The organism is Snuella lapsa (assembly GCF_039539345.1).
GTDB classification, from domain to species: Bacteria; Bacteroidota; Bacteroidia; order Flavobacteriales; family Flavobacteriaceae; genus Snuella; species Snuella lapsa.
In genome coordinates, this window is sequence record NZ_BAABCY010000020.1 from 1 (window position 1) to 48,411 (window position 48,411).

At 35.9% G+C, this 48,411-nt stretch carries 39 protein-coding genes and 1 pseudogene; 20 read left to right on the top strand and 20 right to left on the bottom strand.

Translation table 11 applies throughout. The features are described 5' to 3' along the window. The first annotated feature begins 172 nt into the window (after positions 1–172). The gene (locus tag ABD792_RS03860) at positions 173–1,732 is read left to right on the top strand and encodes a thrombospondin type 3 repeat-containing protein (RefSeq protein ID WP_345004484.1); all 1,560 of its coding nucleotides are present in this window, start codon (positions 173–175) and stop codon (positions 1,730–1,732) included. Positions 1,733–1,870: 138 nt separating this feature from the next. On the opposite strand, the pseudogene ABD792_RS03865 reads toward ABD792_RS03860, so the two are convergent. Together ABD792_RS03865 and ABD792_RS03870 are read right to left on the bottom strand one after the other, a co-directional pair. After that, positions 1,871–3,405 (bottom strand): annotated as a pseudogene (locus ABD792_RS03865) (IS1182 family transposase). An 85-nt stretch (positions 3,406–3,490) separates the two neighbouring features. Continuing rightward, positions 3,491–3,850: a toxin-antitoxin system YwqK family antitoxin gene (locus ABD792_RS03870; RefSeq protein WP_345004485.1), complete on the bottom strand. Its 360-nt coding sequence runs from the start codon at positions 3,848–3,850 to the stop codon at positions 3,491–3,493. A gap of 382 nt (positions 3,851–4,232) precedes the next feature. On the opposite strand from ABD792_RS03870, the gene ABD792_RS03875 reads away from it, so the two are divergent. The 4 genes from ABD792_RS03875 (at position 4,233) to ABD792_RS03890 (ending at position 9,798) form a co-directional block, all read left to right on the top strand. After that, the gene (locus ABD792_RS03875; protein ID WP_345004486.1) at positions 4,233–5,426 is read left to right on the top strand and encodes a porin; all 1,194 of its coding nucleotides are present in this window, start codon (positions 4,233–4,235) and stop codon (positions 5,424–5,426) included. 75 nt (positions 5,427–5,501) lie between these two features. Further along, positions 5,502–7,805 (top strand): inorganic phosphate transporter, encoded by a 2,304-nt coding sequence (locus ABD792_RS03880; RefSeq protein ID WP_345004487.1) that lies wholly within the window; start codon positions 5,502–5,504, stop codon positions 7,803–7,805. A 90-nt stretch (positions 7,806–7,895) separates the two neighbouring features. Further along, positions 7,896–8,621: a DUF6503 family protein gene (locus tag ABD792_RS03885; protein ID WP_345004488.1), complete on the top strand. Its 726-nt coding sequence runs from the start codon at positions 7,896–7,898 to the stop codon at positions 8,619–8,621. A 337-nt stretch (positions 8,622–8,958) separates the two neighbouring features. After that, a complete protein-coding gene (locus ABD792_RS03890; RefSeq protein ID WP_345004489.1) occupies positions 8,959–9,798 on the top strand; it encodes an OmpA family protein in 840 nt (279 codons plus the stop codon). Between the two features lie 81 nt (positions 9,799–9,879). Here ABD792_RS03890 and ABD792_RS03895 read toward each other — a convergent pair whose 3' ends face one another. The 3 genes from ABD792_RS03895 to ABD792_RS03905 form a co-directional block, all read right to left on the bottom strand. Then, positions 9,880–12,363, bottom strand: a complete 2,484-nt coding sequence (locus ABD792_RS03895) for a ribonucleoside-diphosphate reductase subunit alpha (protein ID WP_345004490.1) — start codon at positions 12,361–12,363, stop codon at positions 9,880–9,882. A gap of 249 nt (positions 12,364–12,612) precedes the next feature. Next, on the bottom strand, positions 12,613–13,593 hold the full coding sequence (locus tag ABD792_RS03900; RefSeq protein WP_345004491.1) for a ribonucleotide-diphosphate reductase subunit beta: 981 nt from the start codon (positions 13,591–13,593) through the stop codon (positions 12,613–12,615). Positions 13,594–13,887: 294 nt separating this feature from the next. Beyond that, positions 13,888–14,457 carry a DUF3109 family protein gene (locus tag ABD792_RS03905; protein WP_345004492.1) on the bottom strand — a complete coding sequence of 190 codons (570 nt, stop codon included), beginning with the start codon at positions 14,455–14,457 and terminating at the stop codon, positions 13,888–13,890. 104 nt (positions 14,458–14,561) lie between these two features. Here ABD792_RS03905 and ABD792_RS03910 point away from each other — a divergent pair, with 104 nt between their 5' ends. Genes ABD792_RS03910 through ABD792_RS03920 form a run of 3 tightly spaced genes read left to right on the top strand, consistent with a single transcriptional unit; the run spans position 14,562 to position 15,964 of the window. Continuing rightward, positions 14,562–15,149: a MarC family protein gene (locus ABD792_RS03910; protein ID WP_345004493.1), complete on the top strand. Its 588-nt coding sequence runs from the start codon at positions 14,562–14,564 to the stop codon at positions 15,147–15,149. A 7-nt stretch (positions 15,150–15,156) separates the two neighbouring features. Further along, positions 15,157–15,366: a hypothetical protein gene (locus tag ABD792_RS03915; RefSeq protein ID WP_345004494.1), complete on the top strand. Its 210-nt coding sequence runs from the start codon at positions 15,157–15,159 to the stop codon at positions 15,364–15,366. After that, entirely contained in the window at positions 15,359–15,964 is a 606-nt protein-coding gene (locus tag ABD792_RS03920) for an FAD-dependent oxidoreductase (RefSeq protein ID WP_345004495.1), read from the top strand. The genes ABD792_RS03915 and ABD792_RS03920 overlap by 8 nt, the downstream gene beginning before the upstream one ends. On the opposite strand, the gene ABD792_RS03925 is transcribed toward ABD792_RS03920, so the two are convergent. The 3 genes from ABD792_RS03925 to ABD792_RS03935 form a co-directional block, all read right to left on the bottom strand. Then, a complete protein-coding gene (locus tag ABD792_RS03925; RefSeq protein ID WP_345004496.1) occupies positions 15,965–17,545 on the bottom strand; it encodes a S41 family peptidase in 1,581 nt (526 codons plus the stop codon). Then, positions 17,545–17,976 (bottom strand): deoxycytidylate deaminase, encoded by a 432-nt coding sequence (locus tag ABD792_RS03930; RefSeq protein ID WP_345004497.1) that lies wholly within the window; start codon positions 17,974–17,976, stop codon positions 17,545–17,547. The genes ABD792_RS03925 and ABD792_RS03930 overlap by 1 nt, the downstream gene beginning before the upstream one ends. Before the next feature lie 202 nt (positions 17,977–18,178). Then, on the bottom strand, positions 18,179–18,769 hold the full coding sequence (locus ABD792_RS03935) for a HupE/UreJ family protein (RefSeq protein ID WP_345004498.1): 591 nt from the start codon (positions 18,767–18,769) through the stop codon (positions 18,179–18,181). A gap of 309 nt (positions 18,770–19,078) precedes the next feature. Here ABD792_RS03935 and ABD792_RS03940 point away from each other — a divergent pair, with 309 nt between their 5' ends. After that, positions 19,079–19,594, top strand: a complete 516-nt coding sequence (locus tag ABD792_RS03940) for a hypothetical protein (RefSeq protein ID WP_345004499.1) — start codon at positions 19,079–19,081, stop codon at positions 19,592–19,594. Positions 19,595–19,662: 68 nt separating this feature from the next. Here ABD792_RS03940 and ABD792_RS03945 read toward each other — a convergent pair whose 3' ends face one another. Then, positions 19,663–20,382: a hypothetical protein gene (locus ABD792_RS03945; protein ID WP_345004500.1), complete on the bottom strand. Its 720-nt coding sequence runs from the start codon at positions 20,380–20,382 to the stop codon at positions 19,663–19,665. A gap of 470 nt (positions 20,383–20,852) precedes the next feature. On the opposite strand from ABD792_RS03945, the gene ABD792_RS03950 reads away from it, so the two are divergent. Then, positions 20,853–21,323, top strand: coding sequence for a CBS domain-containing protein (locus tag ABD792_RS03950; RefSeq protein WP_199112482.1), 471 nt, complete (start codon positions 20,853–20,855; stop codon positions 21,321–21,323). A gap of 4 nt (positions 21,324–21,327) precedes the next feature. Here the strand turns inward: ABD792_RS03950 and ABD792_RS03955 are convergent, their stop codons facing one another. From ABD792_RS03955 to ABD792_RS03975, 5 genes are read right to left on the bottom strand one after another with little or no spacing between them, the layout of a single operon-like run. Next, on the bottom strand, positions 21,328–22,038 hold the full coding sequence (locus ABD792_RS03955) for a hypothetical protein (protein WP_345004501.1): 711 nt from the start codon (positions 22,036–22,038) through the stop codon (positions 21,328–21,330). Between the two features lie 48 nt (positions 22,039–22,086). Then, positions 22,087–22,437 carry a hypothetical protein gene (locus ABD792_RS03960; protein ID WP_345004502.1) on the bottom strand — a complete coding sequence of 117 codons (351 nt, stop codon included), beginning with the start codon at positions 22,435–22,437 and terminating at the stop codon, positions 22,087–22,089. 2 nt (positions 22,438–22,439) lie between these two features. Next, complete coding sequence (locus ABD792_RS03965; RefSeq protein ID WP_345004503.1) at positions 22,440–22,970, bottom strand: GNAT family N-acetyltransferase; 531 nt, start codon at positions 22,968–22,970, stop codon at positions 22,440–22,442. 22 nt (positions 22,971–22,992) lie between these two features. After that, positions 22,993–23,517 (bottom strand): DinB family protein, encoded by a 525-nt coding sequence (locus tag ABD792_RS03970; protein WP_199112490.1) that lies wholly within the window; start codon positions 23,515–23,517, stop codon positions 22,993–22,995. 11 nt (positions 23,518–23,528) lie between these two features. After that, entirely contained in the window at positions 23,529–24,038 is a 510-nt protein-coding gene (locus tag ABD792_RS03975; protein WP_345004505.1) for a DinB family protein, read from the bottom strand. Positions 24,039–24,220: 182 nt separating this feature from the next. On the opposite strand from ABD792_RS03975, the gene ABD792_RS03980 reads away from it, so the two are divergent. After that, positions 24,221–24,553 carry a single-stranded DNA-binding protein gene (locus tag ABD792_RS03980; protein ID WP_345004506.1) on the top strand — a complete coding sequence of 111 codons (333 nt, stop codon included), beginning with the start codon at positions 24,221–24,223 and terminating at the stop codon, positions 24,551–24,553. 42 nt (positions 24,554–24,595) lie between these two features. Here ABD792_RS03980 and nadB read toward each other — a convergent pair whose 3' ends face one another. The 3 genes from nadB to ABD792_RS03995 all read right to left on the bottom strand — a co-directional run bounded on the left by nadB (position 24,596) and on the right by ABD792_RS03995 (position 29,132). Beyond that, the gene (gene nadB / locus ABD792_RS03985; protein WP_345004507.1) at positions 24,596–26,149 is read right to left on the bottom strand and encodes an L-aspartate oxidase; all 1,554 of its coding nucleotides are present in this window, start codon (positions 26,147–26,149) and stop codon (positions 24,596–24,598) included. 1 nt (position 26,150) lies between these two features. Continuing rightward, on the bottom strand, positions 26,151–27,077 hold the full coding sequence (nadA, locus tag ABD792_RS03990) for a quinolinate synthase NadA (protein ID WP_345004508.1): 927 nt from the start codon (positions 27,075–27,077) through the stop codon (positions 26,151–26,153). Between the two features lie 246 nt (positions 27,078–27,323). Beyond that, positions 27,324–29,132: a hypothetical protein gene (locus tag ABD792_RS03995; RefSeq protein ID WP_345004509.1), complete on the bottom strand. Its 1,809-nt coding sequence runs from the start codon at positions 29,130–29,132 to the stop codon at positions 27,324–27,326. 479 nt (positions 29,133–29,611) lie between these two features. Between ABD792_RS03995 and ABD792_RS04000 the strand changes: the two genes are divergently transcribed. Beyond that, positions 29,612–32,200, top strand: coding sequence for a phosphoenolpyruvate carboxylase (locus tag ABD792_RS04000; protein ID WP_345004510.1), 2,589 nt, complete (start codon positions 29,612–29,614; stop codon positions 32,198–32,200). 590 nt (positions 32,201–32,790) lie between these two features. Here the strand turns inward: ABD792_RS04000 and ABD792_RS04005 are convergent. The 3 genes from ABD792_RS04005 to ABD792_RS04015 are packed head-to-tail and all read right to left on the bottom strand — an operon-like array spanning position 32,791 to position 35,415. Beyond that, positions 32,791–34,014, bottom strand: a complete 1,224-nt coding sequence (locus ABD792_RS04005; protein WP_345004511.1) for an ammonium transporter — start codon at positions 34,012–34,014, stop codon at positions 32,791–32,793. A 22-nt stretch (positions 34,015–34,036) separates the two neighbouring features. Then, the gene (locus ABD792_RS04010; RefSeq protein ID WP_345004513.1) at positions 34,037–34,375 is read right to left on the bottom strand and encodes a P-II family nitrogen regulator; all 339 of its coding nucleotides are present in this window, start codon (positions 34,373–34,375) and stop codon (positions 34,037–34,039) included. A 29-nt stretch (positions 34,376–34,404) separates the two neighbouring features. After that, entirely contained in the window at positions 34,405–35,415 is a 1,011-nt protein-coding gene (locus ABD792_RS04015; protein WP_345004514.1) for an outer membrane beta-barrel protein, read from the bottom strand. A 457-nt stretch (positions 35,416–35,872) separates the two neighbouring features. Between ABD792_RS04015 and gltB the strand changes: the two genes are divergently transcribed. The 8 genes from gltB (at position 35,873) to ABD792_RS04055 (ending at position 48,346) form a co-directional block, all read left to right on the top strand. Beyond that, positions 35,873–40,387, top strand: coding sequence for a glutamate synthase large subunit (gene gltB / locus ABD792_RS04020; RefSeq protein WP_345004515.1), 4,515 nt, complete (start codon positions 35,873–35,875; stop codon positions 40,385–40,387). A 4-nt stretch (positions 40,388–40,391) separates the two neighbouring features. Further along, positions 40,392–41,855, top strand: a complete 1,464-nt coding sequence (locus ABD792_RS04025; protein ID WP_345004516.1) for a glutamate synthase subunit beta — start codon at positions 40,392–40,394, stop codon at positions 41,853–41,855. Positions 41,856–42,031: 176 nt separating this feature from the next. Beyond that, complete coding sequence (locus ABD792_RS04030) at positions 42,032–42,322, top strand: hypothetical protein (RefSeq protein ID WP_345004517.1); 291 nt, start codon at positions 42,032–42,034, stop codon at positions 42,320–42,322. 250 nt (positions 42,323–42,572) lie between these two features. Continuing rightward, a complete protein-coding gene (locus ABD792_RS04035; protein WP_345004518.1) occupies positions 42,573–44,165 on the top strand; it encodes a SulP family inorganic anion transporter in 1,593 nt (530 codons plus the stop codon). Positions 44,166–44,170: 5 nt separating this feature from the next. Then, positions 44,171–44,989: a universal stress protein gene (locus tag ABD792_RS04040; protein WP_345004519.1), complete on the top strand. Its 819-nt coding sequence runs from the start codon at positions 44,171–44,173 to the stop codon at positions 44,987–44,989. A 31-nt stretch (positions 44,990–45,020) separates the two neighbouring features. After that, the gene (locus ABD792_RS04045; protein ID WP_345004520.1) at positions 45,021–45,650 is read left to right on the top strand and encodes a carbonic anhydrase family protein; all 630 of its coding nucleotides are present in this window, start codon (positions 45,021–45,023) and stop codon (positions 45,648–45,650) included. Positions 45,651–45,672: 22 nt separating this feature from the next. Further along, a complete protein-coding gene (locus tag ABD792_RS04050; protein ID WP_345004521.1) occupies positions 45,673–46,341 on the top strand; it encodes a DUF2490 domain-containing protein in 669 nt (222 codons plus the stop codon). 145 nt (positions 46,342–46,486) lie between these two features. Then, entirely contained in the window at positions 46,487–48,346 is a 1,860-nt protein-coding gene (locus ABD792_RS04055; RefSeq protein WP_345004522.1) for a SulP family inorganic anion transporter, read from the top strand. Positions 48,347–48,411 lie beyond the last annotated feature (65 nt).

Consider the following 48,411-nt stretch of genomic DNA (forward strand, 5'->3'; position numbering starts at 1 on the left):
CTGGGGGGAATCCTGATAAGGTTTTTAAAACTTAAAAAAAATGGACGGAATTTCTTCCGACCATGGCTACCCGATTGGGATGCTTTTTTTATAACACACACATAACATGTAGTTGATATCTTTCATCGTTTATAGGAATAAATTTACATCGATAAATTAAAACCTAAATATCATGAAAAAAATTACTTTATTACTAATTACATTTTTTACCATATCACTAAGCTTTGCCCAAACCTACAAATACCATAGATTTTATAGTTCTATTAGGAACAGTGACGGTACTTCAACCCAGATAGACCAGCAAGTAGCAGAGGCTAATTGTGGCAATACTTATGCATTTAACGAACTAGGAGGCAGATACTATGTAAACATTCAAATCGATACTAAACTCATTCCAGGTAGATTTTATTATCTGAATTTTGGTCAAGGTTATAAATATTACTACCTGTATACTTCAACAAATAACGAACATAATGATGAAGATTACAGACTTAGCTTACCATATGACATAACTTCCATATGCACCCCAATAGATACAGATGGAGATTCAATTCCAGACGCCACAGATAACTGTCCTTATACACCCAACGCCAACCAATTAGACACAGACGGTGATGGAATTGGAGATGTTTGTGAAAACATATCTTACAAATACCATAGATTTTATAGTTCTATTAGGAACGGTGACGGCACTTCAACGCAGATAGACCAGCAAGTAGCAGAGACTAATTGTGGCAATACTTACGCATTTAACGAACTAGGAGGCAGATACTATGTAAACATTCAAATCGATACTAAACTCATTCCAGGTAGATTTTATTATCTGAATTTTGGTCAAGGTTATAAATATTACTACCTGTATACTTCAACAAATAACGAACATAATGACGAAGATTATAGAACAAATATAACGCATACTATTGAATCTATTTGTCCAGATTCTGATAATGATGGTGTGATTGATGCAAATGATAATTGTCCTAATAATTACGGAACAAGTTCAAATGGATGTCCAGATTCAGATGGTGACGGTATAAATGATTATGATGATAATTGTCCCACACAATATGGCTTTGATAATGGTTGTCCATTAGCAGACTTTGTTGTAGAAAGTTTTAGTTTGACGCAAGAAAATGTCGGCACTACTAATGCCCCTTATTTTGAACTTAAATTCTGTGCAACAATTGAAAATTTAGGAGATGATTATGGTCGCCCAGCAAAAGTAGAAATTCTGCTTTCTACAAAAAATAATAGTTATGACCCCGGAATAGTTGCAGGAACAGGTGGTAATATAACCCTTAATGAAAACATTGCTCCCAATGGAGGGACAAACGACTATTGTTTTACACACTCAGGCACACAAATAGATCCGATTTTTGGTGGCAGATACCTATCGCAGTATAATTATGTTTATATAATTATTCATGAAGGATCTGAGGAATACAGTACAGACAACAATGAAGCTTTTTACACAAAAAATATTTCATATATTACCTCTAAACTTTCAAATAAAGAAAAGACATTATCCTTAACAGAACCAAATTCAACTTCAACCTTAAAAGAAAACAAAGTAAAGCCCTATAGATTTGGCGTATATAACTTATCAGGTCAATTAATATTAAATGAAACCGTAAATACAATTGAAGAAGAAAATAACATGATAAAGAATCTTTCTTCCGGTCTTTACATTGTAAAAACCCCATCGAATACTAGAAAAGTTTTAAAAGAATAATTGATTGTTTGGATGGTAAAACACAAATGAGGTCGTCTAAAAAGTAATTTTTAGGCGATTTTTTTATTTTGTTTGATTGACAGTTTGTATTGTTTTTTTGCGTTTTTAACCTTCGAGTAAAAAAGTTTCAAGTTAGGTTTATATCGTTAAACTGAACTTCTTTAGGTTATGTGCCATAGCTATTAGACCTATTTCGGTGGTCACTTTATCCATACCTCGAAGTAAAAATCGTTTGAAGTTCATATTGTGCTTTATATTTCCAAAAACAGCTTCTACATCCCACGGGCGTTGTTTTCTTTTTTTGATGCCTTCTTCGCTCGTTAGCAATGTTCTGGCTTTTTGCTTAAGACGTTGTAGGTTGTAGTTTCGCTCTATAATTCTGTTTCCCTTGGCTTTATGGCAACTACCCCGTAAGGGGCAGCCATTACAATTTTTAGCCTGGTATCCATGTATGGTTTGTGTAAATCCGTTTTTAGTTTGCTTAGTGTAACTGCCTATGCTTTGCATTTCTTGACCCATTGGGCAGTAATAACAATCTTTTTCTTTATTGTAATAGAGGTTGTTCGGGTGGTACGGATTTTCTGAGCGGCTCTTTCTTTTTTGTTCTTTATGGAAGTAGTTGTACTTGACAAAGGCATCAATACCCTTTTGTTCTAAATGGGTATAGTTTTCCTCGCTCCCATAGCCTGCATCGGCAGTAATGCTATGGGGTATTTGTTGATAGCTCTCTATAGTATTGTCTACAAAATCTTTTAATGTAGTCGTATCGGCAGTGGTTTGGGCCAATTGATAATTGGTAATGTATTGGTTGTTTGTGCTGGCTTGAAAATTGTAGGCAGGTTTTAACTGTCCGTTTTGCATATGGTCTTCTTTCATCCGCATAAAAGTGGCATCAGGGTCGGTTTTACAGTAACTGTTCCTACCTTTGAGTATGGCTTCCTGTTCACCATATTTATTTAGATTGGATGGCCAGTTTTTCTTGGCATAAGTAAGCTTTTGCTTTACTTTCTTATCCACATCTTTTCCTTTTAGGGCTTCATTGATCTGATCAATGGTAGCTGCTACTTTTTCAGCATCAATGGCTTCAAAATCTGGAGTATTAGGGATATGTTGTTCCTCCTTGTAAACTTTTTCTACGTAAGACCAGAGTTCTTGTAATTGTTGTTGGATACGGGTCTTGTTCTTGCCTATAGACTTGCCCCATACAAAGGTGTAGCGATTGGCGTTGGCTTCTATTTTAGTACCATCGACATAAAGGTCTTTTAAGTTGATGGCTCCTTGGTCTACCAACAATAGAACAACTTGGTTGAATATCTTTTTTAAATGGCCTTTTAAACGTTTGCCCCTAAAGTCGTTAATCGTGTTATGGTCGGGTTTGTTCTGACCGCTTAACCACATAAAATGAATGTTTTCACTCAGGGCTTGTTCTATCTTTCTTGATGAGTATAGGTTGCGTAAGTAGGCATAAATAATAACCTTTAGCAACATTCTAGGGTGGTAGCTTGATGTGCCGCCTCCTTTATAGCTGTCCTCTAATGCCGTGATATCTAAACAATCTAAATAGTGTTGACAATGCGAACGGGATGGTTAATTGGTACTAAATCATCGTAACTGGGGGGAAGTAAACTTAACTGGTCCTGATGGTAAGTCTTGAAAACTACTTTTTTGCTCATAGCTAAAGTTACAAACGAACTCAATTAATAACAAAAAAAAAGACTGCCTTTTCAGACAGCCTCTTTATCTTTGATGCCATTTAGTTTAAAACTCCGATTTTTCTTTAACCTCGGTTTCTTTTAAACCTGCTATCGCATTAGCGTCATAATCTACTTCTTTTACTGTTTCTTTGGTCCAGTAAAACCATTTGCCGACTTTCTTCCCATTATCATAATTACCTGAAACAATTTTTTCGCCTTCTGTGTTAAAACTTAACCACTCCCCTTGTAATTTACCATCTGTTGTGTAAGTTCCTGTTTGACTTACAACACCATTGTCATGATAGTAAACTGCCTCAATGAGGTTTGTTTCTTTATTAAATTTTAAATCTCTCTTCTGCTTTTGTTGTGCAAAAGAAACCACAGTAATGAAAAAGGCAACTAAAATTAAAACTGAATTCTTCATAATTATGGGGTTTTTAACATTTATATAATCAAAGATACGAAACACATAACTTTAAATCAACATTTACATAACATTAATTTAACATTAAAATTTTACAATCCTGTTTTTTAAGTATTTACACCCTGAAAAAACACCTACAATTATTAATGATTAGTTAATATTAACATTACAATTATGTTACTTTCAACCTAGATATTTGCTCTTGTCTTAAGACAACAATATTAGTTTGTCATATAATCTATTAGTTTTTGTCGACTACATTATTATGATTTCTAATGAGGACTGCCTTGGCCAAGGCAGTCTTTTTTTATAAGTTTAACAATTAGGAAACATTAAGTTAACATTAAGATTGGTTCTTTGCAGCGACAAAAACTAATACTTGATGAAAACTAAAATTATCCATGTGGTAATTGCTTGTTTGGCAATTACTTCATTCCAAGCGCAAGAGATAAAAGCCTCTAAATTTGGAAAAGGTCTTCTTAACATTGTTGGGGAGGATAGTACTTGGACCATGAAGCTAGGCTTAAGAATGCAACTTCTTGGAACTTCTACTTGGGAAGAGAACGCTTCTAACGAAACCAGTTTTTTGGCAAGAAGGGCACGTTTAAAATTTGACGGTTTTGCATTTAGCCCAAAACTAAAGTACAAAATTGAGCTTGGGCTATCCAACAGAGACCAATCTGGTGCTTCTGAGTTTACGCATAATGCCCCAAGATATATTCTAGACGCCATGCTTAAATGGAATTTCTATGAAAATTTTGAAATATGGTTTGGTCAAGGCAAACTTCCAGGAAATAGAGAACGTGTTATCTCTTCTGGCGACTTACAACAAGTAGATCGTTCTTTATTGAACAGCCGGTTTACTATAGACCGTGATTTTGGATTTCAGTTACGTCACCATTTTAACCTTACAAACACTTTTGTTGTAAAAGAAATATTCTCATTGGCACAGGGAGAAGGAAGAAACGTAACTACTGGCAATTTAGGAGGCTACCAATACACTGGTCGTATTGAACTGCTACCTATGGGCAACTTTTCCAATAGTAAAGGCGACTACAAAGGTGCTGATTTAAAAAGGGAAAAAACACCAAAATTAGCTATTGGCGTTAGTTACGACCATAACAGTAACGCAGTAAAGACTAGAAGCAACCAAGGATCTTATATGATAACCGATACTGGTTTTTTTGAAACTAATATTAATACCTTCTTTGTAGATGCCATGTTCAAGTACAACGGATTTTCATTAATGGCCGAATATGCCGATAGAGATGCTGAAGATCCTTATGCCAAAAACTCTGATGGCTCTTTAACTGGTGATGAAGTTCAAGTAGGTAAAGGGTTCAATATTCAAACTGGTTATTTATTCCCATCGAACTGGGAAATATCTGGACGTTACACTTCAGTAAATTTAGATAAGACTATAACAGGAAAAAATCCCGAAAAACAATATACTTTCGGAATTTCTAAATATCTTGTAGGACACAAGTTAAAAGTACAAACAGACATAAGCCATTTAGAGGTTACAAATGGCAATAATGAGTTAATGTACAGATTGCAGTTTGACATACACTTCTAACTAATAAAACATAACAATAACTTAACATAACAAACAAAAACACTAAGGATATTTGCAAATTATTTCAAACTACATATGGAAAACATTTATTTATTTATGATTATAGCCTTGGCCGTATTAGCTGTTGCTGATTTGGTCGTAGGTGTGAGTAATGATGCTGTAAACTTTTTGAATTCTGCCATAGGATCAAAAGCTATTTCTTTTAAAACCATAATGATTGTTGCCAGTTTGGGGATAGCTGTTGGCGCCATCTTTTCCAGTGGTATGATGGAAGTGGCAAGAAAAGGCATTTTTAATCCGCACGAATTTATGTTCAATGAAATTATGATCATTTTTATGGCTGTAATGGTAACAGACATCCTACTGCTTGACTTTTTCAATACTGTAGGCATGCCAACCTCTACAACCGTATCGATTGTTTTTGAATTGTTAGGAGCTTCGGTTGCAATGGCCTTAATTAAAATAGGTCATGACAATGGTAATTTCTCCGATGTTGTTAACTATATCAATACCTCTAAAGCAACTTCCATAATTTTGGGCATACTGCTCTCGGTTGTTGTCGCTTTCACTATTGGAGCCATCGTTCAATGGATCAGTAGGCTATTGCTATCTTACAATTTTATAAAAAAACCAAAATGGGTTGGTGCTGTTTTTGGAGGTATCGCCTTAGCAGCAATCACCTATTTTATATTCTTAAAAGGTATTAAAGGAACTGCTTTTGCCAGTGAAAAACTAGACATTCTAGGCGGTATGAAAATCAAAGACTTTTTAGAAGAAAAGGTATTGATAATTGTCTCCCTTAGTTTTATATTTTGGTCTTTACTCTCATACTCCCTAATCACCTTTTTAAAAACCAATATCTATAAACTCATTATTACTGTTGGTACCTTTGCGTTGGCATTGGCTTTTGCAGGTAACGACTTGGTAAACTTTATTGGAGTGCCAATTGCTGGTTGGCAATCGTATACCGCTTGGGTAGACTCAGGTGTAGCTGCCGATGCTTTTAGCATGGGATTTTTGGCAGAAAAAGTACCTACTCCTAACGTATTATTGGTAATCTCAGGATTAATTATGGTTATCACATTATGGTTTTCATCAAAAGCAAAAAAAGTAACCGAAACCGAAATTAATTTATCTAGGGAAGGTGATGCCAAAGAACGTTTTCAACCAAACTTTTTATCCCGAAGTTTTGTTCGGTTTGCCATGTTGATGTCCCAAATGTCATCGTATGTATTGCCTGAATCCTGGCAATCAAAGATTGAAAAACAATTTGAAAAACCTGTAATATCAGTTTCAAAAGACAGAGTACATGAGTTACCAGCTTTTGACATGGTTAGAGCAGCTGTAAACCTTATGGTAGCTGCTGCCCTTATATCCTTGGCTACATCCATGAAATTACCTTTGTCAACTACCTACGTTACCTTTATGGTGGCAATGGGTACCTCATTAGCAGATAGAGCATGGGGAAGTGAAAGTGCTGTATATAGAGTTGCAGGTGTATTAAACGTTATTGGTGGTTGGTTCTTTACTGCTATCATTGCTTTTATTGCCGCTGCTACTATTGCTTATTTAATAAACTGGAATGTAACAGTAATGGTACCTATTTTGTTACTAATAGCTATCCTTTTACTGGCCAGAAACTACATTGCCCATAAAAAGAAAAGCTCGGCTATAAAAGCTGAAGACAGCTTAACAACAGCAGAGAGCAGCTCTATCCAAGGAGTTATTCATGAGAGCGCCAATAATGTCGCCAATGTAGTTAAGCGTGGTAACAAAATTTACACTAATGCTATTAATGGTCTGGCTAAACAAGATCTTAGTTTGTTAAAAAAGAATAAGAATCAAATTCTTAAACTATCTAACGAAGTTGACGAATTACGTGATAACATATTCTATTTTATTAAAAATTTAGATGAGTCAAGCATTGGAGCCAGTAATTTCTACATTCACATTTTAGGCTACTTACAAGACATGGTACAATCTTTAGAATACATCACTAAAGTAAGCCATAAACATGTGAACAATAATCACAAGAAACTCAAATTCAACCAAATTAAAGAACTTAAAGAAGTAGATGAGCGTTTCGAACTTCTATTCAACAATACCAAAAAAGCGTTTGAATCAAGGTCTTTTGAAGAAATAGGGGTTATTTTAAGCAGAAAAGAAGAAATAACCTCCTTGGTAAGTGCCAAGATCCAAAAACAGGTAGAACGTACACGTACTGAGGAATCCAGTCCAAAGAACACTACCTTGTATTTTGGTATCCTTTTGGAAACCAAAGACCTATTAACCGCTACCATGAATCTTTTAGAGGAGTACCACAATGCTCACGATAGCTCTGTTGAACCAGCGACCATCGTTTCTGAGTCTGAGGAATAATAACCTTTCTCTAGAGATTAATTACAAAACAAAGCACCCGACAGTAACTGTCGGGTGCTTTGTTTTGTATATTTGGGAAAACATATTAAAATGAAAGTATTACCATATTTGCTATTTGCCCTGCTAATAAACTTTAGCTCTAACAGTCAAAACATAAAGGGTCGTGAATTACTCCAAAAAGCAATCCAATATCATGATCCCAATAATAACTGGATTACGTTTTCAGGAACATTTCATGTTACCATGGAAACACCAAAAAACACGAATCGATACAGCACCATCAATATTGATTTACCAAATGAATATTTTTATTTAAAAGCACGTCGTGACACTTTAACTACTGAATACACAATACATAAAGATAAGTGCAGCATTATTTTAAATGGTAAAGCAACCCCATCAGACACCTTACTTAAAAAACATAGCATAACCTGTAAAAGAGGGCAACTCCTTAAAAATTACTATACCTATCTATACGGACTACCAATGAAACTTAAAGATCCTGGAACCATTATAAACGACACTGTAACCCAAAAGCACTTTAATGGCAAGGACTATTTAGTACTTCAAATAAGCTACGACAAAAGTGTTGGCAATGATGTATGGTATTTTTATTTTGATCCTAAAACATATGCCATGGAAGTATATCAATTCTATAAGACAGACAAAAATGGCAGCATTAAAGAACAAAGTGGCGAGTACATCTTACTTACTGAAGAAATGGTTATTAACGGCATTAAAATGCCAAAAAACAGAGCATGGTATTACAATAAAGACAACAACTATTTAGGTACTGATATATTATCAATGCCTTAATTAATGTAAGTCCTGTTTAAGAGTAAGCATGTCTCTTCGAGTAAAATTCTGAAAGAATTTTGTATCGAGAAGCTGTCTGCTGATAATTCTCTATACAAATTGTTATAAAGCGTTCAGGGCAGGCTTATTTGTTGGACTGAGGTTCTTATAATATACCATCATTGCTAATTAACCAAACGCAACGCAAAATATTAGCTACTTATCGAGGTAACACGTAATTCCTTACAGGATCTCTATTTGAACCCCTACAACATATAAAATAAATTGTGGGTTGAACATCTATAATTGTTTTTGGCTCGTAATTATTGTAAACCTAAAATTTATTATTACGATCATTATGAAAAAAATTTCAATCTTACTAGTGGCAGCTTTAGTTTTCTCATGTGTTTCAAAGAAAAAGTATGTTGCTCTACAACAAGAAAACGGCGAAATTAAAAGTGAATTAACAAAAACCAAAGTAGCTAAAGAAGACCTAGAGGCCAAGTTTGCCCAAATTCAGGCGCGTGTTGACGAATATAATTCTAAGATAACGTCATTAAAAGAAGATGTAGGAACCCTTACCGAAGAGAATAATTCGAAAATTGACCTTACTGATGGTGGTGCAGTTATTTCCAACGATGCTAAAGTAAAAATGCGCGAAACTTTAGCCAATGTTGACCCTAACAAACTTAGTGAAGCAAAAACGCTTAAAGACTCTATGAACTTGGCTGTTGCCTATAATTTGGAGAAAACTATAAATAGCAGCAATATAAATGAAGATGACGACATTGCTGTAAACATAAATGAAACAGTGGTGATGATCTCTATTTCTGACAAAATGCTATTTAACAGTGGTAGTTACAGAGTAAGTTCGAAAGCCAATACTATTCTTCAAAAATTAGCTGATGTTATTAACTCGGAACCTAGTTTAGAAGTTATGGTTGAAGGCCATACCGATTCTCGTAGCATCAACACTGAAAAAATAGCCGACAACTGGGATCTAAGTGTTTTAAGAGCTACATCTGTAGTAAGAAAACTTCAAAATGAGTTTAAAGTTGCTCCAGAAAAAATGATTGCAGCGGGAAGAAGTAGTTACCTACCTCTTACTGAAAACAAAACATCTGAACAAAGAGCGAGAAACAGGAGAACACGCATAGTAATTCTTCCGAATATTGATAAGTTTTTTGCTTTAATGTAAAATACACACCATTTCTAAATGATAAAAGAAAAGCACCTCTAAAAAGGTGCTTTTCTTTTATCATGGATCAAACATTTTCTCTTAAGAACCACACATCAGGCAATCGTCACCTTCTGAAGCTTTTGCCTGCGCTATAAGCGCCTTCATTTCTTCGGCAGTCATTGGTTCTACTTCTGGCGCAACATTTTGCTGAGCAAACTTAGCAGCATTATTAATAGCTAATTGCTTTTTGGTATTCTGAACAGAAACATTTTGCTCGCTAGCTACTGCTTCTTCTGCAATAGGTTTCGATTTTTTACTGTTATCTAACGTAAATTTAATAGCATCAACAGCACTCTTGGTTCTTAGATAGTACATTCCTGTTTTTAGGCCACTTTTCCAGGCATAAAAATGCATGGATGTTAATTTAGCCATAGTTGCTCCTTCCAAGAATAAATTAAGCGATTGCGACTGATCGATAAAGTAACCTCTTTGGCGTGACATATCTATGATATCTTTCATACTCAATTCCCAAACTGTTCTATAAAGTTCTTTTATGTCTTGAGGAATGATATCAATACCTTGTATAGATCCGTTTGCTCTCATAATTTCCTGCTTAACTCCCTCATTCCACAAGCCTAATTCAACCAAGTCCTCCAAAAGATGCTTATTAACTACAATAAACTCACCCGATAATACACGACGTGTATAGATATTGGAAGTATAAGGTTCGAAACATTCATTGTTACCTAAAATCTGAGATGTTGAAGCCGTAGGCATTGGCGCTACCAATAACGAGTTACGAACACCGTGCTTTAACACTTGCTTACGTAATTTGGCCCAATCCCAGTTACCACTTAAATCTTCATCCTTTATACCCCATAAATTGTGTTGAAACTCTCCCTTACTTATTGGGGAACCTTCATAAGTTTGATACGTTCCATCTACTTTAGCTTCCTCCATACTTGCAGTTACGGCCGCATAATAAAGCGTTTCAAAAATATCTTGATTAAGCTTTTTGGCCTCATCGCTTGTAAAAGGCATACGTAACTGAATAAACGTGTCGGCTAAACCTTGCACACCCAATCCAATAGGTCTGTGACGCATATTTGAATTCTCGGCCTCTTTTACCGGATAAAAGTTTCTATCAATAACCTTGTTTAAATTCTTGGTCACACGCTTGGTAATCCTAAAGAGTTCTTTATGATCGAACGTGCCATTTTTAACAAACATTGGCAAAGCTATGGAGGCCAAGTTACATACCGCTACTTCATCTGGCGAGGTATATTCCAGAATTTCAGTACACAAATTAGAGGAACGAATGGTCCCCAAGTTTTGCTGGTTAGATTTACGGTTAGCTGCATCTTTATACAGCATGTAAGGAGTCCCTGTTTCTATTTGTGATTCTAAAATTTTCTCCCAAAGTTCGCGTGCTTTAATTGTTTTACGGCCTTTCCCTTCAGCTTCATACTTTAAGTAAAGCGTCTCGAAAGCCTCACTATGTACCTCATCAAGACCAGGACACTCGTTAGGACACATTAAAGTCCACTGTCCATCTTCTTGAACACGCTTCATAAACAAATCGGAAATCCACATCGCATAAAACAAATCGCGCGCCCGCATTTCTTCTTTACCGTGATTTTTCTTTAAATCTAAGAAATCGAAAATATCGGCATGCCAAGTTTCAACGTAAATAGCAAAACTACCTTTACGCTTTCCCCCACCTTGATCTACATATCGTGCGGTATCGTTAAATACTTTTAACATAGGCACTATGCCATTACTTGTACCGTTGGTCCCTGCAATATAACTTCCTGTTGCCCGCACATTGTGGATAGCCAATCCAATACCTCCTGCAGACTGTGAAATTTTAGCAGTTTGTTTTAAGGTATCGTAAATCCCATCGATACTATCTTCCTTCATTGTTAACAGGAAACAAGATGACATTTGTGGCTTAGGCGTCCCCGAATTAAACAATGTAGGTGTTGCGTGCGTAAAGTACTTTTTAGACATCAACTCATAGGTTTCGATAGCAGCTTCCAGATCATCCAAGTGGATCCCTATGGAAACACGCATAAGCATGTGTTGTGGTCGCTCGGCAATAGCTCCATCGATTTTTAATAAATACGAGCGTTCTAAGGTTTTAAACCCAAAATAATCGTATCCAAAATCCCGGTTGTATATAATAACAGAATCTAATCGTTCTTTATTCTTTTGAATAACATCATATACTTCGTCTGAAAGTAACGGTGCCTGCTTACCTGTCCTAGGGTTTACGTATGTGTACAGGTCGTGCATTACTTCACTGAATGTCTTTTTAGTGTTTTTATGTAGGTTAGACACCGAAATTCTAGCAGCCAAACGTGCATAATCCGGATGGGCAGTAGTCATGGTAGCAGCAATCTCGGCAGCAAGGTTATCTAGTTCACTCGTAGTTACGCCATCGTACAAGCCTTCAATGACACGCATAGCCACTTTTAACGGATCTACCAATTCGTTTAGTCCGTAACATAACTTTCGCACCCTAGCGGTGATCTTGTCGAACATAACCTGTTCTTTTCTGCCGTCTCTTTTTACTACATACATACTCTTTATAGGTTTTTAGGTTTTCTGACTTATCTCAGAAAAATGGTTAATTAGTCATCCCAGATTTAAATACTAATTTTAAAAATTAGCTAAACCCAGTTGTTATAATATTGAATTTACAAACTAGAATGTTTCTTCTGATATTTCAGATCAAATGAAGCATTTTCGCTTATTCTTTATAAAAGATTTATAAAATTATTCCACTAAAATGGAGTAATCACTCAATTGAATGATCAATAAAGAACCCAATTAAAAATCGGCGTCAAAGCTAAACTTATCCTCCTCTTCATCTTTATTGAGAACACCTGCCTTTTGGTACTCAGACACACGCTTTTCAAAGAAATTTGTTTTTCCTTGCAATGAAATCATATCCATAAAATCAAAAGGATTGGCTGTATTGAAAACTTTCCCACAACCCAACTCACTCAATAGTCTATCGGTAACAAACTCTAAGTATTGTGTCATTAATTTAGCATTCATACCTATTAAACTTACAGGTAGCGATTCTGTGATAAATTCCCTCTCAATATCCAATGCATCTACAAGTATTTCTGCAATACGATCTTTAGGAACTTTATTTACTAAGTGGTTATTATGAAGGTGAACCGCAAAATCACAGTGCACACCTTCATCCCTAGATATCAACTCATTAGAAAACGTCAATCCAGGCATTAAACCTCGTTTTTTAAGCCAGAAGATGGAACAAAATGCCCCAGAAAAGAATATACCCTCGACAGCAGCGAAAGCTATTAAACGCTCTGCAAAACTTGGCGACTCAATCCATTTTAGCGCCCAATCTGCCTTTTTCTTAATAGCAGGGAAATTTTCGATAGCATTAAACAATAAACTCTTCTCTTTTTCATCTTTCACATAGGTGTCTATTAACAAAGAATAGGTTTCACTGTGAATATTCTCCATCATTATCTGGAAACCGTAAAAGAATTTGGCTTCACTGTACTGAACTTCATTTACAAAATTTTCTGCTAAATTTTCATTTACAATACCATCACTTGCAGCAAAAAACGCCAAAATATGTTTTATAAAATAACGCTCGTCATCGTTTAACTTTGCTGTCCAATCTGTAAGGTCTTGGTGTAAATCTATCTCTTCTGCTGTCCAAAAACTAGCTTCTGATTTTTTATACCACTCCCAAATATCATGATGCTGAATTGGAAAAATAACGAAACGATCTTTGTTCTCTTGTAAAATAGGCTCTACTGGCTGTGACATTGATTTTTAGTGATTTATATTTTTATGTTGAATGAAATTTTTCGTCGATTTCAGGTTAACAAAGATTGGAAAAAGTGCTCAAAAAAGAAAGATATAGTTATAAACATTGTTGGAAAGTTTTTAACAAACTCTTAGTTACTAAAAATCAAAAAGTTAACAATATTTTTTTGTAAAAATCTGATTTTCAATAATTTAATTTTTAGTCATGTTGAAAAAATTTCACAAAATATAAAACTTTATCACATTTTAACCTAAAAAAAACTTATTTATTCACCCTGCACAGAGATCAGATGCTTAGCGTTTTCTTTCAGCTGCCACTTTCTCTAATTCACTATACCAATCGGCTCCAAATTTTCGAATTAAAGCTTCTTTCACAAACTTATAAACAGGCACCTGAAGTTCTTTACCAAGCGTACAGGCATCGTCACAAATTTGCCATTTATGGTAGTTAACAGCAGAAAACTCACTGTAGTCCTGAACGCGTATTGGGTACAAATGACAAGACACTGGTTTTTTCCAGTCTATTTCCCCCTGGTTATACGCTTCTTCAATAGCGCATAGTGCCACATCATTTTCGTCAAATATAACATAGGCGCAATCGGCTCCATTAATTAAGGGTGTTTCCAACTCACCTTCTTCAGAAGTCACATACACACCCTGTTTTTCTATAGCGTCAAGCCCTTCTTTACGCAAAAAAGGCTTTACTTTTGGATAGATCGCTTTTAATATTTTTATTTCATCGGCTTCTAACGGCGCTCCTGCATCCCCATCAACACAACAGGCTCCTTTACATGCTGAAAGATTACAAACAAAATCTTTATCAATAACATCTTCCGAAACAATGGTTTTTCCTAACTGAAACATAAATACGGTTATAATAAGCTGCAAAAATAGCTAAACTTTAGCGTTATTTAATCAAGATAATACTTTATAATCTATACTTTTGCAAAAAATTAATACGCAAACCTATGCATCTCAATTTAAAAGAAATATTTACCGCTTTTATGGTACTCTTTGCCGTAATAGACATTATTGGAAGCATTCCCATCATCATAGATTTACGTAAAAAGGTGGGGCATATTCAAAGTGAAAAGGCCTCAATAATAGCTGGTGTCATTTTAATTCTGTTCTTATTTTTAGGAAAAAGTATTCTAAACCTTATAGGCATTGACGTTAACTCCTTTGCTGTCGCTGGTTCTTTCATTTTATTCTTTATTGCCCTAGAAATGATTTTGGGCATCACTTTATACAAGCAAGAGGAACACACAGCAGTAACAGCATCTGTATTCCCCTTAGCTTTTCCACTTATCGCCGGACCAGGAAGCTTAACCACGCTCCTTTCTCTTAGAGCCGAATTTAGGACTGAAAATATTATCGTTGCAGTTATACTAAACGTTATCATTATATATATTGTATTAAAAACATCATCCAGAATAGAACGCTTTATTGGCCAAAACGGCATCAACATCATCCGAAAGGTATTTGGTGTTGTTTTATTAGCAATTGCCGTAAAATTATTTGCTCACAATATTAAAGCGTTATTTCAACTAACATAAATACATTATGCGGATTTTTACGATCATACTCAGTTTCATAGCCGTTGGACTAATAATTTTAAATGCCACAAAAGTAGACTTAGACCACCCTTTTGAAGGTGAGAGCATAATAGCCCTTATCACCATTGTTGCAGCGCTCTGCGCAATTGCCCTAATGGCAATTCTAAGAATAGCAAAACGTATTGAACAAAAACACAAAAAGGGAACTAATGTTTGATGTTTTAATTATTGGTGGTGGTGCAGCTGGCATGTCCTGTGCCTTAGTATTAGGCTCAGCAAAAAACAAAGCTTTTGCCAAACAGAAGCGCATTGGCATCATTACCCATCAAAAAGCTTCACATTTGCAAACGGCATTATTCAACAATGTTTTAGGCTTAACGCCAGGAACTACAGGTGATTCTATTTTAAAAAGCGGAAAAAAACAACTCAAGGATTTATACCCTCATGTTGAACAACTGGACAACGAAAAAGTTCTAGCCTTATCAAAATCTGACAATAGTTTTGAAATCACAACCAACAAAAACACTTACACCACTAAATTGATAGTTATTGCTGTTGGGTACACCAATTTACTAAACATAAAAGGACTGGAAAAACATATAGAACCACATCCTAGGGCAGCTATCGAGAAAGATCGCATATGGCTAAAAAACACCGACCACGTAATTGAGGAGAATCTCTATGTTGCAGGCACTTTAGCCGGCTGGCGCAGTCAGTTTGCCATTGCTTCGGGTAGTGGCGCACATGTGGCTACCGATATTTTAACACTTTGGAATGACGGAAAGCACACCAAGGTGCATGATAAAATTGACTAACTATTCATCTCCACTCAAGCCAATCACTTCCTCGATCATCATATCATTCTGATTGAAAACTTCTTCATAGGCACCTTCTCCAAATAATTGATCGGCTAAGGCAGCTTTAATGCACTGCTTCACTTCATTATGATACGCCACAAAAGTAATTTCGGCTTCGGTTCTTCTATTTAGGTAATCTTGAAATGCAAATACCATATCGTCATCAACCTTCGCACTATCGATAAAGTCTTGCCGTGAAAAACCATCGTAAGCCTTTCTATCTTTTTCTAATTCCTCAAAAACAAAATAGCTTATCATCCCCCTAAGGTAAGCAAGGGTTTCGCTATGCATAGCATCTAAAGGCACAAACACATCGGGAATAATCCCACCACCTCCATAGACAATTTTACCTTCTGGAGTTGTAAACTTTAACGAATCAGCCACCTCTATTTTTTCTGGATCAATAAGTTCTCCATTCTTCAGCCTAATATAGTAATCGTCATAATAATCTTTATGCCCATTATTATAGGGGCGTTGTATAGAGCGCCCTGTAGGCGTATAATATCGAGATACGGTTAAACGTACAGCACTGCCATCGCCAAGATCCATTTCTCTCTGCACAAGTCCTTTACCGTATGATCGCCTACCTACAATAGTCCCTTTATCATTATCTTGAAGCGCCCCAGCAACTATCTCACTTGCCGAAGCCGAGTTTTCATTAATCAGCACATAAACATTTCCATTTTCGAAAGCTCCTCTTTTGGTAGCAAAGCTTTTTTCTACATGCCCTCGTTTATTCTTAGTAAACAAAATAAGTTTCCCTTTTTCAAGAAACTCATCGGCGATTTGCTCTGCCACACCCAAAAAACCACCAGGGTTATCCCGTAAGTCCAACACCAGCTCTGTAGCTCCTAACTCCTGTAATTTAGATAGTCCGTTCTTAAATTCTTTATAAGTAGACTCGGCAAACCGATTTATTTTTATGTAACCCAACTTGCCGGTAAGCATATATGCTGCATCGACACTTTTAATAGGTATATGGGAACGTTTAACGGTAAAGTTTAAAAGCTGGGGCTCCCCTTTCCTATAGACCTTTAAATTCACTTTACTATTAATTGGCCCTTTAAGCTTTTTAACCATGCTTTCATCATTCAAATGCTCACCGTACAGGGTATCAGAATCAGCCATAATAATCCTATCCCCTCCTCTTATGCCTGCCTTTTCACTGGGGCCTCCTTTGATTGCCCGTATCACTGCAATAGAATCTTTATATGGATAAAAGCTTACGCCTATCCCCACAAAATCCCCTTTCATATTCTCGGCAACGCGCTCCATATCCTCTTTGGGAATGTAAATGGAATGGGGATCCAAGTTCTCTAAAATACCATTAACGGTAACATCTACAATGCTATCGGTATTTACTTCATCTACATATTCGTAATCAATATAGTCTATAAGCCTGTTAAGCTTATCTTTCTTACTGTTTGTAGAAAACAATCTATCTGGAGCATCTGTAAAGTTTAATTTTCCGCCAATAAAAATTCCTGTTGCAATTGCAACGCCTAGAACAAACGGAATGTACTTCTTTTGAAATTGCATTACACTTTCGGGTCTTCTATTAATTTAAGCTCTATACCTGCCTTTTCTAAAAAACGCAACCCGGAATCGTCTTTATAGGGTTGATTATAAACCACCCTCACAATACCAGCCTGATGAATCAACTTACTGCATTCTTTACAGGGTGACATGGTTATATAAAGCGTTGCTCCTTTACAAGATTGCGTAGACGATGCCACTTTTAAAATAGCATTTGCTTCGGCATGTAAAACGTACCATTTTGTGTAGCCCTCATCGTCTTCACAAAAATTCTCAAAACCAGATGGGGTTCCATTATACCCGTCTGATATTATCATTCTATCCTTAACAATAATTGCCCCTACTTGCCTTCTATTGCAATAGGACAATTTTCCCCATTCCTGGGCAATTCTTAAATAAGCTTTGTCGTACTTAAGCTGTTTATTTTTTGGCATGAATTTATTTATAATTAAGTCGCATGTCCCTCATTACATTTCGGCATAACCAAGACCTTCTTGCCCTTTTATCTTTATTAAACAAAAAAGATGCCGTTTCAATACTTCAAGCAAAACAATATAACGAAAATACTTGGTTCACCATTTAATTACAACGCAAGTTCGTTAAAGTTTTATGAAAGTTTATTAAGAATTTTAAAAATTAAGATAAAAAATCGCTGTGCAACAGCATTGGTATCACTAATCCGACCACGATAGCCGATATGACCATAATCCAATCGCGCTTGGAAAACCTAAATATTGTTTGAATTAAGTATCCTAAAAACAACACTATAAAGACTATAATAATTTGAGCAATTTCTATACCCAACGCAAACTCAAGCAACAAGAGCAGCTTACTGTCCGAATCGCCTAACAACATTTGAAACTCCCTTGCAAACCCCAAACCATGTATTAATCCAAAAAACAAGGTAGAAAAAAACAACACGCCTACACGTTCCTTTTGCGCTCCTTTTCCAGCAGTAAACACATTAAAAAGCGCCACTATTAAAATAGTAAGAGGAATTAAGAACTCTACCAACTGTCCATCGACGCTAACAACTTGATAAGCCGCAAGGACAAGGGACAAGGTATGACCTAACGTAAATACCGACACCAACAATAACACGCGCTTCCAATCCCTAAATAAATAAGGAATTGTTAAAACGATAAGAAACAGCACATGATCGTAAGCATTAATATCCAACACATGATTAATACCGTACTCTACATTAAACCAAAAGTTTTCTAACATAATATTAAAGATTTCGAGGTCGCTCAAAGATACAATTAATTAGATTCTTTTAAATGACCATATAGATTTTATTAAACCATTTGAACTACTATAAATTCTTTTCTGTTCCGCACAGCTAATGTAATCGTTTTTTTTAATAGATAACCGAGATCGAAGCACGCCAAGTTTCGCCTTAAAATAAAAATGTTTTATCTACACATAAACAAATTACTTTCATTTTCACTTAAGCAAAAAAGTCAAGGCAACTTCATCATAAAAAAACAAACTATTCACATATCTTTGTATGGCAACATTAGAAAACGATCTAACATGACAATTAAACGCTTAAGCTTTTTATGCTTATTTTTTATCATATTATCCTGTAAAAAGAACATTGACCAGAATCGGGATCCAACTGAAATAGAAATTGTTAACGAAGAAATTACCGAAAACGATATTTCCAAACTCGATTATATAGAATTTACCTTAGACTCCAAAACCCAAACAGCTATTAAAAACTGGGCAGAATATTATCAATTACAAGACCATGTAACCAACATCAAAAAAGGAGACTTAAGCTTTTTTAATGATAATGAAACCATCGAAGAGTTTTTAAAAAAGCTTAGAGAAACCATCCCAGCTACAGTAAATACGCCCGCCATCTTAGCCAGAATAACAGCTTTTGAAACCAAACTCTATAAACTAGAGAGCTTATCAAATTTAAGCACAACTAAAAAACCAGAGCTCATTAAAACCATTAAAGAGTTTTTGGAAGCTTTCTCTAACCTAAACCTACAGATGAACAAAAAACTTGAAATAGACAGCCATAACATACAAAAACCATAAGCAGCAAACTACAAAAGGCTGACACCTTTACAAAGTACCAGCCCTTCTTACAATAGTTTTTACTATAATTAATTCTTTGGTTGAGATTCCTGAGCTTGCATCGCCTGTTTTTGTCTTAATAACTCAGATTTTGTCAATTGAATTAAATTAAAATTAGGAGCCATTTTAAGCGTCGCATCCAAAATATCGACAGCAGCATCAATATTCGCCTTTGTATCTTTATTATACACAGACAATGCATTTAAATAGTTAAATGCTGCTTTAAGAGACACTTGATATGGCGTTTGCGTTTCATAAAATGCTTTGGTCATATCGTCTTTAGCATTTGCTAACCCATAAGTAATATGCTTATCGGCTTCAGTAAATTGTTGAGTCTGCAAATTCAATTCAGCTAGTTCATAGGCAATTAAGGCATTGGCATTTCTTTTAAACATTTCTTCAAAAAAACCAATGGCCAACTTTGGCTGTTTAACCGCTTTTAAGGAAACTGCTTTAACCTCAACAGCTATATCGGAATCTGTCGTACTTTTTTCTACTCCAATTGTGTTTAAGGCTTGCATATATTTCCCTTCGCTCATATAAATATAAGCCAGTGTATCCTTTCTCGCTTGGGACGGCGCCAACACATTTAGATGTGTCATTCCGTTAATAATACCTTGAACATCTCCCTGAACCTTCATCTGCTTGTAATACGCTTCATAATGCTTTACCAAATCGGAATTATTTTGCGCACTTAACTGAAAAGCCCCTGCAAAAAACAGAACCATTACCACTAATCGTTTCATCATTTCTATAAATTTTAATTTTGAGTTGCTAAAACTAAAAAAAATTAACATTTAAACTCTTAAAAGAATGCTAATTATTTATATTTTTAAATGATTCTGCAATTTTAACCTCACACTACTACCCAACTAAGAGCAACGACCCTTTATTGTTTGTTTTCACTCCCTTTTAACTACTGTACGGATCTAAAAGCGACATAAACTTTAGTCCTAATGCCACCTCAAGTACATTTAAAGTAATCTCGACAAAACTTTTATACACTTAACAAACATTCTTATATCCATTTGACAATTAATAATTTATCATTTATTTTTAGCAAATCTTGGGTTTAAAGAATAAAAAGCATTAATAAAAAACACAAACTATAATTAGCATAAGTTTAAAAAAAGCCTTAAACTAGTCTATTAGAAATACCTATTTCTAGGTTAACTTATAAAAAATAAGTACCTTTAATAACATTAATTTATTATTGATTATGGGAATAAAAAGTTTTCAAGGCGCTAGAAGACAGCAGGCCAACACAGCAGACACTACCCCTTTTAAAGTGAGTGATTATATGAGCACCGATCTGATTACCTTTTCTCCGGATCAATCTATTGAAAGCGTAATAGAAACACTTATTAAAAACAAAATATCCGGTGGACCGGTAGTTAACGATAAAGACGAGTTAGTTGGCATCATATCAGAAGGTGACTGTATAAAACAGATAAGCGAAAGTCGTTACTACAATATGCCAATGCAAGATAAAACAATAGAAAAGCACATGGCTACTAATGTAGAAACCATTGATGGCAATATGAACATTTTTGATGCAGCCAACAAATTTTTACAAGCAAAACGTCGTCGTTTCCCTATTGTAGAACATGGCAAGTTAGTAGGGTTAATAAGCCAGAAAGACATTCTTAAAGCAGCTATGGAGCTCAAAGGGCAAAACTGGTGGAAATAATGATCTAGCGCTTCATTTCGTCCGAAATTATCTTTGCTTGCGGAAGATCTGTTAGTATCAACTTTTGTGAAGGACCGCTTTCTAGAGCCGCTATTTTCGAATAGCTTAAGTTCTCCATGGGCGCTTTCAAGGTTTTCCATTTAGCAATGCCTCCAACCGTTATTATTTCGCCTACTCCTAAAATCCTTTCGGTATATCGCAAGGTTTTATTAAATCCAAAAAAATTTGTACTCTCAACACCATAATACTTCAGTACTTTTTGAAACTCTGGAGTGGGATCGCTGAAGAATCCCGAAGACACCCTTTTATCTTCAACAAAATAGGCATCATAATTCTTAGGCATTTTAGTTGGCTTAACCATAACAACCTCTCCTTGCTGCTCTATAAAAAAGTCTTGTATATTTTCTTGAGAAACAATAGTCTTCCAATACGAACTTTTACCCGAGCTTTTCTTCTGAGCAATTTTTATAGTATATGCAACACACGCCCGCTTGCTTAACGGCGTAACAAAGGGTTCATGAGCATGCAAGACTTTGCCCGTTAATTTTGTTAGCTCATTGGTTCTAAATTGAAGAATCTTCTTGGGTTTAAACTTAGACAACTGCCTTAGCACTCTTTGTTTTCTGTTAAAATAATAAGCACTGGCCATTAACAAAACAACTATAGCAATCATAATTGAGACAACAATACCTTTAGATTCCAACATTAAGATCATATAAATTGGTTTGTATATAAGTTAATTTATTTCTCTAAATGTTACATTTTACGACTCTCTTTTTACCAATGCAAAATAATCTCCCTCCAAAGGCAAATACCCTTGATCGTACACAAAATAATATACGGTACCCGCTTTTGTGGTATATATACTTGTAAAGTAATTAAAATCGAAGCCCTTTTCTATAAGTTTAGCACGCGATGTTTTTGTTTTTTGTTCGGGGTTGAGTGCCTCTAAAATCCTGTAATTTTTACGAAGTCTGTTGTTTGTATTCCGTATTAAGTTTTTACTATCCTTGTTCACCCTATTATTATAGGTATTTCTACAAGCATCATCACAGAACTTTTTATCAATTCTGCCAACCAGCTTTTCACCACATTCCAAACATTGTTTTGTCATAGTCATTTATTTTCTATTTTATACCATCGTAATTGCAGTTGTTCCTTTTCATAGAAAAAATCTTCAACATATAACAACCCTAATTTTAAAAGCACCTGATGCGATGCTTGATTTCCTTTTTCTGTAATACCACAAACAGTTTTTAAGTGCATCTTATCGAATGCGTATTCCAGAGCTGCTTTACCTGATTCTGTCGCATAGCCCTTTCCCCAGTATCTGGGCATTAAGCGATATCCTATATCATAAAAATTAGAAACATTGTTTAAGGTTTCTTCCGTATTTAATTTTAAGCCCGACCAACCTATAAAATCGCCTGAAGATTTTTCAATTACTGACCACCTTCCAATACCCCGGACTTCATATTGTTCTAAAACTCCATCGATTATTTTCTTCGATTCCCCAATAGATTTTACAGGTTTATTCCCTAGGTATCTATGAACTATAGGATTTGAATCAAGCTCAAACATGCCTTCTAAATCTGTTGGCAGCATGCTTCTTAAAATCAACCGTTCTGTTTCTATAAAAAATTTCATATGGAAATCTTATTACTTTTACTTATTGGTTTAAAATCGAAATGTAAGCCTTCCAAGGGCCTACTTCTCCTTTATACTGCTTAGCCATAGTTCTTGCAATTTGTGCTATGTGTGCCAAATCGTGGGTTACCCATGTAGCCAATAATTGTTTTAGGGTAACTTCTCCCAATTCTGGGTGCAATCCTTTTAACCCCAGTTGCTCATCAGATACATTTAAAGCCCTAAAGTACTCTAAGTTCTTAATTCGCAATTCTGTAAACATGTCCAACAATTGAATAAGTGTTTTCCCCTTTGAACTTTCAAACTGTGCAAAACGATCGAAAGGCTCAAATCTTTTGTCAATATTATCCCCTAAAATGATATTAATCCGTTCTATCCAATCTGTCTTTTCTCCATGAATAAGATGTCCTACCACATCAAATGGACTCCAAGTCTCTTCCCCTTCATTACTGTAAACCCATACATCAGACAACCCTGTAAGCAATGTTTTTAAAACATAAGGGGTTCGCTCCAAAATTTCTAACGCTTTTTCTGTTGTATATTCCATTAAAACTTTATTTACCAATTACCAGCATAATTTAGATCGTGGGCACTATTTGTATTTAAAAATTTGTATTGAAGACTCAAAATTTGTCGCATGTGCAAATAATCGTGAGCTAACCAGTTAGACAGAAACAGCTTAGCAGACATAATCCCAAGTTTTGGATGTACTATGCTTTGTTCCCAATTGGCATTAAGCTGTTCGCGCAACCAAACAACGGATTTTTGACGCTCCTGCAAAAAAGCATTTACAACTTTATTGTAATCTTTAGACATGTAATCACGCTCTACGACCCAAGCCTCAGGATTAATAGAAGGCATTTCATAATCTGGCTTTTCAAATATATATTTTATACGGGCTTTAAAATCTTCGCACTCTTCATCCAATAAATGGCAAGCAACCTCTAACAAACACCATTTTTTAGTATCTGGTCGCCAGATATAAACTTCTTCCGACTTAGGCAACAGTAAGCCTTTAAAAATAAGCTTATTTGCCTCTAATTGATTGATTATAGCATTGATTGTCATAGCTTACAAATAACTGATTGCCAATATACAACATTATTTATTCGTTTACAAACGACTACAAACATTTACAAACGATATTAAATAAGTAGCTACCGATTAAAATCAAAAAGCCTTTCCATATTTGCCATGTCGAAACATAAGAACTCGATAGTATTAACTGTTTAACATTAAAATAAAATATTATGAACACACTTAGAAACAAAGTACAGTTGATTGGTAACTTAGGAAACGATCCAGAAATCATCAATCTTGAATCGGGAAAAATGCTGGCTAAATTTACAATTGCCACAAACGAGCATTACAAAAATGCCAAAGGTGAAAAAATTACTGAAACACAATGGCACAATATTGTAGCTTGGGGCAAAACAGCAGAAATCATTGAAAAATATGTCTCTAAAGGCAAAGAAGTAGCCATTGAAGGCAAATTAACATCACGGCGTTATGATGATAAAAACGGCGACAAACGCTATATTACAGAAATTGTTTGTAACGAACTTTTGATGCTAGGGAAATAACCCTTTTACAAAACAGGCTCACTAAAAAGGAGCCTGTTTTTTTTATACGTTATCTATATTATAATACCCTCCTCTATTTTCCTTTCGCAACAAAGACTGGTTAATAATAAGGTGTGCTACATTAACCATATTTCGCAGTTCACATAAAGACGTTGTTATTTTAGACTCCCTATACAGATCCTCAACTTCGTTATAAATCAAGTCTAACCGCTTTCTAGCCTTTTTTAAACGGCTATTGCTCCTAACAATGCCAACATAATTACGCATTAAGGCTTGCAGTTCTTTAAGATTGTGCTGTATTAAGATATGTTCTTTAGGGATAACCGTTCCTTCGTCGTTCCAATCTGGAATGGCAACTTGTTTGGACTCAGGCTTATGTTTACTATGATACTCAAAAATACTGTGAGCATATACTAAAGCCTCTAACAACGAATTTGAAGCCAATCGATTTGCACCATGCAAACCCGTTTTAGAACACTCCCCACAGGCAAATAAATTATTAATTGAGGTTTTACCCACTTTATTCACTTCTACACCCCCACAGAGATAATGTGATGCAGGAACAACCGGAATCCATTGCGTAGCTATATCTATGTGTTTTTCTTTACATTTATTGTAAATATTTGGAAAATGCACTTTAAATGCTTCCAAATCTAAATGGGTGCAATCTAAAAAAACATGCGTATCACCTGTTTTCTTAAATTCGTTGTCTATACATTGCGAAACTATATCCCTGGAAGCTAGCTCAGCCCTTTCGTCATAATCCAACATAAAGCGATGTCCTTCCTTATTTCTAAGATAAGCTCCAAAGCCCCTGACAGCTTCTGAAATTAAAAAAGAGGATTCGCCTTCGGGCTCATACAGTGCAGTGGGATGAAACTGTACAAACTCCATATCTTTTACAAGTGCCTTCGCCCTGTAAGCCATTGCCACACCGTCTCCCGTAGCAATAACCGGATTTGTTGTATGTCCATAAACACGCCCTATGCCTCCAGAAGCCAATAATGTCTCATCGGCCTTAATTGTAAAAATACGTCCCTGCTTTTGATCTAGTATATAAGCACCATAGCAAGCATTCTTTAAACCACGTACTTCTGCCAAATGGTGATTGGTAATTAGATCTATAGCGAAATGGTGCGGTAAGATTTGAATATTATTTAACTGGTGCGCCCTCTCCAACAGTGCTCTCTCTATTTCACGCCCTGTAATATCTTTGTAATGAACCACCCGATGTTCGGAATGCCCTCCTTCTTTTCCAAGATCGAGTTGTCCTGATTTTGCTAAATCGAAATTAGCTCCCCAATACATCAACTCCTTTAATCTTTGCGGCCCTTCTTTTACAACCATGTCTACCACCTCCTCGTCACAAAGCCCATCGCCTGCCACTAAAGTGTCTTGAATGTGCTTCTCGAAGGAGTCCTTTTGGTCGTCTAAAACAACGGCAACACCTCCCTGAGCATATTTAGTATTCGATTCGTCCTCGTTCGCTTTGGTAACAATAACAACCTTTCTTTCCGGAAATCTTTCTGCTATTTTTACCGAAAAGGTTAAACCAGCGATCCCCGAACCAATAACTAAATAATTTGTTGAAACCATATTATTTAGACAACTCTAACATACGTTCTATAGGTAACAAAGCACGTCTCCTAATATCTTCGGGCACTTCAATTTGGGGGGATTCGTTAAGCAAGCAATCGTACAACTTTTGTAGTGTATTCATTTTCATAAAATGACACTCGCTACAAGCACATGTGTTATCTTCGACCGCTGGTGCTGGCACCAACTCCGTATTAGGCATTTCTTGTTGCATTTTATGCAAAATACCTGCTTCAGTAGCAACAATAAACTTTTCGTCTTGATGTTCCTTTACATAGTTTATCATTCCAGAAGTAGACCCTATGTAAGTTGCAGTATTTAAGATATGCTCTTCAGATTCTGGATGTGCAATAATTTTATAATCGGGGTATTTTTTATGAAGCTCAATCAATTTATCCATAGAAAACGCCTCATGCACAATACAACTGCCATCCCACAACAATAAATCTCTTCCGGTTTGCTTACTCACATACTTCCCTAGGTTTTTGTCTGGCGCAAAAATAATAGGAACATCTTTTGGAACTGACTCCACTATTTTTAGTGCGTTAGACGACGTACATACAATATCGCTTAAGGCTTTTATTTCAGCAGAACAGTTTACATAAGTAATCACTACGTGATCTGGGTGTTCTTTTGTAAACTTTTCAAAGGCTTCCGGCGGACATGAATCGGCCAAAGAGCAACCGGCATTTAAATCCGGCAATACAACGGTTTTTGTAGGGTTTAATATTTTCGCGGTTTCCGCCATAAAATGCACACCCGCAAAAACAATAATGTCGGCATCTGTTTCTGCTGCCTTTTGTGACAACCCTAAACTATCACCAACATAATCTGCAATATCCTGTATTTCTGGAACTTGATAATAATGAGCCAAAATTACAGCATTCTTTTCCTCTTTAAGCCGTTTTATTTCTTTTACTAAATCCATTGTATATAATCTTAAACTCCTATTACACAAACAAATTACGCATGTGTAAATGAATTATTTATGCAAATATCTTAATTAAAAATTTATTGAAATCACATTGGGCGCAAAAATAGCACCAAATTAGGAACCATTATCTTTTTTTTATTGATTCTTGCACACTTATAAAAAAAAAGACATCATGTTTAACAAAACAAAAATGTCCTTTTTATACAAAGGGGCTATTTAAATTACAAAAACAGCTCTCGATCAACTTACAGCTATCCGACCTTGGATTTCTGAATTTAAACCATCCAAAACTTTTTCACTTGCTTCTAATTCATTTAACACAGTCGACCTTATATCTTCAAAAGATGTTCTAACCTCTTTAAACAAATTTTGATAATATCTTATTCCACTCCTTAGGTTATCGGTAAAAGTTAACAAATACTTTTCCTCCTTTTTCCCCATATCTACTCTGAGTTCCTCGAATTTATTTTTTAAAAAGTCGAGGTATATATATAGTTCCTTTACAAATAAATTAGGACGATCGGTTCGTGACAACATATTTGCCCTTCCATAAATGTGGTCTGTAATGTCTTTTAGGGTCATAATTTTAGAATAGTATGCCATATTGGGTCCTGGACAAATAGACACCCCCTTACCTTCTACTTTTGTGTCCATGTTGTACTTTAATAACGCCGAAGTCCCCAAGCCAACACAAGTACAGGATTTTTCGGTTATTTTATTAAACGCCTTTTCATATTCACTTTCAGGCAACTCCTTTTCTTCTAGCTCCTTTATCTTTAAGTACTGATATTCTCTAGAAGCAGTGCACATTCCTTTTTCTTTAAAATCCTTATTGAGTGCCACAAATTTTTTGGGGCAAGAACTTCCCGGCCTACCTTTTTCAATTAAAACTTCTTTCTCTATGTCCTTAGTATTATCCCGAAGATTATTAAACGGCACACCTAAAGGGGAAATATCGCTTAAATACAAATCATCTTCTTTCGCTTCGACCAATTTTTGCAATGTGTCTTCATCTACAGTGGTTGCTTCAGGCACCAACAAAAAAGGAGTTCCCCAACCAACAGAGTCTAATTGGTATTCTTCAATCAAAAACTCATGCTCTTCTTGGGTACCAACACCGCCCTGTGCAGAAACTTGGATTTTAAGTGGCTCTTGCGGAACAACGCGACCTTGACTTTCCAGCTCCGCTTTTAACACCTTTTCGATAGCTGTTCTTAAGGCCTCTCGATTTTCTTTAAACTCAGCCAAAACTGGCCCCAAAAGATAACCATCTGTAGCAAAGGCATGCCCACCGCAATTAAGCCCTGACTCAATTCTATATTCAGAAACCCACAATCCTTTTTTAGCCAAGAACTTCCCTTGTATTAACGCCGATCTATAATCGCTTACCTTTAAAATAATTCGCTTTTGAAATGCTCCTTTCACATCCGGAAAGAATCCTTCAAACTTAGCCATATAAGCATAAAGTCTTGGATTCATTCCTGCTGAAAGCACAACAGAGGAATTTAGCTTGCTATTGGCAAACCCCCGTAAAGCAGCATGAGCATCATTATACTCAACGGATAGTTTTTCATCTTTACGATAGTTGTCCTTATCGACCTTAGTCATAATATTTACATCAATATGTCCTTTAGTTAAGTGCTTTGACACCCATTGCTTTATTTCAGAAATACTATTATCGTTTTCAACAAGCTTTAAAAACTCCCCTTTTATTGTAGCACCATCTGGCAACATATCTATGTAAGCTTTTAACTCATCACTCTTTTCTTGGGCTACATTTTTTAAGTCTTCAAACTTTTTGTCTACCAAATCACTAATAAGGTTTAAATAAGCCGTTATACGTCGCGCCCTAAAATCGTCCATCTTTTCGGTGATTTCCCTATACGGAATTTCAAACTTCTTACTATACATTTTCCTTAGCTTCTCCAATAAAATATCATCTACCAACGAGACAACCGAATCCATACCGTATTGAGCTACTTTTAAAGGTGTATCTATTGTAAACCCTATACCCATTACTGGTATGTGAAATGAATGTGCATGCTTCATATACTATAAAATATCTATATACCTACCAACATAAGGATTAGGTACCGTTAAAACAGGCGAAACTATAGATTAAGCACAAGACCAACTATGACAAATGTCATAATTTGAAAAATACATTTTCATCTGGTAATATTTATTGTTTTTAGTGGTCAGATGCGATGCCCCAAATCACCATATGCTCAATTACCATATACTCATGTGTTTTTATTTTGAAAATAGGAGTTCTTGAATCTTCGATTTCGGCTGGGTTGCAACTTTTTGCTAATGGGCATTTCATAGTTCTATTTAAAAATTAAAAAGAAAGATTGGTCCTTACCTGCCTAAAAAACCAATAAAAAAGCGGCAACGATAGTGGTTAATTTTTTAATTATTCTTAGTTAGAGTTCGATATACTACATAAATTGATAAAACTTGAAGTGTTTTGCATTCCTTAATTTAAGCTTTACTATTTTTATGGCTAATTTGATCAAATCGATATTATGTCTATAGAGCCAAAATTAAAACGATTTAAACAAAGCGTACTGTCCAAATATCAAATATACAATAGTATATTTATGACCTTACCCTTTGACACAATTACAAAAACAGGTGTTTTACTACCCTTATTCCATGAAACTTGTAAAAAAGGATTTGCTAAAGGCGATGATCCAACAACAATAGTCGATACCTTCTTTAAAAAATACCAGGCGCGACGTACCAAGGAAAGCCAAATAAATTTATTATTTAGGTTTATTCAATATATTGAAAGACAAGTTGTGTTGTTTGATGCTATTGAAGACGCTGCATTTCCTGTTGTAAATAACATGGAAGGCATCGGTACTTTAAGAAACCTTAAAGGATCTGCAATTTCTGAAGGCAAACTGGAAGAACTGCGAAAATACCTTGAAGAATTTAAAGTTCGTATTGTGCTTACGGCACACCCAACACAGTTTTACCCTGGCTCTGTTTTAGGGATTATAACAGACTTAACGGAAGCAATTAAAGCAAACGACTTAACCCAAATAAACAATTTGTTTGCGCAACTAGGTAAAACGCCATTCTTTAAAAGAGAGAAACCGACGCCATACGATGAAGCGGTTAGCCTTATATGGTATTTAGAAAATGTATTTTACCAGTCATTTGGTAATATTTACAACTACATACAGCAAAATGTATACGACGATGGTAAAAAACATAACGAAATTATCAATATTGGGTTTTGGCCAGGCGGTGATCGTGATGGCAACCCATTCGTAAAACCCGACACAACCTTAAAAGTTGCTTCAAAACTTAAACAAGCTGCTTTAAAAAAGTATTATGCCGATCTTAAGGATCTTCGACGCAAGCTTACTTTTAGAGGCGTTGAAGAACGGGTTATACGTTTAGAGACCATACTTTATAATTACAGCATTAATTTAGACACCGAAAAAACAATTGAATGCAGAGAACTGCTTGTCGAACTGCTTAGCATTAGAAAAGTTCTCATAAAAGAACATCAATCGCTATATGTTAATGACATTAATAGCCTAATAAACAGAATTCATTTGTTCGGTTTCCATTTTGCTTCTTTAGACATACGTCAAGACAGCAGAATTCACCACAAAGTCTTCTCTACCGTAATAGATCATTTAATTGAAACCGGACATCCTTTATTCCCTAAAAATTACCATGACCTATCGGAAGAAGATCAAATAAAAATACTATCGGAAGTCAAAGATGCAAATATCGACATTAATGCCTTTGAAGACGAAATGGTTTTTAACACTTTAAAGACTATCGAGGTTATAAAACAAATTCAAAACTCCAATGGAGAGAAAGGCGCAAACAGATACATTATAAGCAACAATCAAACAGCTTTAAACGTTATGCAGCTTTTTAGCATGCTAAAGCTAACAGCATTTAAAGATGATTTAACTGTAGATATTGTTCCTCTTTTTGAAACCATACCCGATTTAGAAAATGCCCCTAGCGTTATGGAGCAGCTTTATACAAACCCGGTATATATGGAACATTTAAAAAGCAGGGGCATGAAGCAAACTATAATGCTTGGCTTTTCTGACGGCACCAAAGACGGCGGTTATTTAATGGCCAACTGGGGAATTTTCAAAGCAAAAGAACTACTTACTGAAATGTCAAGGAAATATGACATTACAGCTATATTCTTTGACGGTCGTGGTGGACCACCAGCCCGTGGAGGCGGAAAAACACATCAGTTCTACGCCTCATTAGGCCCTACTATTGAAGATAAAGAAGTACAACTTACCATTCAAGGACAAACTATTAGTTCGAACTTTGGAACTTTAGATTCGTCTCAGTACAACCTAGAGCAACTTATAAGTTCGGGGATTCTAAACCGCCTAAGGAAAGACGAGCATGCCATGTCTGAAGAAGACAAGGCCGTTATGAACGATCTTGCTGAAACGAGCTACCAAACCTATAAAGATTTTAAAAGCCACCCCATGTTCATTCCTTACTTGGAACGCATGAGTACTTTAAAATATTACGCTAAAACCAATATTGGCAGCAGACCTTCTAAACGTTCTAAATCTGACAAATTGATCTTCTCAGATTTAAGAGCCATTCCATTTGTAGGTTCTTGGAGCCAATTAAAGCAAAATGTCCCTGGGTTTTACGGTGTAGGCACTGCTTTAAAAGCATACGAAGATAGAGGTGAGTTCTACAAAGTAGAACAACTATACAAAAACTCTAAATTCTTCAAAACCTTATTGGAAAACAGTATGATGTCCTTAACAAAATCGTTTTTCGATTTAACAAAATACATGTCTAAAGACGAGGAATTTGGAGCATTCTGGAATATTATTTACAGCGAGTATACTACCACCAAGAAGCTTCTCTTAAAATTAACGGGATACAAAGAACTAATGGAAAACGAACCTTCTGGCAAAGCCTCAATTGAGGTTAGGGAATCTATTGTACTGCCTTTGCTTACCATACAGCAATATGCACTCAAAAAGATTCAAGAACTGGAAAAAGAAGGCGTTAAAGACACCGAACAGATCAAGATCTTTGAAAAGATTGTAACACGTTCGCTATTCGGTAATATTAATGCCAGTAGAAACTCCGCTTAATTTTGGGTTCTACGCATTTTTGTTAAATTCTACACATAAAACAAAGCCTTCACATTAATGAAGGCTTTGTTTTTTTTATTTAAATAAGCTCTTTACTTAAAGAACATTATCAAATACAAACAAATAGATATTTAAAATCTGGTCGTCTACTCTATAAACCCCGAAAAGATTTTAGTTTACAAAAAAAATACCAGACCATCTGTTGACAGGTCGTTTTTAAAATTTTAAACCTTTCTCCAACCACAAAAATAACAGACATAAATACTGTTCTCCAAAATCTTCCAATTTCACCTGAGTTCAATTATTAAGCACCTGATTAACACTATGTTGTTGAAATGAAGACCGACAATGCCTCCCCGAGCACTGTCGAGGTTTTTTTGGAATCGATATTTTGAAAAAGGTTTCGACTGCGCTCGACCTGACAATTTTCATTTATCTTATTTTCAGTAATTTGTTTGTTTTCGATTAATCGAACTCAGGTAATTTTACACTGTATCATCTTAGAAGCAAACGAAATGTATTAAACAAAAAAGAGGCTTGCAAACACAAGCCTCTTTCTTAATTTTCCACTTAACTAAAAACTCACATAATTAGTGCTCATTTAGCCTGAAATCAGGATAAGCATCCATACCATGCTCATGCGCATCTAAACCTTCTAATTCTTCTTTTTCAGAAACTCTGATTCCCATTGTTTTCTTAAGAACAAATATTATTATAAATGATGATACTATACAAATAGCAGCATACGACACAACTCCTATTAACTGCGTTAAAAAGCTATGGTCTGGATTTGTAGAGAATATCCCAACAGCTAATGTTCCCCATATACCACAAATTAAATGAACCGCAATAGCTCCAACAGGATCATCCAACCTTAATTTATCCACACAAGTCACAGCAAACACAATAAGCGCTCCAGCTATAGCACCTACGATTATCGCACTTGTTGGTGTCATAACATCAGCCCCTGCAGTAATACCTACAAGACCTCCAAGTATTCCATTTAAAAACATTGTTAAATCCAAGTTTTTATAAAGAGCAGTAGACACCAACATGGAGACCACACCACCAGAAGCCGCAGCCAAACATGTAGTCACCAAGGTAATTGATGTTAATTCTGGATCTGCCGAAAGCACAGAACCGCCGTTAAAACCAAACCATCCTAACCAAAGTATTAATACGCCAGCAGTAGCTAACGGAATGTTATGCCCTGGAATTGCCTGAGGCTTTCCATCTTTAAACTTGCCAATACGAGACCCCAACAAATACACTGCTATTAAAGCAGCCCATCCACCAACAGAGTGCACTAGCGTTGAACCTGCAAAATCATAAAATCCCATTTCATCCAAGAATCCTCCACCCCATTTCCATGAACCGGCAATAGGATAAACAAACCCAACATAAATAATAGTGAATATCATAAAAGGCACTATTTTCATGCGCTCAGCAACTGCTCCAGAAACTATAGTCGCTGCTGTTGCCGCAAACATCCCTTGAAACAAGAAATCTGTCCAATATGTATACCCTTCATTATAGGCCAAATCTAAAGCGCCTTCAGCCGTTAACGGTGAATCCAATCCAAATCCTGCAAAACCAAAGATTCCATTAAATTCTCCAGGGTACATTAAATTAAACCCAACCAAACAATAAAGCAGCAACCCTACTGTTATGATAAAAATATTCTTAAAAAGTATGTTTATTGTATTTTTTTGTCTTGTTAACCCAATTTCTAAAAATGCAAAACCTAAATGCATAAAGAAAACGAGTGCTGTACAGATCATCATCCATACATTATTTGTTGTAAGTAATTCCATAATTAATAGTGTTTGATGATTATTATTTTAAGGTTTCCCCTCCTTTTTCTCCTGTTCTTATTCTATAACATTCCGTGATGTCTGAAACGAATATTTTACCATCTCCAACTTCGCCAGTTCCAGCAGAATCTATAATTGCCTTGATTGTCACTTCTTCAAAATCATCATTAACTACTATAGATAAAAAACGACGCTGAATGTCACTAGTACTATAAGAAACACCTCTATACACATGGCCTTCCTTCTCATTACCCAAACCGGTAACATCCCAGTAAGAGAAAAAGTTCACCCCTACTTCATGCAGTGCATTTTTCACTACATTGTATTTAGATTTTCTAATAATTGCTTCAATTTTTTTCATGACTCATTTATTTTATTTAGTTAATTAGATTAAAATGAATAAATAGCTGCCAATGTAAAAGCTGCTAAGCTTTTTGTAGGCGCCATATCATTATCAAAGTATACTTCATCAGAATTACTATCTAAACGCAATTCTGGCTTAATAATTAAATTCTCTAAAGTATAGCTTCCTGTTAGTGTTAATGCAAATACACTTGGCTCATCTGAGGCTCCATCCATCATCCAATTAAAGTACTCGCCTCTTAGTCCTATTGAAAAATCTTCAGAAGTTGCCAATTGCGGATACAAAGCAGCTCCGTAAAAACCATTACCATCATTATCGGCATAGGCACCATTAATCCCCAAGAAGAAATCTTCAGACAGGTCAAAACCTCCAGTATAATCAATTTCGAAACCTAGAACTACTCCAGAATCATAATAGAAGTTCAAATATTGACCCGCAAAACCTAATTGAGCCCCTAAACCGTAATCTCCGGTAAAGTTATTGTTAACATCTGTTGGATTCATAAAAGCCAACATTAAGCTAACATCCTCAGACAGTGCAAAATCTGCCTTCAACCCAACATGCGAAAACGGTCCGCTAGAAAACAAGTACGAGGTACTGTAGTTAAAATTACCTACCGGCGAAATAACCTCATAACCTAAATAGGTATTAAAGCGTCCTAAAGTTAAGGTAGTACTTTCAGATACATTCCAGTAAGCATATAATTGATTAACAAAAATGCCATCATCGCCCCCAACAGCTCCAAGTCCTCGTGGACCGAATACCACATCGGCAACAGCACCAGTTTTACCGCCCTCATAAGACGCTACCAAATTTGCCATACCTAATGCAAATCCTGTCTTATTCGCAAATGAAGTTCCAAAAGACTGAAACTCGTCGCCATTATCACCGAAAACAGCTCTGTCGGAAGACGTTAAATTTGTTTTATAATATGCATCAATGCTTCCTCCAATATTAAATGACTTTTTAGATTCATCTTCTTGAGCAAATAATACTGTTGCCACAAAAAGCATTGAAAGTGTGATAATTCTTTTCATAATGTTTTAATTTACAGTTATTGGTTAATTTTCTTTGAATTCGGAGTAAAACTATACAAAAAACATTTACACCCCCTAAAAATTAGGGGTCAAGAATTGATTTTTATAAAAAACATATTTATACCCCTATTTTTTTATGGGTATTTAGATAATTTTTTGATTTTTTGATTTTTCAACAATCTAGTTATTTGAATTATTATTAGTTTTTTCAGTTTTTTGATGCTTTTATTTTTACAAAAGCAACTTTTCTTTAATTTTAATTCACAAATTCGCATTTATAGCTAAATATTATCGATTGAATATTTGCTAAAAAACCGCTTTATTATTGATATATAATTATTTTTATATTCACTTAGCTCCTAAAATCGAAATAATAGATTACCCCTTATTGTTATTTGGATTCTACTGCATATCTTCGCTGTTAAAGGCTAATTTTTAAACTTATAATTTGTTGATTATGTTGCAGAAACAAGGAATGTATTTACCTGAATTTGAACACGAAAATTGTGGCGCAGGTTTTATTTGTAACCTTAAAGGAGAGAAAACAAATCAAATCATACATGATGCTTTAGAAATTCTGGTAAAATTAGAACACCGGGGCGGTGTAAGTGCAGACGGAAAAACTGGTGATGGCGCAGGATTACTAATTGATATCCCTCACGAATATTTCAACAGAGTATGTGATTTTGAAATTCCAGCACCTAGAGAGTATGCTGTTGGAATGATTTTTCTACCTAAAAATAAAAATCAGTACAAAACCTGTAAAGAAATTTTTGAAAAAGAAATAAAAGCTCAAGGACTAGCTGTTTTAGGTTGGCGCGATGTCCCTGTAGACTCCTCACAGCTAGGAGAAATTGCATTAGCCTCAGAACCTGGAATAGAACAAATATTCATAGGAAAAACAGAAGACATAGACGAAGCTACATTCAAAGCCAAGCTGTACGCAGGCCGTAAAATAGCAGAACACGCCATATATGCTTCTAAAATGTCCCAAAACAACTATTTTTATGTTCCTAGTTTATCAACTACAACATTAATATACAAAGGCATTATTATGCCCGAAGATATTGGCCCATATTACAAAGACCTTTTAGAACCAGATTTAGTAACACGCTTGGCCTTGGTACACCAAAGGTTTTCTACCAATACCATGCCTACATGGGAATTGGCTCAGCCTTTTAGACACATCTGTCAAAATGGCGAAATAAACACGCTACGAGGTAACGTTAGTAGAATGCGTGTTCGCGAAGAAATCATGAAGAGCGATGTCTTCGGTCCGCAAATAGACAAATTGTTCCCTATCATACTTCCAGGGAAATCAGATTCTGCTTCTATGGATATGGTCGTGGAACTATTAACTCATACCGGAAGATCCTTGCCAGAGGTCATGATGATGATGATTCCCGAAGCATGGGAAAAGCACAAAACCATGTCGGATGAAAGAAAAGCGTTCTACGAATACAATGCCTGCATCATGGAACCTTGGGATGGCCCAGCATCAGTTCCTTTCACAGATGGAGACTACATTGGCGCCTTACTAGACCGTAACGGTTTAAGACCTTCCAGATATTCTGTTACCAAAAGTGGTAAATTAATTATGGCATCAGAAATAGGTGTGGTAGATATTGCTCCAGAAGATGTTGAAAGCCACGGTAGGTTAGAGCCTGGTAAAATGTTCTTGGTAGACATGAATGAAGGTCGCATTATTAATGATGAAGAGATTAAGAGCAAAATTGTTTCCGAAAGGCCTTACAAGGCATGGTTAGACAAAACAAGACTACACTTAAAAGATGTACCTTACACCAATGAAACCTGTCCTATTGAGACCATCGACATCAAAACAAGACAGCGTTTGTTCAACTATACCTTCGAAGACATTCAAGAAGTTATCTCCCCAATGGCCCAAAACGGAAAAGAAGCCTTAGGATCTATGGGTATCGATACCCCTTTAGCAGTATTATCCGATAGACCTCAGCTCATTTCCAACTATTTTAAACAACTATTTGCGCAGGTTACCAACCCACCTTTAGATGGTATACGCGAAGAAATAGTTACCGACATTAGTTTAGCACTTGGTAAAGACCGAAATATTTTTAGCATTACCGAAAGACAATGCAGAAAGCTACGCATCCAAAATCCGGTGATCTCTAATGCCGATTTAGAAAAAATCAGAAGCATTTCAGTTGAAGGCTTTAAAGCTGAAACCATTGAAATATTATACGAAAAATCAAAAGGACTAAATGGTCTTGAAGATGCCCTTGAAGATATTATTCTTCAAGTAACCAAAGCACTTGAAAGAGGCACGAACATTATCATCTTATCAGATAGAGGCGTAAACAAACAATTTGCACCTATACCTTCACTATTGGCTTGTTCGTATGTGCACCACCAAATGAACCGTTTGCGTAAGCGTTCGTATTTTGATATTATTGTTGAATCGGCCGAACCACGTGAACCTCATCATTTTGCTACCCTATTTGGCTATGGCGCTAGTGCCATTAACCCTTATATGGTAAATGAAATTATCAGAATGCAAGTAAAAGAAGGGTTTATCAAGAATCTGGACGAACAAAAAGCAGTCGATAATTTCAACAAAGCAATAGGAAAAGGACTCTTAAAGATCATGAACAAAATCGGAATCTCTACACTACATTCGTACAGAGGCTCCCAAATTTTTGAAATCGTCGGCTTTAATTCTCAATTTGTTGAAAAATACTTCCCTTATACAGCGTCTAGAATTGAAGGTATCGGTTTATATGAAATTGAAAAAGAAATCAACGAACGCTACAAATATGCGTATCCCGACAAATACATAGACAAACGTTTAGGTTTAAATATAGGAGGCGATTACAGATGGAGGCGAAATGGCGAACGCCATATGTTTAATCCAACAACCGTTGCTAAACTGCAACAGGCTGTTAGGTTAAGCGATCAAGCCAGCTACGATGTATATTCTAAAGCTGTAAACGAACAATCGGAAAACCTAATGACCATCCGAGGTCTATTCGAATTCGATAATTTAGACCCGATTCCATTAGAAGAAGTAGAACCATGGACCGCCATCGTAAAACGCTTTAAAACGGGTGCAATGTCTTATGGATCCATTTCCAGAGAGGCGCACGAAAACCTAGCCATTGCCATGAACCGTATAGGAGGTAAATCGAATTCTGGTGAAGGTGGCGAAGACAGAAAACGTTTCCAGCCAGACATTAATGGCGACAACCGCAACTCGGCAATCAAACAAGTTGCTTCTGGTCGATTTGGCGTAACTTCTCATTACCTTACTAATGCTAAAGAAATCCAAATAAAGATGGCACAGGGCGCCAAGCCCGGTGAAGGAGGACAATTACCAGGTGAAAAAGTATTACCATGGATTGCAGCAGCTCGTAATTCCACTCCTTTTGTTGGCTTAATTTCACCGCCACCACATCACGACATCTACTCTATTGAAGATTTAGCACAGTTGATATACGACTTAAAAAATGCTAACCGCGAAGCAAGAATTAATGTAAAACTTGTTTCAGAAGTTGGCGTTGGAACTATCGCAGCAGGGGTTTCTAAAGCCAAAGCAGATGTGGTACTTATATCTGGTTACGACGGAGGGACAGGAGCTTCTCCTCTTACCTCTCTAAAACATGCAGGATTACCTTGGGAGCTTGGCTTGGCAGAAGCGCAACAAGCCTTAGTTTTAAACAAACTAAGAAGCCGAATTGTGGTAGAATGCGACGGTCAGCTAAAAACCGGACGTGATGTAGCCATTGCTGCCTTATTAGGTGCTGAAGAATTTGGTTTTGCAACCGCCCCATTAGTTGCTTCAGGATGTATTATGATGCGTAAATGCCATTTAAATACATGTCCTGTAGGTATTGCAACTCAGGATAAAGAATTGCGTAAAAACTTTAGAGGAACACCAGAACATGTGATAAATTTCTTCTATTATATAGCTGAAGAATTAAGAGGTATCATGGCGCAGTTAGGCTTTAGAACTATGGACGAAATGATAGGGCAAACCCATAAAATTAATGCCAATAAAGCTATTAAGCATTATAAAGCTAAAGGATTGGATTTATCTTCCATCCTACACAGACCAGCAGAGTACAGCAATATGGTCGTTAAGAACACAGAAGAACAAGATCACGATTTACAAGACGTACTTGACTTTGAAATATTAAAGGACTCCCACAGAGCTTTGTACAGAAAGGAACAAATGACTTTAGAATACCCTATTAACAATACAAACCGTTCTGTAGGTGCTATTGTAAGTAATGAAATTTCTAAGGTATACGGACATCTTGGCTTACCAGATGATACTTTAAATATCAATTTTACAGGCTCGGCAGGACAAAGTTTTGGTGCCTTTGGTGCACACGGACTAACGTTTACGGTTGAGGGCAATACCAACGATTACTTAGGCAAAGGTTTATCTGGCGCTAAATTAATTGTTAAAAAGCCAGCTAAAGCAGATTTTATTGCCGAAAATAATATTATCGTAGGGAACGTATGTTTGTTCGGAGCTATTCAAGGAGAAGCTTACATTAATGGTATAGCGGGAGAACGTTTTGCCGTTAGAAACTCTGGTGCCACAGCTGTGGTAGAAGGTGTAGGCGACCACTGTTGTGAATACATGACTGGAGGAAAAGTTATTGTTCTTGGTAATACAGGACGAAACTTTGCGGCTGGCATGAGTGGTGGTATTGCTTATGTTTACGATCCTGAAAGGAAGCTTGAAAACGGATTATGCAACACAGAAACCATAGAGTTTGAGGACATTTTGTCTGAAGACGCTAAAGAATTAAAGGCATTAATCGAAAAACACGTTCTTTACACGGGTAGTAAACGCGGAAAAGAATTATTAGCCGATTGGGATACTAGTTTAAACAATTTTGTTAGAATCATGCCAATCGAATACAAACGTGCATTGAAACGTTTAGAAACTGAGGAACAAATGGTAGAAGAATTAACAACAGCATAATACAATGGGAAAAGTAACAGGTTTTAAAGAATTCGAAAGACAAGATGAAGCGTACACGCCTGTAAAAGACCGTGTAAAACATTATAAAGAATTTACAGTATCCTTAAGTGAGTCTGAAATCACAAAACAAGGATCACGCTGTATGGACTGTGGCATCCCATTTTGTCATAGCGGTTGTCCACTAGGGAATTTAATCCCGGATTTTAACCATATGGTTCACCAAGGCGAATGGCAAAAAGCCTCTTGGATACTGCACTCAACAAACAATTTTCCAGAGTTTACTGGGCGTTTATGTCCAGCTCCATGTGAAAAATCGTGTGTACTGGGAATTATAGAAGACCCCGTTTCTATTGAAAATATAGAAAAGAATATTGTTGAACGTGCTTTTAAAGAGGGATGGATTAAACCACAACCGCCAAAAACAAGAACAGGAAAAACAATTGCTATTGTAGGATCTGGACCAGCAGGATTAGCTGCAGCTCAACAATTAAATCGTGCAGGCCATACAGTAACTGTTTTTGAAAGAGACGATGAAATTGGTGGCTTATTACGCTACGGCATCCCTAACTTTAAATTAGAAAAGGAAATTATAGACCGTCGTATTGCTATCCTAGAAGCAGAAGGCATCTCTTTTAAAGTAAACGTAAATGTTGGTGTTAATTACGATGTAAAAGAGTTAAAGACTTTTGATGCCGTTGTACTATGTGGTGGTGCTACCGAAAGAAGAAGCTTACCAACACCAGGTATTGATGCCGATGGTGTGGTACAGGCAATGGATTTCTTAACGCAACAAACAAAAGTAGTATTTGGCAAGGAAGTTAAAGATCAAGTTTTAGCTACCAATAAGGATGTTATTGTAATTGGTGGAGGTGATACTGGATCTGACTGTATAGGGACTTCGAATCGTCAAGGTGCAAAATCGGTAACAAATTTTGAAATTATGCCGAAACCACCAGGACACAGATCGCCAACAACTCCTTGGCCATTCTGGCCGCTACAACTTAAAACATCCTCTTCTCACGAAGAAGGTGTTGAAAGAAACTGGCTCATCAACACCAAAGAGTTCGTAACAGACACCAATGGAAAATTAACAGCACTAAAAACTGTTAATGTAGAATGGAAAATGGTGCCTGGCGAGCGTCCACAGCTAATTGAAGTTGAAGGCACTGAAAAAGCATGGCCATGTGACTTAGCACTTCTTGCTCTAGGTTTTACAGGTCCAGAAAGTACTTTAGCAGATCAGTTAGGGATAGAAAAAGACGCGCGTTCTAACTACAAAGCCGAATACGGCAAATACCAAACTAATATTCCTAACATTTTTACCGCTGGCGATATGCGCAGAGGACAATCATTAATTGTTTGGGCTATTTCAGAAGGCCGTGAAGCTGCTAGACAAGTTGATATTTATTTAATGGGCAAATCCGATTTGGCTTCAAAAGACATGTCGGGAGATTTAGTTGCCTTATAACAACATTTACCCCCTATATATGACAATGTATTAGGGGGTAATTTATACTATTATGTTTCAAAAAGTTGTATCCATTAAACCAAAATCAACCTTTAAAACTATTACATTTTAATTTTTAGAAATTTTTTAACAGTTTCAAAAACCTTATATACTATATTTGCTTTTTTAAAAAATTTATGTACAAAAAATCAATAGCAATATTTTTCACAGTAGTTTTTATGGGGTTCATTGTAGCGCCTTCTATTATTATTGCTCTTGATGATACAATCGATACATCTATTTTTTATTCAATGGCTGAAGAAGAAGAAAACGGCAAATCAAAAAAAGGAGAGCTAACGTTTTCCCTCGAAGCTAATGATTATAGTACTTTTGATGACTCAAAAAATCAACTTCATTTAGGGTATCGTTTTAAAAATTACCCTATCCCCCACCTCAATTTAATTTCTCCACCTCCAGAACGCATCTAAATTACAATTAGGTTTACAAGGCTTAACAAATATGTTAGTCTAAATTATCAACTCATTTTAATTAAAAATCGATACCAGTTATTGTATTGGATTACTTTGGATTAAAAATGTTGTCTTTTCTATAATTTTAAAAGAAAACAACATGAACGCACACAAATTTTCTTAAAAAAATCATATACATATAGAATTTGTGTCCTTTTTCAAAGTTGTCATAGCCATACTATAATATGGTATAAAACTTATTATATTTATGTTTAAAACCATTAAAAACGACTTACCTGCGAGTATAGTTGTATTTTTTGTCGCGCTACCTTTGTGTTTAGGAATTGCCTTAGCCAGTGGCGCTCCTCTATTTTCTGGATTAATAGCTGGTATTATTGGGGGTATTGTAGTTGGAGGTCTAAGCGGTTCCAAAATAGGAGTAAGTGGTCCGGCAGCCGGTCTGGCGGCCATAGTTTTAACGGCCATTGGCACTCTTGGCGGTTACGAAAACTTTCTTGTAGCTGTTGTACTCGGTGGTTTAATCCAGCTACTATTTGGATTTTTAAAAGCCGGAATTATAGGCTATTATTTTCCCTCTTCGGTAATTAAAGGAATGCTTACCGGAATAGGGATTATCATTATTTTAAAACAAATCCCTCATTTCTTTGGTTACGATGCAGAACCTGAAGGCGCCGACAGCTTTTTTAGTTCCTCTAGCGAAAACACCTTTTCAACCATACTAAATATAACCGACAACATTACCGTAGGCTCAATGATTGTAGGTTTTATTGCCCTAGCTATTTTAATTCTTTGGGATAAAGTACTAACCAAGAAAGCTAAAATTTTTCAATTAATTCAAGGGCCACTGGTAGCTGTTGTAGTTGGTATTATTTTCTTTTCATTAACACAATCGAACGATACTCTTGCCATAGCAGGGACGCACTTGGTAAGTGTGCCCGTTCCAGAAGATACCAGTTCCTTTTTAGCCCAATTTAGCTTCCCTAATTTTAGTGTAATCTTTAATCCAGATGTGTGGATTGTAGCCTTTACTATTGCTTTGGTAGCTAGTTTGGAAACCTTATTATGTGTTGAAGCTACCGATAGATTAGATCCACATAAAAATGTAACACCTACCAATAGAGAGTTATTAGCTCAAGGAACAGGTAATATATTATCTGGGTTAATTGGAGGTTTACCCATTACACAAGTTATTGTTAGGAGTTCTGCTAACATTCAGTCTGGCGGTGTTTCAAAATTGTCTGCTATAATTCACGGTATCTTATTACTCATCTCTGTAATATTAATTCCAAGATTGTTAAATATGATTCCTTTGTCTGTACTGGCAGCCATTTTGTTAATTGTAGGCTATAAATTAGCTAAGCCTAAGCTTTTCAAACAGATGTACGACCTAGGATGGAAACAATCCATACCTTTTACAGTAACCGTTTTAGGTATTGTATTTATCGACTTGCTTTGGGGCATTGGACTTGGGCTAGCGGTAGGCATAGTTGTTATTTTATTGAAGAGCTACCAAAATTCCCATTTTCTTCATATTGAAGATAAAAGTAACGGTAAACACAAAATAAAAATGACCCTGGCCGAAGAAGTTACCTTTTTTAACAAAGGAGCCATTTTAAAAGAACTGGACAGTTTACCAAAAGACACACATCTAGAGTTAAACCTGCTAAAAACCAGATATTTAGACAATGACATAATAGAAATATTAGAAGACTTCGCTTTTAAAGCAAGAGAACGAAATATTGATATTAAGCTTGTTTCCAAACGTGGTGTAGTAGAGAACCCAACAAGTTTTATACAGTTCTTTAATGAAAGACCTAAATCTAGTTTAAGTTTAAATTAAAGATCATGGAAAATAAAAAATATAAAATAGCAGTATTTACAGAGTTAAAAGACACTATAAATACTACTTTAAATAGCTCGGTTGGTTTAGCCAAACTTATTAATGCAGAAATAAGCTTATTATGTTTAGAGAACCCCATTGATGTTGTAAAAAAAGACAATCAGCTGTCTGCAATGCGCGAAATTAATGGTAAATACACTACAGTTAATAAAACACTTGAAACCCTAACCCAATCGGTTGCAAAAGACTTTGGCGTTAATGTAAATTATTCATTTGTCGTAGGTCAAATAAAGGATGAAATAAAAAAATATATTAAAGAGCAACAACCTGATATTATTGTAATAGGCAAAAGAAAGTCTAAACTATTAAAAATGGCAGGCGGGAACTTAACTAAGTATGTTTTAAAGTACCATCCAGGCACTATTTTAATTACTAATGAAAACAATACAATTATCCCTAATAAAATATTAAATTTAGGGGTTCTTAACGGCAATAACCTAATTGATGATATAGATGTATTAAAACCTTTAATATCACAAACCCAAAAGCCGATTAAATCATTTAAAATAGTGGATGACCTTAACGCTACAACGGATGACCATTTGTCTATTGATACTGAAACCGTAGAGTTTGTATTTGGTCAAAGCAGCAATTCAATAGAAGCCCTTTCAAATTATTTAGAAAAGAGCAATGTCAACCTATTGTATATTAATAGAACTAAAACTAAAAGCAATAACACCCTGAAAAAAGATATTAATACTATGATAAACGAACTTAATGTATCAGTTCTTCTTTCAGCAGAAAACAAGACAACTTTTGTCTAAATAAAAAATAATAACATTTAAAACATACATCATGAAAGCACATACAAAAGAGACACAAGCAACAATGACCCCTGAAAAGTCATTGCAATTTTTAAAAGAAGGAAACCTAAGATTTCAAAATAACTTAAAAGCAAACCGTAACTTATTGGAGCAAGTGAATGATACCAGCGAGGGTCAATTCCCTTTTGCTACCATTTTAAGTTGTATTGATTCCCGAGTATCTGCCGAATTAGTTTTCGATCAGGGTCTGGGCGACATTTTTAGTGTTCGCATCGCCGGAAACTTTGTTAATGAAGATATCTTAGGAAGCATGGAGTTTGCTTGTAAATTAGCGGGAACTAAACTTATTGTTGTTTTAGGACATACCAGCTGCGGTGCCGTAAAAGGCGCCTGCGATCATGCTGAAATGGGTAACTTAACAAAGCTTATCGAAAAAATAACACCAGCTGTTAACGCCGTAACAGAACCTAAAGATCCAGAAAAAAGAACTTCTAAAAATTTAGAGTTTGTAGATGAGGTATCGCATATGAACGTTAAATTAACCATCGACAGAATACATCAAGAAAGCCCTATTCTTTCTGAAATGGAAAAGAATGGTGAGATTAAAATCGTAGGGGCTATGTACGATATCAATTCAGGTGCAGTTACTTTCAACGAGTAAAACCCTTTACATGATAAAGAATATGAAAAAGAAAATAAATATGGTAGTGTTAACTTTTATGTTAACACTACCTTTTTTTATTAATGCACAGGAAAGCAATTTGGGAAACTGGCTGGTTTACATTGGCAACAAAAAAGTTAATGACAAATGGAACATCCATAACGAAATACAGTATAGGAATTATGATGCCATAGGCGATTTAGAGCAGCTTCTCCTTAGAACAGGTTTAGGCTATACTTTTAACGATGGTAATAAACAAAATGCCTTATTAGGATATGGCTTCATTCTATCTGAAAACTACCTTGGTGACACCAATGAGAAGATAACTGTTAATGAACATCGCATTTTTCAACAGTTTACCTCAAAGCAATCCATAGGGAGTGTATCACTCAACCATCGTTACCGCTTTGAACAGCGTTTCGTTGAAAGCGACTTTAAAATGCGATTCCGATATTTTTTAGGGCTTAACATCCCTTTAAAATTTTCAGAAACGAACAACAAAACCTATATCTCAGCTTATAACGAAATTTTCTTAAACACTAAAGCATCTATTTTTGACCGAAATAGACTGTATGGTGGTTTAGGCTATAAGTTTAGTAAGAATTTCAAATTAGAATTAGGCTATATGAACCAGTTTTTTGAAACATCTGGCCGAGATCAAATTAACATTATAACATTTGTGAATTTTTAGAGTTTTATCATATCATCTAAAATCAAATCACTCCTTTATATAAAACACTTTAGCCCGATGGCAAATTAACTTACCCCTTTATAAGGCATCTCTTAATTTTGTTTTTTGTAAATTAAACCTCGAAAAGTCAAAGAACATCATTACTATGAAAAATTTTCTATCAAACATTAAAGGAGATGCCTTTGGAGGGATTACCGCTGGTATTGTAGCCTTACCTTTAGCTTTAGCCTTTGGGGTCTCTTCTGGTTTAGGTCCAAGTGCCGGCTTATATGGCGCTATTTTCTTAAGCTTTTTTGCTGCTTTATTTGGTGGTACAAACACTCAAATTTCTGGCCCTACGGCACCAATGACCGCAGTAAGCATGGTAATAATAGCAGGTATCATTGCTGCCAACGATGGCGATGTTAACAAAGCACTTCCTGCAATTTTAACCGTTTTTCTTTTGTCTGGGCTTTTTCAAATTGGTCTAGGAGTTTTGGGTTTGGGAAAGTATATAAAATACATTCCTTACCCGGTTGTTTCTGGTTTTATGACAGCTATTGGAGTTATTATACTAATAACCCAAATACTCCCTACCTTAGGTTACTATCCAAAAGAAGATCTAGAATACGTAAATCAATTTAAAGCCAATGCCGAAGAAATAATTCTTGAAAACATTTTAAAGGAAGAGGCCGGCGAAGGGATTCTTGTTTTGGAAAACTTCAAAGAAACGGTAAGCAGAGCCGAGCATATTACCCAAGATGATATTTTAAAAGAATCCAAAACCTTAGCGGCCAATGAAGCTTCTGGAGTTTTAGGTACTATAAAAGTACTTCCAAGAGCATTAAAAAACATTAATTGGATAGAAGTCATTTTAGCCATAAGTACAATTATAATAATCTATGGCTTTAAGCGCATTACAACAGCCATACCTAGTGCCCTCGTTGCTTTGGTTGTTGTATCTGGAGTCGCTTTTGGGTTTGGATTGGATTACAGACCCATTGAAGAAATCCCATCAGGCCTACCAGTTCCTAATATTGAAATCATAACCGGTTTTAGCTTACAAAGTATTACGCCTTATATTTTTACAGCTTTATCCCTATCGCTACTTGGCGCAATCGATTCGTTGCTCACCAGTGTGGTTGCAGATAACATGACAAAGACCAAACACAAGCCCAACAAAGAGCTAATTGGTCAAGGTATTGGTAATAGTATAGGAGCCTTTTTTGGCGGTATTCCGGGTGCCGGAGCTACGATAAGAACTGTTGTAAATATCAATGCAGGTGGAAAAACAAAACTTTCCGGAATGATTGCCGGTATTATGCTCCTTTTCATCTTGTTAGCACTTGGCCCGGTTGCTTCTAAAATCCCAGCTGCTGTACTGGCTGGTATTTTAATAACCGTTGGTATTGGCGTTATGGATTATAAAGGTCTTAAAGCCATCCCCAGTTTACCAAGAGATCTAAAAGTAGGACCCTTTACATTAAGCTCAGAAGTTCTGGTTATGCTTATCGTATTACTACTATCCACCTTCTGGAATTTAGTATATGCCGTAGGTATTGGACTTGTTATAGCGTCCTTGATGTTCATGAAAAAGATAGGAGATCTAACAGCGGAGCGTTCGGACGTAAAACCGCTTAAAGAAGAAGCATGGGAGGACGAAATTAATTTCCCTGACCGCCTAAAAAGCAAGGTCTTTATAAAGCATATTAAAGGGCCTTTATTTTTTGGATCTACCAGTGATTTTCAGCAACTCGCCAAACAAATTCCTAAAACAGCCTCGACGGTAATAATCAGGATGGGCCGCATGCAATATATGGATCAATCCGGATTATATGCTATGGAGGATGTTTTGGTTGATTTAAAAAAGGAGGGCATTTCTGTTTTACTGGTAGGTATATTAAGGCAACCCAAATACATGATGGAACGCATTGACATCATACCTGATCTTATCCCCAGGGAACATTTGTTTGGCAATTTTAAGTCTTGTATGACCTGGATTAAAACCAATGTTAATGGTAACTAAACCACTATGGACTGAAAGTCCATAGGTTTGTTACACGAGGGACTAAAGTCCCTCTTTTTACTCTA

What these genes read in the sequence shown, in the direction of transcription:
- ABD792_RS04010 (WP_345004513.1), bottom strand. Translation starts at nt 34,375, where the DNA reads ATGAAAAAAATTGAAGCAATTATTAGAAAATCTAAATACAATGTAGTG.
- gltB (WP_345004515.1), top strand. Translation starts at nt 35,873, where the DNA reads ATGTTGCAGAAACAAGGAATGTATTTACCTGAATTTGAACACGAAAAT.
- ABD792_RS03900 (WP_345004491.1), bottom strand. Translation starts at nt 13,593, where the DNA reads ATGTCACAGCCAGTAGAGCCTATTTTACAAGAGAACAAAGATCGTTTC.
- ABD792_RS04015 (WP_345004514.1), bottom strand. Translation starts at nt 35,415, where the DNA reads ATGAAAAGAATTATCACACTTTCAATGCTTTTTGTGGCAACAGTATTA.
- nadA (WP_345004508.1), bottom strand. Translation starts at nt 27,077, where the DNA reads ATGGATTTAGTAAAAGAAATAAAACGGCTTAAAGAGGAAAAGAATGCT.
- ABD792_RS04030 (WP_345004517.1), top strand. Translation starts at nt 42,032, where the DNA reads ATGTACAAAAAATCAATAGCAATATTTTTCACAGTAGTTTTTATGGGG.
- ABD792_RS04045 (WP_345004520.1), top strand. Translation starts at nt 45,021, where the DNA reads ATGAAAGCACATACAAAAGAGACACAAGCAACAATGACCCCTGAAAAG.
- ABD792_RS03950 (WP_199112482.1), top strand. Translation starts at nt 20,853, where the DNA reads ATGGGAATAAAAAGTTTTCAAGGCGCTAGAAGACAGCAGGCCAACACA.
- ABD792_RS03885 (WP_345004488.1), top strand. Translation starts at nt 7,896, where the DNA reads ATGAAAGTATTACCATATTTGCTATTTGCCCTGCTAATAAACTTTAGC.
- ABD792_RS03935 (WP_345004498.1), bottom strand. Translation starts at nt 18,769, where the DNA reads ATGTTAGAAAACTTTTGGTTTAATGTAGAGTACGGTATTAATCATGTG.
- ABD792_RS04025 (WP_345004516.1), top strand. Translation starts at nt 40,392, where the DNA reads ATGGGAAAAGTAACAGGTTTTAAAGAATTCGAAAGACAAGATGAAGCG.
- ABD792_RS03975 (WP_345004505.1), bottom strand. Translation starts at nt 24,038, where the DNA reads ATGACAATCAATGCTATAATCAATCAATTAGAGGCAAATAAGCTTATT.
- ABD792_RS03880 (WP_345004487.1), top strand. Translation starts at nt 5,502, where the DNA reads ATGGAAAACATTTATTTATTTATGATTATAGCCTTGGCCGTATTAGCT.
- ABD792_RS04005 (WP_345004511.1), bottom strand. Translation starts at nt 34,014, where the DNA reads ATGGAATTACTTACAACAAATAATGTATGGATGATGATCTGTACAGCA.
- ABD792_RS03925 (WP_345004496.1), bottom strand. Translation starts at nt 17,545, where the DNA reads ATGCAATTTCAAAAGAAGTACATTCCGTTTGTTCTAGGCGTTGCAATT.
- ABD792_RS03890 (WP_345004489.1), top strand. Translation starts at nt 8,959, where the DNA reads ATGAAAAAAATTTCAATCTTACTAGTGGCAGCTTTAGTTTTCTCATGT.
- ABD792_RS03875 (WP_345004486.1), top strand. Translation starts at nt 4,233, where the DNA reads ATGAAAACTAAAATTATCCATGTGGTAATTGCTTGTTTGGCAATTACT.
- ABD792_RS03970 (WP_199112490.1), bottom strand. Translation starts at nt 23,517, where the DNA reads ATGGAATATACAACAGAAAAAGCGTTAGAAATTTTGGAGCGAACCCCT.
- ABD792_RS03895 (WP_345004490.1), bottom strand. Translation starts at nt 12,363, where the DNA reads ATGTATGTAGTAAAAAGAGACGGCAGAAAAGAACAGGTTATGTTCGAC.
- ABD792_RS03910 (WP_345004493.1), top strand. Translation starts at nt 14,562, where the DNA reads ATGCATCTCAATTTAAAAGAAATATTTACCGCTTTTATGGTACTCTTT.
- ABD792_RS03905 (WP_345004492.1), bottom strand. Translation starts at nt 14,457, where the DNA reads ATGTTTCAGTTAGGAAAAACCATTGTTTCGGAAGATGTTATTGATAAA.
- ABD792_RS03960 (WP_345004502.1), bottom strand. Translation starts at nt 22,437, where the DNA reads ATGACAAAACAATGTTTGGAATGTGGTGAAAAGCTGGTTGGCAGAATT.
- ABD792_RS03860 (WP_345004484.1), top strand. Translation starts at nt 173, where the DNA reads ATGAAAAAAATTACTTTATTACTAATTACATTTTTTACCATATCACTA.
- ABD792_RS04035 (WP_345004518.1), top strand. Translation starts at nt 42,573, where the DNA reads ATGTTTAAAACCATTAAAAACGACTTACCTGCGAGTATAGTTGTATTT.
- ABD792_RS03920 (WP_345004495.1), top strand. Translation starts at nt 15,359, where the DNA reads ATGTTTGATGTTTTAATTATTGGTGGTGGTGCAGCTGGCATGTCCTGT.
- ABD792_RS03955 (WP_345004501.1), bottom strand. Translation starts at nt 22,038, where the DNA reads ATGATCTTAATGTTGGAATCTAAAGGTATTGTTGTCTCAATTATGATT.
- ABD792_RS03930 (WP_345004497.1), bottom strand. Translation starts at nt 17,976, where the DNA reads ATGCCAAAAAATAAACAGCTTAAGTACGACAAAGCTTATTTAAGAATT.
- ABD792_RS03945 (WP_345004500.1), bottom strand. Translation starts at nt 20,382, where the DNA reads ATGATGAAACGATTAGTGGTAATGGTTCTGTTTTTTGCAGGGGCTTTT.
- ABD792_RS04040 (WP_345004519.1), top strand. Translation starts at nt 44,171, where the DNA reads ATGGAAAATAAAAAATATAAAATAGCAGTATTTACAGAGTTAAAAGAC.
- ABD792_RS03995 (WP_345004509.1), bottom strand. Translation starts at nt 29,132, where the DNA reads ATGAAGCATGCACATTCATTTCACATACCAGTAATGGGTATAGGGTTT.
- ABD792_RS04055 (WP_345004522.1), top strand. Translation starts at nt 46,487, where the DNA reads ATGAAAAATTTTCTATCAAACATTAAAGGAGATGCCTTTGGAGGGATT.
- ABD792_RS03870 (WP_345004485.1), bottom strand. Translation starts at nt 3,850, where the DNA reads ATGAAGAATTCAGTTTTAATTTTAGTTGCCTTTTTCATTACTGTGGTT.
- ABD792_RS03980 (WP_345004506.1), top strand. Translation starts at nt 24,221, where the DNA reads ATGAACACACTTAGAAACAAAGTACAGTTGATTGGTAACTTAGGAAAC.
- nadB (WP_345004507.1), bottom strand. Translation starts at nt 26,149, where the DNA reads ATGGTTTCAACAAATTATTTAGTTATTGGTTCGGGGATCGCTGGTTTA.
- ABD792_RS04000 (WP_345004510.1), top strand. Translation starts at nt 29,612, where the DNA reads ATGTCTATAGAGCCAAAATTAAAACGATTTAAACAAAGCGTACTGTCC.
- ABD792_RS03915 (WP_345004494.1), top strand. Translation starts at nt 15,157, where the DNA reads ATGCGGATTTTTACGATCATACTCAGTTTCATAGCCGTTGGACTAATA.
- ABD792_RS03965 (WP_345004503.1), bottom strand. Translation starts at nt 22,970, where the DNA reads ATGAAATTTTTTATAGAAACAGAACGGTTGATTTTAAGAAGCATGCTG.
- ABD792_RS04050 (WP_345004521.1), top strand. Translation starts at nt 45,673, where the DNA reads ATGAAAAAGAAAATAAATATGGTAGTGTTAACTTTTATGTTAACACTA.
- ABD792_RS03940 (WP_345004499.1), top strand. Translation starts at nt 19,079, where the DNA reads ATGACAATTAAACGCTTAAGCTTTTTATGCTTATTTTTTATCATATTA.